The organism is Acidovorax sp. 106, from assembly GCF_003663825.1.
GTDB lineage: Bacteria > Pseudomonadota > Gammaproteobacteria > Burkholderiales > Burkholderiaceae_C > Acidovorax.
Genome location: NZ_RCCC01000001.1, coordinates 3,238,749 through 3,294,033, shown reverse-complemented (window position 1 = coordinate 3,294,033; position 55,285 = coordinate 3,238,749). Strand labels below are relative to the sequence as shown.

The 55,285-nt window shown below is 63.0% G+C and carries 56 protein-coding genes and 1 tRNA gene (2 of these 57 only partly in view); 19 read left to right on the top strand and 38 right to left on the bottom strand.

All coding sequences use genetic code 11. The features are described 5' to 3' along the window. Window positions 1-785, bottom strand: partial view of an alpha/beta hydrolase gene (locus C8C98_RS14710; protein WP_121454879.1) — the 5' portion only. The gene continues 97 nt to the left of window position 1, outside the view; the window shows 785 of its 882 coding nt (coding positions 1-785); its start codon is at window positions 783-785; the stop codon falls past the left edge of the window. Between the two features lie 94 nt (window positions 786-879). On the opposite strand from C8C98_RS14710, the gene C8C98_RS14705 reads away from it, so the two are divergent. From C8C98_RS14705 to C8C98_RS14695, 3 genes are all read left to right on the top strand, one after another. After that, the gene (locus C8C98_RS14705; RefSeq protein ID WP_121456284.1) at window positions 880-1,800 is read left to right on the top strand and encodes an NAD(P)-dependent oxidoreductase; all 921 of its coding nucleotides are present in this window, start codon (window positions 880-882) and stop codon (window positions 1,798-1,800) included. Window positions 1,801-1,880: 80 nt separating this feature from the next. Beyond that, window positions 1,881-1,956, top strand: a tRNA-Lys gene (locus C8C98_RS14700). Window positions 1,957-2,060: 104 nt separating this feature from the next. After that, a complete protein-coding gene (locus C8C98_RS14695; protein ID WP_121454878.1) occupies window positions 2,061-3,326 on the top strand; it encodes a multidrug effflux MFS transporter in 1,266 nt (421 codons plus the stop codon). Here C8C98_RS14695 and C8C98_RS14690 read toward each other — a convergent pair. From C8C98_RS14690 to orn, 3 genes are all read right to left on the bottom strand, one after another. After that, window positions 3,323-4,744: a sensor domain-containing diguanylate cyclase gene (locus C8C98_RS14690; RefSeq protein WP_121456283.1), complete on the bottom strand. Its 1,422-nt coding sequence runs from the start codon at window positions 4,742-4,744 to the stop codon at window positions 3,323-3,325. The two genes, C8C98_RS14695 and C8C98_RS14690, sit on opposite strands and share 4 nt — an antisense overlap. Before the next feature lie 203 nt (window positions 4,745-4,947). Continuing rightward, entirely contained in the window at window positions 4,948-6,801 is a 1,854-nt protein-coding gene (locus C8C98_RS14685) for a DEAD/DEAH box helicase (RefSeq protein WP_121454877.1), read from the bottom strand. Window positions 6,802-7,126: 325 nt separating this feature from the next. After that, entirely contained in the window at window positions 7,127-7,705 is a 579-nt protein-coding gene (gene orn / locus C8C98_RS14680) for an oligoribonuclease (protein ID WP_121456282.1), read from the bottom strand. Window positions 7,706-7,742: 37 nt separating this feature from the next. On the opposite strand from orn, the gene C8C98_RS14675 reads away from it, so the two are divergent. From C8C98_RS14675 to rsgA, 3 genes are read left to right on the top strand one after another with little or no spacing between them, the layout of a single operon-like run. Next, window positions 7,743-9,050, top strand: a complete 1,308-nt coding sequence (locus C8C98_RS14675; RefSeq protein WP_233574553.1) for a M48 family metallopeptidase — start codon at window positions 7,743-7,745, stop codon at window positions 9,048-9,050. Next, window positions 9,047-9,388 carry a 4a-hydroxytetrahydrobiopterin dehydratase gene (locus C8C98_RS14670; RefSeq protein WP_121454875.1) on the top strand — a complete coding sequence of 114 codons (342 nt, stop codon included), beginning with the start codon at window positions 9,047-9,049 and terminating at the stop codon, window positions 9,386-9,388. The genes C8C98_RS14675 and C8C98_RS14670 overlap by 4 nt, the downstream gene beginning before the upstream one ends. Before the next feature lie 18 nt (window positions 9,389-9,406). Then, window positions 9,407-10,354 carry a ribosome small subunit-dependent GTPase A gene (gene rsgA / locus C8C98_RS14665; RefSeq protein WP_099658467.1) on the top strand — a complete coding sequence of 316 codons (948 nt, stop codon included), beginning with the start codon at window positions 9,407-9,409 and terminating at the stop codon, window positions 10,352-10,354. Window positions 10,355-10,405: 51 nt separating this feature from the next. On the opposite strand, the gene C8C98_RS14660 is transcribed toward rsgA, so the two are convergent. The 6 genes from C8C98_RS14660 to rpsP form a co-directional block, all read right to left on the bottom strand. After that, window positions 10,406-11,395: a CobD/CbiB family protein gene (locus tag C8C98_RS14660; RefSeq protein ID WP_099658466.1), complete on the bottom strand. Its 990-nt coding sequence runs from the start codon at window positions 11,393-11,395 to the stop codon at window positions 10,406-10,408. A 43-nt stretch (window positions 11,396-11,438) separates the two neighbouring features. Next, window positions 11,439-12,155 carry a CoA pyrophosphatase gene (locus C8C98_RS14655; protein ID WP_233574552.1) on the bottom strand — a complete coding sequence of 239 codons (717 nt, stop codon included), beginning with the start codon at window positions 12,153-12,155 and terminating at the stop codon, window positions 11,439-11,441. A 175-nt stretch (window positions 12,156-12,330) separates the two neighbouring features. Then, entirely contained in the window at window positions 12,331-12,711 is a 381-nt protein-coding gene (gene rplS, locus C8C98_RS14650; RefSeq protein ID WP_099659077.1) for a 50S ribosomal protein L19, read from the bottom strand. 129 nt (window positions 12,712-12,840) lie between these two features. Continuing rightward, entirely contained in the window at window positions 12,841-13,599 is a 759-nt protein-coding gene (gene trmD / locus C8C98_RS14645) for a tRNA (guanosine(37)-N1)-methyltransferase TrmD (RefSeq protein ID WP_121454874.1), read from the bottom strand. 38 nt (window positions 13,600-13,637) lie between these two features. Continuing rightward, window positions 13,638-14,207, bottom strand: coding sequence for a ribosome maturation factor RimM (rimM, locus tag C8C98_RS14640; protein ID WP_121454873.1), 570 nt, complete (start codon window positions 14,205-14,207; stop codon window positions 13,638-13,640). A 73-nt stretch (window positions 14,208-14,280) separates the two neighbouring features. After that, the gene (gene rpsP / locus C8C98_RS14635) at window positions 14,281-14,532 is read right to left on the bottom strand and encodes a 30S ribosomal protein S16 (RefSeq protein WP_010463504.1); all 252 of its coding nucleotides are present in this window, start codon (window positions 14,530-14,532) and stop codon (window positions 14,281-14,283) included. 136 nt (window positions 14,533-14,668) lie between these two features. Here rpsP and C8C98_RS14630 point away from each other — a divergent pair, with 136 nt between their 5' ends. Together C8C98_RS14630 and C8C98_RS14625 are read left to right on the top strand one after the other, a co-directional pair. Then, entirely contained in the window at window positions 14,669-15,190 is a 522-nt protein-coding gene (locus C8C98_RS14630) for a GNAT family N-acetyltransferase (RefSeq protein WP_121454872.1), read from the top strand. Window positions 15,191-15,209: 19 nt separating this feature from the next. After that, complete coding sequence (locus C8C98_RS14625; protein ID WP_121454871.1) at window positions 15,210-15,656, top strand: TM2 domain-containing protein; 447 nt, start codon at window positions 15,210-15,212, stop codon at window positions 15,654-15,656. 116 nt (window positions 15,657-15,772) lie between these two features. Here C8C98_RS14625 and C8C98_RS14620 read toward each other — a convergent pair whose 3' ends face one another. The 11 genes from C8C98_RS14620 to C8C98_RS14570 form a co-directional block, all read right to left on the bottom strand. Then, window positions 15,773-16,783, bottom strand: coding sequence for an inorganic phosphate transporter (locus tag C8C98_RS14620; RefSeq protein ID WP_121454870.1), 1,011 nt, complete (start codon window positions 16,781-16,783; stop codon window positions 15,773-15,775). 18 nt (window positions 16,784-16,801) lie between these two features. After that, window positions 16,802-17,449, bottom strand: coding sequence for a DUF47 domain-containing protein (locus C8C98_RS14615; RefSeq protein WP_121454869.1), 648 nt, complete (start codon window positions 17,447-17,449; stop codon window positions 16,802-16,804). A 245-nt stretch (window positions 17,450-17,694) separates the two neighbouring features. Next, window positions 17,695-18,057, bottom strand: a complete 363-nt coding sequence (locus C8C98_RS14610) for a DMT family protein (RefSeq protein WP_121454868.1) — start codon at window positions 18,055-18,057, stop codon at window positions 17,695-17,697. Between the two features lie 225 nt (window positions 18,058-18,282). Then, window positions 18,283-19,011, bottom strand: a complete 729-nt coding sequence (locus C8C98_RS14605) for an ABC transporter ATP-binding protein (RefSeq protein WP_121454867.1) — start codon at window positions 19,009-19,011, stop codon at window positions 18,283-18,285. Window positions 19,012-19,013: 2 nt separating this feature from the next. Beyond that, a complete protein-coding gene (locus tag C8C98_RS14600) occupies window positions 19,014-19,796 on the bottom strand; it encodes an ABC transporter ATP-binding protein (protein WP_099658457.1) in 783 nt (260 codons plus the stop codon). Between the two features lie 22 nt (window positions 19,797-19,818). Next, window positions 19,819-20,895: an ABC transporter ATP-binding protein gene (locus C8C98_RS14595; protein WP_121456280.1), complete on the bottom strand. Its 1,077-nt coding sequence runs from the start codon at window positions 20,893-20,895 to the stop codon at window positions 19,819-19,821. A gap of 13 nt (window positions 20,896-20,908) precedes the next feature. Continuing rightward, window positions 20,909-21,838: a branched-chain amino acid ABC transporter permease gene (locus C8C98_RS14590; protein ID WP_121454866.1), complete on the bottom strand. Its 930-nt coding sequence runs from the start codon at window positions 21,836-21,838 to the stop codon at window positions 20,909-20,911. A 315-nt stretch (window positions 21,839-22,153) separates the two neighbouring features. Next, on the bottom strand, window positions 22,154-23,512 hold the full coding sequence (locus C8C98_RS14585; protein ID WP_121454865.1) for a replication-associated recombination protein A: 1,359 nt from the start codon (window positions 23,510-23,512) through the stop codon (window positions 22,154-22,156). A 168-nt stretch (window positions 23,513-23,680) separates the two neighbouring features. Next, entirely contained in the window at window positions 23,681-24,313 is a 633-nt protein-coding gene (gene lolA, locus C8C98_RS14580; RefSeq protein ID WP_099658453.1) for an outer membrane lipoprotein chaperone LolA, read from the bottom strand. 105 nt (window positions 24,314-24,418) lie between these two features. After that, window positions 24,419-26,755, bottom strand: a complete 2,337-nt coding sequence (locus C8C98_RS14575; RefSeq protein ID WP_121454864.1) for a DNA translocase FtsK — start codon at window positions 26,753-26,755, stop codon at window positions 24,419-24,421. 67 nt (window positions 26,756-26,822) lie between these two features. Then, window positions 26,823-27,500 (bottom strand): Crp/Fnr family transcriptional regulator, encoded by a 678-nt coding sequence (locus C8C98_RS14570; RefSeq protein WP_099740487.1) that lies wholly within the window; start codon window positions 27,498-27,500, stop codon window positions 26,823-26,825. A 269-nt stretch (window positions 27,501-27,769) separates the two neighbouring features. On the opposite strand from C8C98_RS14570, the gene trxB reads away from it, so the two are divergent. From trxB to rpmG, 3 genes are all read left to right on the top strand, one after another. Continuing rightward, window positions 27,770-28,723, top strand: a complete 954-nt coding sequence (trxB, locus tag C8C98_RS14565) for a thioredoxin-disulfide reductase (protein ID WP_099740486.1) — start codon at window positions 27,770-27,772, stop codon at window positions 28,721-28,723. 186 nt (window positions 28,724-28,909) lie between these two features. Further along, the gene (rpmB, locus tag C8C98_RS14560) at window positions 28,910-29,143 is read left to right on the top strand and encodes a 50S ribosomal protein L28 (RefSeq protein WP_005797187.1); all 234 of its coding nucleotides are present in this window, start codon (window positions 28,910-28,912) and stop codon (window positions 29,141-29,143) included. Window positions 29,144-29,154: 11 nt separating this feature from the next. Next, window positions 29,155-29,325 (top strand): 50S ribosomal protein L33, encoded by a 171-nt coding sequence (gene rpmG / locus C8C98_RS14555; RefSeq protein ID WP_008904999.1) that lies wholly within the window; start codon window positions 29,155-29,157, stop codon window positions 29,323-29,325. Between the two features lie 103 nt (window positions 29,326-29,428). Here rpmG and C8C98_RS14550 read toward each other — a convergent pair whose 3' ends face one another. Continuing rightward, window positions 29,429-30,967, bottom strand: a complete 1,539-nt coding sequence (locus tag C8C98_RS14550; RefSeq protein WP_121456279.1) for a PLP-dependent aminotransferase family protein — start codon at window positions 30,965-30,967, stop codon at window positions 29,429-29,431. A 401-nt stretch (window positions 30,968-31,368) separates the two neighbouring features. On the opposite strand from C8C98_RS14550, the gene C8C98_RS14545 reads away from it, so the two are divergent. Beyond that, a complete protein-coding gene (locus C8C98_RS14545) occupies window positions 31,369-31,779 on the top strand; it encodes a hypothetical protein (RefSeq protein WP_121454863.1) in 411 nt (136 codons plus the stop codon). On the opposite strand, the gene C8C98_RS14540 is transcribed toward C8C98_RS14545, so the two are convergent. The 3 genes from C8C98_RS14540 to C8C98_RS14530 all read right to left on the bottom strand — a co-directional run bounded on the left by C8C98_RS14540 (window position 31,753) and on the right by C8C98_RS14530 (window position 36,343). Next, a complete protein-coding gene (locus tag C8C98_RS14540; RefSeq protein WP_121454862.1) occupies window positions 31,753-32,967 on the bottom strand; it encodes a fatty acid desaturase in 1,215 nt (404 codons plus the stop codon). The two genes, C8C98_RS14545 and C8C98_RS14540, sit on opposite strands and share 27 nt — an antisense overlap. Before the next feature lie 152 nt (window positions 32,968-33,119). After that, on the bottom strand, window positions 33,120-34,394 hold the full coding sequence (locus C8C98_RS14535) for an RsmB/NOP family class I SAM-dependent RNA methyltransferase (protein ID WP_121454861.1): 1,275 nt from the start codon (window positions 34,392-34,394) through the stop codon (window positions 33,120-33,122). Window positions 34,395-34,486: 92 nt separating this feature from the next. Continuing rightward, the gene (locus C8C98_RS14530) at window positions 34,487-36,343 is read right to left on the bottom strand and encodes a M48 family metallopeptidase (protein WP_121454860.1); all 1,857 of its coding nucleotides are present in this window, start codon (window positions 36,341-36,343) and stop codon (window positions 34,487-34,489) included. 90 nt (window positions 36,344-36,433) lie between these two features. Between C8C98_RS14530 and C8C98_RS14525 the strand changes: the two genes are divergently transcribed. After that, a complete protein-coding gene (locus C8C98_RS14525) occupies window positions 36,434-36,697 on the top strand; it encodes a DUF1653 domain-containing protein (RefSeq protein ID WP_121454859.1) in 264 nt (87 codons plus the stop codon). Window positions 36,698-36,800: 103 nt separating this feature from the next. On the opposite strand, the gene C8C98_RS14520 is transcribed toward C8C98_RS14525, so the two are convergent. After that, a complete protein-coding gene (locus tag C8C98_RS14520) occupies window positions 36,801-38,027 on the bottom strand; it encodes an ATP-binding protein (protein ID WP_121454858.1) in 1,227 nt (408 codons plus the stop codon). Next, entirely contained in the window at window positions 38,015-38,743 is a 729-nt protein-coding gene (locus C8C98_RS14515; protein ID WP_121454857.1) for a response regulator, read from the bottom strand. Before C8C98_RS14515 ends, C8C98_RS14520 begins: the two co-directional genes overlap by 13 nt. Before the next feature lie 365 nt (window positions 38,744-39,108). Here C8C98_RS14515 and xopAW point away from each other — a divergent pair, with 365 nt between their 5' ends. After that, window positions 39,109-40,176, top strand: a complete 1,068-nt coding sequence (gene xopAW, locus C8C98_RS14510; protein WP_121454856.1) for a XopAW family type III secretion system calcium-binding effector — start codon at window positions 39,109-39,111, stop codon at window positions 40,174-40,176. A gap of 209 nt (window positions 40,177-40,385) precedes the next feature. On the opposite strand, the gene purN is transcribed toward xopAW, so the two are convergent. After that, window positions 40,386-40,976, bottom strand: coding sequence for a phosphoribosylglycinamide formyltransferase (gene purN / locus C8C98_RS14505; RefSeq protein WP_121454855.1), 591 nt, complete (start codon window positions 40,974-40,976; stop codon window positions 40,386-40,388). A gap of 21 nt (window positions 40,977-40,997) precedes the next feature. Here purN and C8C98_RS14500 point away from each other — a divergent pair, with 21 nt between their 5' ends. After that, window positions 40,998-41,705, top strand: a complete 708-nt coding sequence (locus C8C98_RS14500; RefSeq protein WP_121456278.1) for a YceH family protein — start codon at window positions 40,998-41,000, stop codon at window positions 41,703-41,705. A gap of 361 nt (window positions 41,706-42,066) precedes the next feature. Here C8C98_RS14500 and C8C98_RS14495 read toward each other — a convergent pair whose 3' ends face one another. Next, window positions 42,067-42,996: a LysR family transcriptional regulator gene (locus C8C98_RS14495; RefSeq protein WP_121454854.1), complete on the bottom strand. Its 930-nt coding sequence runs from the start codon at window positions 42,994-42,996 to the stop codon at window positions 42,067-42,069. 136 nt (window positions 42,997-43,132) lie between these two features. Here C8C98_RS14495 and C8C98_RS14490 point away from each other — a divergent pair, with 136 nt between their 5' ends. Further along, complete coding sequence (locus C8C98_RS14490; RefSeq protein WP_121454853.1) at window positions 43,133-44,125, top strand: 2Fe-2S iron-sulfur cluster-binding protein; 993 nt, start codon at window positions 43,133-43,135, stop codon at window positions 44,123-44,125. Between the two features lie 3 nt (window positions 44,126-44,128). Here C8C98_RS14490 and maiA read toward each other — a convergent pair whose 3' ends face one another. From maiA to C8C98_RS21910, 9 genes are all read right to left on the bottom strand, one after another. After that, window positions 44,129-44,767, bottom strand: coding sequence for a maleylacetoacetate isomerase (maiA, locus tag C8C98_RS14485; RefSeq protein WP_121454852.1), 639 nt, complete (start codon window positions 44,765-44,767; stop codon window positions 44,129-44,131). Window positions 44,768-44,769: 2 nt separating this feature from the next. Continuing rightward, window positions 44,770-45,792 carry a tripartite tricarboxylate transporter substrate binding protein gene (locus C8C98_RS14480; RefSeq protein ID WP_121454851.1) on the bottom strand — a complete coding sequence of 341 codons (1,023 nt, stop codon included), beginning with the start codon at window positions 45,790-45,792 and terminating at the stop codon, window positions 44,770-44,772. A 171-nt stretch (window positions 45,793-45,963) separates the two neighbouring features. Then, window positions 45,964-47,088, bottom strand: coding sequence for a cupin domain-containing protein (locus C8C98_RS14475; protein ID WP_121456277.1), 1,125 nt, complete (start codon window positions 47,086-47,088; stop codon window positions 45,964-45,966). 116 nt (window positions 47,089-47,204) lie between these two features. Next, complete coding sequence (locus C8C98_RS14470; RefSeq protein WP_121454850.1) at window positions 47,205-47,912, bottom strand: fumarylacetoacetate hydrolase family protein; 708 nt, start codon at window positions 47,910-47,912, stop codon at window positions 47,205-47,207. Between the two features lie 97 nt (window positions 47,913-48,009). After that, complete coding sequence (locus C8C98_RS14465; protein ID WP_121454849.1) at window positions 48,010-49,287, bottom strand: NAD(P)/FAD-dependent oxidoreductase; 1,278 nt, start codon at window positions 49,285-49,287, stop codon at window positions 48,010-48,012. A 195-nt stretch (window positions 49,288-49,482) separates the two neighbouring features. Beyond that, window positions 49,483-49,806, bottom strand: a complete 324-nt coding sequence (locus C8C98_RS14460) for a non-heme iron oxygenase ferredoxin subunit (protein WP_121454848.1) — start codon at window positions 49,804-49,806, stop codon at window positions 49,483-49,485. 9 nt (window positions 49,807-49,815) lie between these two features. Beyond that, window positions 49,816-50,289, bottom strand: a complete 474-nt coding sequence (locus C8C98_RS14455; protein ID WP_121454847.1) for an aromatic-ring-hydroxylating dioxygenase subunit beta — start codon at window positions 50,287-50,289, stop codon at window positions 49,816-49,818. A 2-nt stretch (window positions 50,290-50,291) separates the two neighbouring features. Then, window positions 50,292-51,611 (bottom strand): aromatic ring-hydroxylating dioxygenase subunit alpha, encoded by a 1,320-nt coding sequence (locus C8C98_RS14450; RefSeq protein ID WP_121454846.1) that lies wholly within the window; start codon window positions 51,609-51,611, stop codon window positions 50,292-50,294. Between the two features lie 117 nt (window positions 51,612-51,728). Continuing rightward, complete coding sequence (locus C8C98_RS21910) at window positions 51,729-51,926, bottom strand: hypothetical protein (RefSeq protein ID WP_199726600.1); 198 nt, start codon at window positions 51,924-51,926, stop codon at window positions 51,729-51,731. A 119-nt stretch (window positions 51,927-52,045) separates the two neighbouring features. Here C8C98_RS21910 and C8C98_RS14440 point away from each other — a divergent pair, with 119 nt between their 5' ends. From C8C98_RS14440 to C8C98_RS14430, 3 genes are all read left to right on the top strand, one after another. After that, the gene (locus C8C98_RS14440) at window positions 52,046-53,227 is read left to right on the top strand and encodes an acyl-CoA dehydrogenase family protein (protein WP_121454845.1); all 1,182 of its coding nucleotides are present in this window, start codon (window positions 52,046-52,048) and stop codon (window positions 53,225-53,227) included. A 24-nt stretch (window positions 53,228-53,251) separates the two neighbouring features. Continuing rightward, window positions 53,252-54,367 (top strand): acyl-CoA dehydrogenase family protein, encoded by a 1,116-nt coding sequence (locus tag C8C98_RS14435; protein WP_121454844.1) that lies wholly within the window; start codon window positions 53,252-53,254, stop codon window positions 54,365-54,367. Between the two features lie 114 nt (window positions 54,368-54,481). After that, on the top strand, window positions 54,482-55,285 hold the 5' portion of the coding sequence (locus tag C8C98_RS14430) for an alpha/beta fold hydrolase (protein ID WP_121456276.1). 576 nt of this gene lie beyond the right edge of the window; the window shows 804 of its 1,380 coding nt (coding positions 1-804); its start codon is at window positions 54,482-54,484; the stop codon falls past the right edge of the window.

Here is a 55,285-nt window from a genome sequence, read left to right as displayed (position 1 = left end):
TGGCAGCGCGGCACGATGTGCGTGCCCCAGGCCTCCTGAATCAAACGGGCTTGGCGGGCAAACTCTTCGCTCTCGTCACCGCCCGCCACGCTGTAAAGCAAGCCCTGCGCCGGGGCCTGCAAGCGCGCAGGGCTGGCCTGCAGCACCTGCTGCTCGGTCAAGTGCAGGGTTTGCTGCAAAAACGGGGTGTACATCACGGGCTCCAAATCGTGCACACCCGAGATGGAAAGCACCTTGCGCACCAGGCCATCTGGCAAGCCATTGCCAATGAGTGACCACACACTGGTGAGCAGCAAAGCGGCCAGTTGCCCACCCGCCGAGTGCCCTGCCACGGTGATCCGCTGCGGGTCGCCCCCATGCTGCGCAATGTTGCGCCACACCCAGGCCAAAGCGGCTTCCATCTGCCTGCCGATATGAGGGACGGTGACCGGAGACTCTGGGGTACCGGGGCACAGCGCGTAATTGACGACCACGACGCAGCAACCCTCTTGCGTAAAGGGGGGCGCGATGAAGGAATGGTCCGATTTATCCAGCGAGCGCCAGTAGCCGCCGTGGATAAACACCAGCACAGGCGCCCCCGCGGCGCCGGGGCGTACTGACGGAAAGACGTCCAGCGTCTCGCCAGCCTCTGCGCCAAAAGCCACGTCCAAAACACAGGGCACGTTGGCACGCACTTGCGCCGAATCCTGCGCCCAGCGCTGCAGGTAATCCATGTGGTCAGGCACCAAGGCGCGGTTGTTGTACATGCGCTCTAGCCAGGCGGGGTCATGCAACGGGAGGGACATAGCGTATGGCTCCTTCAAAACAGGCTCCATCATCTTGCCAATGCCCCAAAGCTGCAAGCTACGTGACAGGCTGAACGCACCAAAACGGAACATCATGCGTGCAGAGACAACTCCGCGCGAGATCACAACCATGACCCTTCCTTCGCTCCGCATCGCCGTTTTGGGCATTGGCAACATGGGTGACCCCATCGCCCGCCGCCTGCACCAGGCAGGACACCAGGTGCACGCCTGGAACCGCACCCGCGCGAAGGCAGAGCCGCTGGCAGCCCTGGGTATTGCGGTGCACACCACAGCGGCAGAGGCCGTGCAAGGCGCGGACATGGTAGTGAGCCTGCTGGAAAACGGCTCGGTGGTCGAGCAAGTGCTGTTTGAGCAGGGCACGGCGCAGGCCATGCGCCCTGGCGCGCTGTTGATCGACATGGCATCCATCCAGCCCCGCGAGGCCCGCGACCATGCCGCCCGGCTCGATGAAATGGGGCTGTCCCACCTGGACGCGCCAGTCTCTGGAGGCACCGTAGGTGCCGAAAACGGCACGCTGGCCATCATGGCAGGCGGGCGCCCCGAAGACTTTGCGCGCGCACAGCCTGTGTTTGCCGCGCTGGGCCGCGCAACCCATGTGGGCCCTCACGGCAGTGGGCAACTGGCCAAGCTGGCCAACCAGATGATTGTGGGCATCACCATTGGCGCCGTGGCCGAGGCCCTGCTGTTTGCCGCCAAAGGCGGCGCCGACATGGCCAAGGTGCGGGAAGCCATCCAAGGCGGCTTTGCCGACAGCCGCATCCTACAGTTGCATGGGCAGCGCATGGTCGAGCGCGACTTCGCCCCCAAAGGCCGCATGGCCGTGCAACTCAAGGACATGCGCAACGCGCTGGCCACAGCGCAAGAGATTGGGTTCGATGCTCCCGTCACCGCGTTGTTTGAAGCCCTCTACGCCGACGGCGTGGAGCACGGCCTGGGCGAACTGGACCACAGCGGACTGTTTGTAGAGCTGGCCAGCCGCAACGCGATGCAATAATTTTTGACCTGATTTGCAAAGTGCCTAAAAAGTAGTGCATAATACGAGTCTCTGCAGCGATGCAGACAAATAAAAAGTTTGGGTTCTTAGCTCAGTTGGTAGAGCAGCGGACTCTTAATCCGTAGGTCGAGTGTTCGAGTCACTCAGGACCCACCAAACAAAGCCGCAAGGCAAAAAAGCCGAAGCTACATCGTAGTTTCGGCTTTTTGCTTTTGCGCACGCAAAATCCCTTTCTGCGCCCTCCAACATCCACGCAGGCAATGAACCCACAAGCCGACACGCTCTGGACTGGCCCCAAATGGGCACTGGCCGTTCTCCTCGCCATCCTGGGCATGCTGGGACCCTTCTCCATTGACACCTACATTCCTGCATTTTCAGGCATTGCCACAGCGCTGGGGGCCACCCCCATCCAAATGCAGCAAACGCTGTCAGCCTACCTGTTCGGCTTCGCATTCATGAACCTGTTCCATGGCGCGCTGGCAGACAGCTTCGGACGCAGGCCGGTGGTGCTATGGGGCATTGCACTGTTCACTCTGGCGTCCGCCGGGTGCGCACTGTCGCAAAACATTGGACAGCTGGTTTTTTTCCGCGCAGTACAAGGACTGTCTACAGGGGCGGGCATCGTGGTATCTCGCGCCGTTATCCGCGACATGTTCCCACCCGCACAAGCCCAGCAGGTGATGAGCCAGGTCACCATCTACTTTGGGGTGGCCCCCGCCATCGCACCCATTGTGGGCGGCTGGCTGTTTGTGCACACGGGTTGGCAAAGCATTTTCTGGTTCCTAACCCTGGTGGGGGCTACCCTGTGGATCACCAACTTCAGGCTGCTGCCCGAAACGCTGGCCCACCAACACCGCCAGCCGTTCAATGTGCAACACCTGATGCGCGGGTATTGGGCATTGGGTGCCAGCCCCAAGTTTGTACTGCTGGCCTTTGCCAGCGGCATTCCGTTCAACGGCATGTTTTTGTACGTGCTCTCAGCCCCCGCTTTTTTGGGTGAGCACTTGCAACTCGCGCCCACGCAGTTTTTCTGGTTCTTTGTGCTGACCATCTCCGGCATCATGGGCGGCGCATGGCTCAGCGGACGACTGGCTGGGCGCATTGCCCCCAAGCGCCAGATCAGGCACGGGTTCGTCATCATGTTCAGCGTGGGCATCGTGAATGTTGCGCTGAATTTTCTGATCCCACCCCACCCCGCCTGGGCACTGCTTCCCATCGCCATTTTTGCCTTCGGCTGGGCCCTCATGGTGCCCGTGGTCACCCTGCTGGTGCTGGACCTAGTGCCCGAACGCAGAGGCATGGCGTCGTCATTGCAAGCCTTCGTCGGCTCCACCGCCAACGGAATTGTCGCGGGCGTGATTTCTCCGATGGTCATGCACTCCACGCAAGGCCTGGCCCTGGCATCCTTGTCGATGCTGGGCATCGGGCTCGTGGCTTGGATTTATTTGCACCACCGATGGCCTGAGATCGGAGCCCAAGCCAGCCATCCACCAACCCTCACACCAACCCCAGCAGAAAAGTCCTAGCGCCTGCGCTCTGCACCAATCTGCTGGTAGTAGCGCCTCTTTTCCTCGTACATGGCCTGGTCGGCCTTGTGTAAAGCTGCCTCAACCCCCTCCCCCGACTGACAACAGGCAATGCCTATGGCGAAGCCCAAAGGCTGGCCTGAGTAAAACTGGTTGTTCAGCTCAATCAACGACTGGATGCGCTCACGCACGACCTGGGCCGCGCGCTCGTCCAATCCCGGCAGCAATACCGCAAACTCATCTCCACCCACCCTGGCAGCACAGGCGGGAGCATCCACCGCCTTGGCCAGTACCTCGCCCGCACGGCGCAACATGGCATCGCCTGCGGCATGCCCCTGCTCATCGTTGATGGCCTTGAGACCATTCAAATCAATGGCGATCACTGAAAAAGGCCATGGCCCTTTGCGGGTCAGGCGGTTGAGCTCTTCCGCATAAAACGCACGGTTGCGCAGCTGGGTGAGGACATCGTGCTTGCCCAGATATTCCAAGTAGGCCTCTGCCTTCTTGCGCGCGGTAATGTCCACCAACGACAGCAACACCAGACTCCAATCATCCAGGTGGCTGCCCAGCACAGAGAACTGCATGTGGATGTGCACCGCATCCCCCGACAGGGAATAGTTGGTGACCTCGCGCTGCTGAACCGTCTTGCCATCCCACAGGTCATGCAACTGCTCCGCAAAGGACTCTTGCATCTCCCCCCGAAAAACACGGCCGATGTTGTTGAGCAAATGCTCTTTGGAGGTGGCACCAAACATCTGCAGCGTCTGCTGGTTCACATCGATCACGCGGATTTCTTGCATGCACCGCGAAACAAACTCCGGGTGCACCTTCAAGAAGGTTTTGAAATCGACAATACCCTGAGCACGCACCCCCTCCAGCAACAACTTGATGGCGCTGAAGTCCTCCACCCACAAAGAGACAGGCGAATACTCGAACAAATCCCGCGCGTACTGCTCGCTGCGCCGCAGGCGGGCAGCCCCCTGCACCTGCTGTGTGATGTCCTCCAGGGAGACCAAGACCCGCCCCCAATCCGCCTCGTGGCCCGGCAAGACACGGACGCTGATGCGGACATCAAGCCGCCGACCATCCAGGGCGTAATTCACAGTCTCATTGGTGAACTCCAGCCGCCCCTCCCACATCTGGACCATTTCGCGCACCATGGCGGCGTGCATATCATCCCTGAACACCTGGGCAAGCTGGCCCAGCAACTCCGACTGGCTGGCAGCCGAGAACAAGTCCAGCGTGCGCTGGTTCACACGCAGCACCTTGAGAGACGCACTGCACTGCGAGAGCAGCAACGGATCAGACTGCAAGTGGGCTTGCAAGTCCTCCACCCCCTCAACACGCCAGCGCTCAAACAGCGCCTTCAAGGCACTGTAATCCTCCAACCACAGCGAGACAGGCGCCAGATTGAACATGTGCTCGAAAGCAGCATCAGAAGAGTCGGTGGGCAACACAAGGATTCCTTTCTGCCCCCATTATGTGAGGGGCCACGCCCATCATGCAGGCACAGGCTGGTGCAGCTTGTGATTGCGGGGGCCATGAAAAAAAGGCCGCCTCTCTTGCGAGAGGCGGCCTTTGACCCAAAGCAACCCAGGACCAATGCCTGGGCTACAAAAAATCAACGCGCAGGGCGAGCAGGGCGCTTGCGTGCATCGTGGGGCGCAAACGGCTTGCCACCAGCAGGCTTGGCGAAAGCGGGCTTGCGTGGAGCGAAGTCCCCACGATCACCCCCACGGGGAGCGCCCATGTCGCCTCGGGGGGCAAAGCCACCACCACGCGGGGCATTGTCACCAAAGCCAGGCTTGCGGCCATAGCCCTCACCATCACGGCGCGGAGCGAAGCCACGGTCTTCGCGAGGGGCAAAACCATCGCCACCACGGGGCGCAGGAGCACCACGACCAGCAAAACCGCCACCAAAGCCGCCGCCGAAACCACCACGGTCGTTTCCACCACGATCATTGCCGCCGCGTGCTGGACCACCAAAACGGCGGTCACGGGACTGGTTATCGCGGCCTTCAAAACCGCCCGAACGGCCACGGCCACCGAAGTCGCCACGGGGTGCTTGAGGAGCGCGCTGAGCAGGCTCCAGACCAGGAATCACTTCCGACTTGAATTGCTGACGGCTGTAGCTCTCAATGTCGAAAATCTTGCGGCGGTCACGAAACTCAGCAAACGTGACAGCCAGACCATCACGCCCCGCACGGCCCGTACGGCCAATGCGGTGGGTGTAATCCTCAGCCTTCATGGGCAAGCCGAAATTGAACACGTGGGTGATGGTAGGCACATCAATACCACGCGCCGCCACATCGGTGGCCACCAGGATCTGCACTTGACCACTGCGCAGCGCCATCAGACGGCGGTTACGCAAGCCTTGGCTCAGGGCACCGTGCAGGGCCACGGCCGAGAAGCCGTCTTGCTGCAGGTCGTTGGCCAGGCCATCACATTCCACCTGGGTGCTCGCAAAAACAATGGCCTGATTGATCGATGTGTCGCGCAGCCAGTGATCCAGCAGCTTGCGCTTGTGCTGTGCGTTGTCAGCCCAGTACAGCATCTGCTTGATGTTGGTGTGCTTCTCTTGCGGCGAATCAATGGTCACCTTTTGCACCGACGAACCACCGTCGTGCATCACACGCATGGCCAGCTGCTGGATGCGCGGCGCGAAGGTGGCGCTGAACATCATGGTCTGCTTGCGCTGGGCCGTGAGCTGGTTCAACTCGGCCAGATCGTCCGAGAAGCCCAGGTCCAACATGCGGTCAGCCTCATCCACCACCAAAAACTGCACCTTGTCGAGCTTGATTTGCATCGAGCGCTGCAGGTCCAGCAGACGGCCAGGGGTGGCGACCACGAGGTCAGCGTTCTGCAGCTTGGCGATCTGCAACTGGTAGGGCATGCCGCCCACCACGTTGGCTACGCGCAGGCCACGGCAGTGCTTGACCAGGTCGATGGCGTCGTGTGCCACCTGCTGGGCCAGTTCACGCGTGGGGCACAGGATCAGGGCGCCAGGGGTGGCGGCCTTGAAATTGCGCGAGCTGGTGGGATCCTTGCGCTTGGCGCGCTTGGGAGCAGGCTCGCCGCGCTCAGCAGCTTCGGCCACGGCGCGCTCGAAAGCAGCACGTTCCTCGGCTTCTGCCGCTGCCTGCTGGTTGATCAGCGTGTGCAGCACAGGCAGCAGGAAAGCTGCGGTCTTGCCGCTACCGGTCTGGCTGGAGACCATCAGGTCAATGAACTTGGAAGCATCGCTGCCCATGGCCAGAGGGATGGCCTTGCGCTGCACGCTGGTGGGCTGGGTGTAGCCCAAGTCAGCCACGGCCTGCACAAGCTCAGGCGCCAGACCCAGTTCGACGAAGCCATTGGGCTCGGCAGTGACGGCATCCACAGGCGCATCGGCCACGGCAGTACCAGCCAAAATGTCAGCGGCAAAAGAAGATTCAGCAGGCGCGAATTCGCCCTGCACTTGCAAAGTGTCGGTCATATTTTTCTCACACGAAGCCAGCCGCTGGCAGGCGCCAGCGGTGGTTCCGTCAATGGTTAAAAAACATCAACCATCAAACGAAACCTGCCTTGGCTATACCCGAGGCGGGTGGGCAAAGATCGCAAAGCTCGCGTTGCAATTTGCAACGGGCTTGCAAGCCCAGTGTGTGAGGGGAGATGCACAATCTGCGTCAGAAAACTGCGCAGCCATCAATTATTGCATGGTTGCGGGTTTTCCCGCAATAGGGGAAAGGCAAATTACCTGCAATCACCCCAGGAGTCCATGCGAATCGCGAGGCATTGCCATTCATCCGACAGGCTTGCCATCACACCGAAAGCAAATGGGTACGGTAGTGGGCCAGCTCTTCGATCGATTCATGCACATCCGCCAGTGCCGTGTGCTTTTGCGCTTTCTTAAAGCTGCTGTAAGCCTCGGGCTTCCAGCGCTTGGCCAGTTCCTTGAGGGTGCTCACATCCACGTTGCGATAGTGAAAAAAGCGCTCCAGCTTGGGCATGTAGCGGACGAGGAAACGGCGGTCTTGCCCAATGCTGTTGCCACACATCGGGGCCACACCCTTGGGCACGTATTTGCTCAAGAACGCAAGAATTTCTTCCTCAGCCTGGGCCTCCGTCACCTGGGACGCCTTGACTTTGTCGGTCAGGCCACTGCGGCCATGCGTGCCACGGTTCCAGGCATCCATCTTGCCCAGTTGCTCATCAGACTGGTGGATCACAATCACCGGGCCTTCAATGCGCGGCTCCAAATTGGGGCCAGTGACCACCACGGCAATTTCCAGCAATCGGTCGTTTTCAGGGTCCAGGCCGGTCATCTCACAGTCCAGCCAGACCAGATTTTGGTCTGATTTGGAGAGCGCGGCGGGGATAGGGGTGTTAGCTTCTGACATGGGCCGCATTGTCGCCGATGGCCTAAACTCGCCGCACATGGCAGCCCTCGACACCCCCTCCCCCTCCCTGCTTCTGACCCTGCTATTTGCCCTGGCCGTCAGTGCGGGCATGCTCCTCAAGCTGTGGCTTGCATCCAGGCAAATCCGCCACGTGGCGCGACACCGCAGCGCCGTACCACAGGCCTTCGCCGCGCGCATTGGCCTGGCGGCCCACCAGAAAGCCGCTGATTACACGTTGTCAAAGACACGCCTGGAGTTGCTAGAGCTGGCCTTGGGCACGGCCGTGCTGTTGGGCTGGACCTTGCTGGGCGGACTGAGCCTGCTCAACCAAGCCCTGCTGCAGTGGCTGGGGAGCGGCATGTTGCAACAACTGGCGCTGCTGGCGGCCTTTGTGCTCATCAGCGGGCTGATCGATCTGCCGCTATCGCTGTACAAAACCTTCGTGCAAGAAAAGCGGTTTGGGTTCAACCATGTGACCGCCAAGCTTTGGCTGGTCGATCTGTGCAAATCCACACTACTGGGTGCTGCCATTGGACTGCCGATTGCCGCAGCTATTTTGTGGCTGATGGGCCAGGCAGGTGCCTACTGGTGGGCTTGGGCCTGGGGGGTGTGGATAGGTTTCAATCTGCTGCTCATGGTGATTTTTCCCACATTCATTGCACCGCTGTTCAACCAGTTCAAGCCCCTGGAAGACGACGCCCTGAAGCAGCGCGTATCTGAGCTGATGCGGCGCTGCGGCTTTGCAGCCAAGGGGCTTTTTGTCATGGATGGCAGCCGCCGCAGTGCCCACGCCAATGCGTACTTCACGGGCTTCGGCGCAGCCAAGCGGGTGGTGTTTTACGACACCCTGCTGCGACAGCTCACCCCCGGCGAAGTTGAGGCCGTACTCGCGCATGAGCTGGGCCACTTCAAGCACCGCCACATCGTGCAGCGCATCGTGAGCCTGTTCGCCTTCAGCCTGGTGGGCTTCGCCCTGCTGGGCTGGCTGTCCACCCAAGCCTGGTTCTACACCGGGCTGGGGGTGCTGCCGTCCATGGGGCTGCAGGCCGATGGCACAGCGGCGCCCAACGACGCGTTGGCGCTGCTGTTGTTCATGCTGGCAACACCGGTGTTCACCCAGTTCATCTCTCCCCTCTTTTCACAGCTCTCGCGCAAGCACGAGTTCCAGGCAGATGCCTATGCCGCATCGCAAACACAGGCGGCAGACCTGTCATCGGCGTTGCTCAAGCTGTATGAGGACAATGCGTCCACACTGACGCCCGACCCCATCTACGTGAAGTTCTACTACTCCCACCCACCCGCTTCCGAGCGGCTGGCCCGACTCCCTCTCACCACCACACCATGACCTCCATGCTGAAGAAAAAAGACTGGTCAACGCAGACCCGTCGGGCGCTGAAAGCTCCTGAAGTTGTAGCAAAACTGGCCCAACTCGAAGGCTGGAGCCTGAGTGGCGATGGCGCCGATGTGGCCATCGAAAAGACCTACCGCTTTGCCAACTATTACGAAACCATCGCGTTCGTGAACGCGGTCGCCTTTATCGCCAACGCGCAAGACCACCACCCCGACCTGTCGGTGCACTTCAACCGCTGCGTGGTGCGCCTCAACACCCATGATGTGCAGGGCATTTCGATCACCGATATCGAATGCGCAGCGCAGTTTGACGGCCTGCTGGTGCTGGCATGACCCGCACCGGCTTGAACCATGGCTGAGCGCAGCGCCCTGATGCAAGGCACCGTGGTGGCCAGCCATGGTCGCCACTGCGTGGTGGAAACGCCCGATGGCCAGCGCCGCATTTGCCACCCTCGGGGCAAGAAAAGCCAAGCGGTGGTGGGCGACCACGTGCTGTGGCAAGCCGCCCCAGCCGGGCAGGGAGACGAAGGGACCATCGAGAAAGTGCAGGAGCGGCGCAACCTGTTCTATCGCCAAGATGAGATCCGCACCAAGTCTTTCGCCGCCAACATCGATCAGGTGCTGATCCTGATCGCTGCAGAGCCCGTGTTTTCAGAAAGCCAGTTGGCCCGCGCACTGATCACCGCAGAAGCCACCCATATCACACCGCTGATTGCACTGAACAAAAGCGATCTGGTGGAGCCCTTTGCGCGCGCCTGGGCGCGGCTGCAACCCTATCGCCACATGGGTGCGGAGGGCAAACACTACGGGGTGCTCCCTCTGTCGCTGACGCAGTCCAGCGACGTGGATCGCAATGCCCTCATGGAACACCTTAAGGGCAAGACCACCTTGGTGCTCGGCCCCTCAGGCTCCGGCAAAAGCACCTTGATCAACCTGCTGGTGCCCGGCGCTACGGTGCTGACGGGCGAAATCTCCCAGGCGCTGAACTCTGGCAAGCACACCACCACCAGCACCCACTGGTACTGGGTGGATGCAGAGCGCACCACCGCCCTGATTGACTCACCAGGGTTTCAAGAGTTTGGGTTGCACCACATCGCACCCATGCAGCTCGCCAGTTGCATGCCCGATATTGCAGCCCATGCCACGGACTGCCGGTTCTACAACTGCACCCATTTGCACGAACCGGGCTGCGGTGTTTTGGATGCATTGAAAAAGCCGACCGAGCAAGGTGGAATCAGCGCAACACGCTACAAAATATATAGCGATTTATTTGCAGAACTGAGCCAGCCGCGGTACTAATGCCCAGAGCACAGCGCCCACCCCGGGCTGGGCAAGCGCTGGCAGCGACCTTCAGCCCAGCAGGCGGGCCAAAGTCAGCAGGGCCAGCAGCAGCATCCACACCACCACCGAGCGCCACACCAAGCCTACGACGCTGCGCAGGTGGCCCACCTCGGGCGCCACGCCCGGGGTGGAATCGCTGTCGCCCAGGTCGGCATCCATCTCCAATCCCTGCTGCGCAGCCATCGCATCCACGCGGGCCTTCAAAGCCTCACCGCCCAGGCGGACATTGATGGCCCCCGCCGTGGCAGCCAGCACCACCCCGTCGTTGTCGTTGGGGAAGCGCTGGGCATGGAAGCGCCAGCCCTCAATCGCCTCCTCAAAACTGCCGACCACCGCGAAGCTCAGCGCCGTCAGCCGCGATGGCAACCAGTCCATGGCCCACCAGGCTTTGGCCGAGGCCTGTTGCAGCGCCTCGCTGGCCGACTGGCCAGCCGCATGGTGGCGCGGGTGCCAGTACCGAGAGACAAACTCAGCCATGCGGTACAGCACCGCACCGGTAGGGCCGAGCCCCACAGCCGCCAGAATCGAGAACCAGGCCAGAACTCCGAACACGTGCCGGTGGGCCGCAATGACCGAATACTCGATCACATGGCGCACGATCTCGCTGCGCGGCAGCATGCCGACATCCACCTGCTGCCAATGCGCCAAACGCTCCCGGGCAGCGTCTTCCTGCCCTTCCTCCAAGGCATCACGAATGCCCGTGAAGTGGTGGCTGAACTGGCGAAACCCCAGCGTGATGTAGAGGACCGCCACGCTCCAGAGCACGGCGAAAGGCCAGCCCAGCCCCCACAGCAACGCCCAATGGATGGCCAGGGTAATCAGCGCCGGCAAAACCACGGCCAGGCTCCAGGCCACCCAGCCGTGGTGGGTCTTGCCCGCATCGAAATTGCGACTCACAGACAATGCCCACGCGCGCAGCCCGGCGTGGATGGGATTGCTTCTGGACAGGGGGCGTGCCTGCTCGATCAGCAGAGCGAACAGGATGGCAAAGAAACTCATGGGACCAATGATAACGGGCTGCCAGTCACGCCATCCGCCATGGTCAGGCACTCAAAAATCGGTACAGATTGCGCAGCATGCCCGCTGTCGCTCCCCAGATGAAGCGGTGCTGCCCCCCATCGTCATACGGCATGGAGAACCACTGCCGATGAATACCGCCAGCCTCAAAGACATGGTGGCGGTGGTGGGCCGGGTTCATCAAAAACGCCAAGGGCACCTCAAACACATCGGCCACTTCGTGGGGATTGGGCTGCAACTCAAAATCTGGCGCCACCAGCGCCACCACCGGCGAGATGATGAAAGAGGAGCCCGTGACGTAGGTGGGCAGTACGCCGAGCACTTCGGCATAGGCAGCGGCCAGCCCAACCTCCTCATGCGCCTCCCTCAGGGCCGCGTGAGAGGGGCTGGCGTCTTCAGGATCGGTCCGCCCGCCCGGAAATGCCACCTGCCCCGAATGCGTGGACAGGTGCGCTGTGCGCTCCGTCAGCAACACCATGGGCTGCTCACGCTGCACGATGCCCACCAACACAGCCGCCTGCGCTGGCGCGCGACTGGCATAGGGTTTCTCCAGCACCACTTCGGGCGCCCACACGGGCGGGTTTGCAAAGCGCTGGCGCAAGGCGGTTGCCGTCAACGCGGCCGCATTGACAGAGGGCAAATGGGCATCCACCTGGGTGACAGGCACTTTGCGCGGATCAAAGTCAGGGATCGCACTCAGCGCAACAGCAGCAGGGGGTTCAGAGCGGTGGGGTGTGTTCACAGCAAGCAAAAGCCAAGACAGAGAGAGCGCAGGAAAGCGGATGCGGCACAACCCCAGTCGGCGCGAAAAAATCCGGGGGCCGCACCGCCGCACCTTGATTCGGAGACAGAAATGAAAAAACCGCTACAGGCCAAGGCACTGTAGCGGTTTGCAGCATCCGAGAATGCCTGGCGCCTTATGCGGCGACAGCTGCAGCCTTGCGCGAAGGCAGCTTTTCCTTGATACGTGCCGACTTGCCGCTGCGGTCACGCAGGTAGTACAGCTTGGCACGGCGCACGTCACCACGGCGCTTGACTTCGATGCTGGCGATCAGCGGGCTGTAGGTTTGGAACGTACGTTCCACGCCTTCGCCGCTGGAGATCTTGCGCACGGTGAAGCCGCTGTTCAGGCCGCGATTGCGCTTGGCAATCACCACGCCTTCGTAAGCCTGCACACGCTTGCGGGTACCTTCCACCACATTCACGCTCACGATGACGGTGTCACCAGGGGCGAATTCGGGGATGGTCTTGTTCAAGCGGGCGATTTCTTCCGCTTCCAGGGTCTGGATCAGGTTCATGTTGATATCCAACGATCTTGTCCGCGCCAAAAATGGCTGCGTCGGGATTGACGTTCAGGGTTTTGCCAAGGTTTGCATCTTGCACAAAACGGCCGGCCAGAGGATCGAAAAGCCCCCCATTATAGCCAGTCAGCGCAATTTGGCCAATACCGCTTCGTCTGCAGGCTTGAGCGAGCCTGCGGCGCGCGCCGCGTCAATCAGGTCCGGGCGATGCTGGGCGGTGGTCAGCAGCCGCTGGTCACGGCGCCAGCGCTCGATCTGGACGTGGTGGCCTGACATCAAAGGCGCCGGAACCGCCCTGCCCGCCCATTCTTCGGGGCGGGTGTAGTGCGGACAATCCAGCAAGCCATCCAACGCAGGATTGAAGCTGTCGAGCTGGTGGCTGCCCTCGTCATTGAGCACACCAGGCTGCAGTCGGGTGACCGCATCCAGCAAGGCCAGGGCCGCAATCTCCCCCCCAGACAACACGAAATCGCCCAGGCTCAGCTGCACCCCCACATGGGCCTCGATGAAACGCTGGTCAATGCCCTCATAACGACCGCACAGCAAAACAGCCCCGGCGCTGGCAGACCAGCCCTCTACTTCGGCATGGTTGAGCCTGCGCCCAATGGGAGAAAACAGCACCAGGGGCACCTGGGCTTCTGGCGCCTCGTTGCGCTGCGCGCGAATGTCTGCCAGGCAGCGCTCCAAGGGTTCGGCCATCATCACCATGCCGGGGCCACCGCCAAAGGGGCGGTCGTCCACCCGGCGGTAATTGCCTTGCGCGTAGTCACGCGGGTTCCACAAGCGCACGTCCACTTGGCCAGTGCTGTAGGCACGGCGCGTCACGCCAGCCGCAAGGAAAGGCGCAAACAGCTCCGGGAACAGGGTGATGACATCAAAGCGCATGAAAGACCACCTCAGAGGGACAAGGCAAAGCGGTCGCTTCAGTAGTCCGGCTGCCAGTCCACGGTGATGCGCTTCTCGGGCAGCTCCACCTTGTCCACAAAGGCCGATACAAAGGGAATCATGCGCTCCTGCGCCTTGCCGTCTTGCTCATAAGCCAGCACCAGCAAGGTTTGCGGGCCTGTAGAGAGCAGCTCACGCACTTCACCCAGGGCAATGCCCTCGCGGTTGATGACCTGCAGGCCAATCAAGTCCACCCAGTAATACTCGTCACTGCCCGTAGACGGAAAACTGGAGCGCGGCACAAACACGCGCGCGCCGCGCAATGCCTCTGCGGCGTCACGGTCATCCACGCCTTCCGCCCAGGCCACCACGGTGTCGGAATGGTCCTTGGCTTGGCGGATCTTGAGCAGCAACGTGCCAGAGAAGGTTTTGGCTCCGCGCTCTGAGGGCTGCAGAAACCAGCGTTTGGCCGAAAACAGGGCCTCAGGGCTAGTGCTGTGGGGCAAAACTTTGAACCAGCCCTTGACCCCCCAGGCGTCGGCAATGCGCGCAACCTCGACGGCATCTTCGGGCAGATCAATCGGTTCGAGCGTGAGGGAGGTGGCCATGTTGGGATCAGACAAAAAGAAAAGGGCGGGATCCGCCGGGAAAACCCACGGAGCCCGCCCTTTTCAGGGGACTTTAAGCAGCCTTCTTGGCGGCTTGCTTGATCAGACGGTCCACGGTAGGCGAGGACTGGGCGCCCACGCTCTGCCAGTACGTCAGACGGTCTTGCACGATGCGCAGGCCTTCTTCGGTTTCCTTGGCTGTAGGGTTGTAGAAGCCAATGCGCTCGATGAAGCGACCATCGCGACGAACGCGCTTGTCAGCCACAACGATGTTGAAGAAAGGACGGCCCTTAGAGCCGCCGCGGGAGAGTCGAATGACGACCATGATTTATCCTTCGGGTGGTGAGCCAGCGTCAAAATGCGCAGGCCACGGAAATTTCGCAACGTTTGAGACACGCGACATGACCACCCGGCCAGCGACACGCTGCAAAGCCTGCAATTATATCCACAACCCTTTCCGTATGCCCACCATCCGCCCCAGCACTGACGCCGATATCGCCGCCATCACCGCCATTTACACCCACCACGTACTGCACGGGACAGGCACCTTCGAGATCGAGCCCCCCTCCGAATCCGACATGGCCACGCGCCGAGCCGATGTGCTGGCGCGCCAACTGCCCTGGATCGTTGCAGAAAAGAACGGTGAAATTCTGGGATTTGCCTACGCCAACTGGTTCAAGCCCCGCCCGGCGTACCGCTTTTCGGCCGAAGACTCGATTTACGTGGCCGAAGCCGCTCGCGGCATGGGCGTAGGCCGCAAATTGCTGGCAGAACTGGCCGTGCAGGCAGAGGCGGCCGGTGTGCGCAAGCTGCTGGCGGTGATTGGCGATTCGGCCAACGCGGGCTCCATCGGTGTGCACCGCTCGCTGGGCTTCACGGACGTGGGCATCATGCGATCGGTTGGCTGGAAGTTTGGCGCCTGGCGCGACATCGTGCTCATGGAAAAGGTGCTGGGCGCTGGCGACACGACTTCACCCGAATAAATTCTCCGCTGAGGCCCGCATGAAAAACAAAACCGTCGCCGCTTGGCTGGCCTTCCTGGGTGGGCCGCTGGGTCTGCACCGTTTTTACTTGCGCGGTCTGTCGGACACGCTGGGCTGGATGCTGCCCATCCCCACGGCGCTGGGACTGTACGGTATTCAGCGGGTGCAGCAGTTTGGCCAGGACGACCAGTACAGCTGGGTGCTGATCCCGCTGCTCGGGTTCACCATTGCGGGCTGCGCGCTGCAGGCCATTTGGTATGGATTGCAAACACCCGAGAAGTGGAACGCCCGCTACAACCCCATTGCCCCCGCAGAAGCCGCCCCCGGCCAAACCCGCTGGCTCACCATTGGCGCCATTGTGGTTTCGCTACTGATAGGCACCACGGTGCTGATGGCCAGTTTGGCATTCAGCTTCCAGCGCTACTTTGAATACCAGATCGAGGAAGCGCGAAAGATATCGCAGTAACCCCAACGGTGGCCCCAGACACTGGAGCCCCAAACAAAACGCCCTGTTCGGCCATCAACCAAACAGGGCGTTAGCGCTTTATCAGCAAGCGCAAGCAGCTCTTATTTTTATAGCAATCAGAACAGCTGCAAGCTGATCCAGTACGCAATCGCAGCGACGAACGCGCTGGCCGGAATCGTCAAAATCCAGGCCCAAATGATGTTGCCCGCCACGCCCCAGCGCACGGCGCTGGCACGCTGGGTGGAGCCCACGCCCACAATGGCGCCGGTGATGGTGTGTGTGGTGGACACAGGAATGCCCAACGTCGTCGCCAAAAACAGCGTCAAGGCACCGCCCGTTTCCGCACAGAACCCGCCCACCGGCTTGAGCTTGGTGATCTTCTGGCCCATGGTCTTGACGATGCGCCAGCCACCAAACATCGTGCCCAGACCAATGGCCAGATAGCAGCTGATGATGGTCCACAAAGGCGGCGAGGCATCAGAGGCCGCAGAGTAACCCGTCGCAATCAACAACAACCAAATGATGCCGATCGTCTTTTGCGCGTCGTTACCGCCATGCCCTAGGCTGTAGGCGCCAGCGGACACCAGTTGCAGGCGGCGGAACCACTTGTCCACCTTGCTTGGCCGGGTGCGCCGAAAGATCCAGGCAACGGCCACCATCATCAAAGAGCCCAACAAAAAGCCCAACAGCGGCGAAACAAAGATGAAGGCCACCGTCTTCAGAATGCCAGCAGAGACCAGTGCACCCGCGCCCGCCTTGGCAATCACCGCTCCCACGATACCGCCGATAAGGGCATGCGAGGAACTGCTGGGGATTCCGTAGTACCAGGTGATCACATTCCAGCTGATGGCACCCACCAGTGCGCCGAACACCACATGGGTGTCCACCACACCAGGCTGCACGATGCCCTTGCCCACCGTAGCCGCCACGCTCAGGTGAAAAATGAAGATCGCCACAAAATTGAAAAAAGCAGCAAACAACACCGCCTGGGCGGGCTTGAGAACACCGGTGGAAACCACCGTGGCAATCGAGTTGGCCGCGTCATGAAACCCGTTCATGAAATCGAACAGGAGCGCTAGCGCGACGAGCAGCATCACAACCCACAGGGCTGTTTGTACGGTTTCCATATCAGTCTGTCCTGCGGATCAGGAGTTTTCGAGGACGATGCCCTCGATGCAGTTGGCCACGTCCTCACACTTGTCGGTGATGGTTTCCAGCAGCTCGTAGATGGCCTTGAGCTTGATGACTTCACGCACATCGGGCTCCTCGCGGAACAGCTTGCTCATGGCGCTGCGCATCACGCGGTCGGCGTCCGATTCGAGCCGGTCGATCTCTTCGCAGGTCTTGAGAGCGGCCTCGGCCACAGCCGGGTCAGCAATCTTGTCGAGCAGCTTCACGGCATCGCGCAGGCGCTCACAGCACTTGAGGCTCAGGTCCGTGAGGCGGGTGATTTCTTCGGTCATGTGGCGCACGTCGTACAGCGCCATGGTTTCTGCGGAATCCTGAATCAAGTCCGCCACATCGTCCATCGTGTTGATGAGCGCATGGATCTGCTCACGGTCAATGGGCGTGATGAAGGTCTTATGGATGGCCTTGTTCACATCGTGCGTGACGCGGTCGGCCGCGCGCTCGGCGTTGTCCACATCCTGGTTGTATTTGTCCCGCAGGTGCGGGTCGTTGTAATTGGCCACCAGTTGCGAAAAGGCGCGAGCCGCTTCCACGATGCGATCCGCATGCTGGTTGAACATTTCAAAAAAATTGCCTTCGCGTGGCAACAGCTTGGCAAACAGCATGGAAGCTCCTGGTGGGAATTCAAAATCAAAGATACAAAAGAACGAACGTCACGGGGTACTGTGACGGTTTTGTGACGGGCGGATTTTAACCGTGCGTGCCTTCGCCCTGGCCTTGGCAACCACTCGCGTGCAGGCACAGCGGGGCCCAAACATGCCAGGCATCTGCGGCAAGACAAGTGCTAACACTCAACAGGCCGGCCTTTAAGCGACGTTAAGCGCCTTTGCGCGCCGTAGCAGCCTGTGGTTCAGGCACCGCGAAAGATGAAATACACCGCGCCCACCAGGCACAGGCCTGCCCACAGGTAGTCCAGCTTGAGGGGCTGATCGAGATAGAACACCGCAAACGGCACAAACACCGCCAAGGTGATGACCTCTTGCATGATCTTGAGCTGTCCCACATTGAACTGGGTGAAGCCAATGCGGTTGGCCGGCACCTGCAGCAGGTATTCAAACAGGGCGATACCCCAACTGACCAATGCCGCGATGTACCACGGGGACGTGGCCAGGTTCTTGAGGTGCCCGTACCAGGCAAAGGTCATGAAGACATTGCTGGCCAGCAGCAGCAAGACGGTCTGTAGCGAAATGGGCAAAGATTGCAGGGCAGTCATGGCGAAGGCGCACAGGCTAGCCCGGCGCAAAGGTGAATGCAGAGCCGTAAATTATGAACAAAATTCCACCCTTGCGCTTGACAGACAAGCGCAAGCAGCTATTAAAAATATAGCAAACCAGAACACAACCCCCAGGATGGAGCAGGCAACAAAAAAGGCACGGTGTTGCCACCGTGCCTTCCATCTGTCTCGGCCACCCCGCGCACAGCGCCAGGGGCCATGGCTTCACTCACCCAGGTAGGCTGCGCGCACCTTAGGGTCGTTCAGCAGTTCCTGGCCCGGGCCGGTCATGGTGATCAAGCCAGACTCCATCACGTAGCCACGGTCCGCAATGGCCAGCGCACGGCTGGCGTTCTGCTCCACCAGCACGATGGTCACGCCCAGGGCGTACACATCGCGCACCACTTCAAAGATCTTGTCCACCATGATGGGCGACAGGCCCATGGAGGGCTCGTCCAGCAGCAGCACCTTGGGCTGGCTCATCAGCGCACGGCCCATGGCCAGCATTTGCTGCTCGCCGCCCGACATGGTGCCGGCCAGCTGGTCCTTGCGCTCGCGCAGGCGCGGGAAGATGGTGAACATCTTCTCAATGTCGGCCAGGATGCCCGCTTTGTCGCGGCGGATGTAGGCACCCATTTGCAGGTTTTCGGTGATGGTCATGCGGGCGAACACGCCACGGCCTTCCGGCACCATCACCAGGCCCTTTTTCACCAGGTCCCACGCGCCCTTGCCCTTGATGCTTTCCCCCAGGTATTCAATGTCGCCATCGTTGATAGGCAAAGTGCCCGTAATGGCCTTCATGGTGGTGGTTTTGCCCGCGCCGTTGGAGCCGATCAACGACACCAGCTCACCTTCGCGCACTTCAAAGTCCACGCCCTTGACGGCCTGGATACCGCCGTAGGCCACTTTCAGGCCCTTGACCTGCAGCAGTACCTTGTTGGATTTTTCGGCCATTCTCAATGTCCTCCGGTGCCCAGATAGGCCTCAATCACTTTTTCGTTCTTCTGCACGGTGGCAGGCGTGCCTTCGGCGATCTGCTTGCCGTAGTCCAGCACCGTCACGCGGTCGCACAGGCCCATCACCAGCTTCACATCGTGCTCGATGAGCAAAATGGTACGGTTGTCCTTGCGGATCTGGTCGATCAGCTCGCGCAGTTGCACCTTCTCGGTGGCGTTCATGCCAGCGGCGGGTTCGTCCAGCGCGATCAACTGGGGGTCGGTCGCCAGGGCGCGGGCGATCTCCAGGCGGCGCTGGTCGCCGTAGCTCAAGGTACGGGCCTTGTAGTCGGCAAACTTGCCGATGCCCACATAGTCCAGCAGCTCTTGCGCGCGCTTGGCAATGGCGGCCTCTTCGTCCTTGAAGGCCTTGGTGCGCAGCACCGCGCCCAGCAGACCGGACTTGGTGCGGATGTGGCGGCCCACCATCACGTTCTCCAGCGCCGTCATTTCTGCAAACAAGCGGATGTTCTGGAACGTGCGGGCAATGCCCGCCTTGGCCACTTCATGCACCGCCGTGGGCTCATACGGCTTGCCTGCCAGCTCAAAGGTGCCGCTATCGGGCGTGTACAGACCGGTGATCACGTTGAAAAACGTGGTCTTGCCAGCGCCGTTGGGGCCGATCAGGCCATAGACCTGACCGCGTTCAATCGTGATGCCCACATCAGAGAGGGCTTGCAGGCCGCCGAAGCGCTTGGAAATGCCTGCAACCTTGAGCACCACATCGTTGGATTTTTCTGCCATGTTCTAACTTTCTGCGATGGGTTCAAGTCTTCTGGGTCAGGCTCTTGCCGTGCTCGGGCGCAGGCCACAAGCCACGGGGACGCAGCAGCATGATGACGATCATGGCCAGGGCAATCAGCAGCTGGCGCAGGATGGCCGAGTCCAGACGGCCGTCGGTCATGGCCTGCAGCGGGCCTGCCACATAGCGCAGCACTTCAGGCAATGCGGCCAGCAAGATGGCGCCCAGAATGACGCCAGGAATGTGGCCAATGCCGCCCAGCACCACCATGGCGATGATCATCACGGATTCCATCAGGCTGAACGACTCGGGCGAGACGAAGCCCTGGAAGGCACCGAACATGGCGCCCGACACGCCGCCAAACGAGGCGCCCATGCCAAAGGCCAGCAGCTTGAGGTTGCGGGTGTTGATGCCCATGGCCTTGGCAGCAATTTCGTCTTCGCGGATGGCCATCCAGGCGCGGCCCACGCGCGAGTCCTGCAAGCGGTAGCAAATCACCACGCTGATGACCACCAGGATCATGAACAGGTAGTAGTACAGCGTGACGGAGTTGATATCAAAGCCGAACAGCTCCAGGCGCTTGCCCAGGTCCAGGCCAAAGATCTTGACCGAGTCGATCTGGCCAATGCCCTTGGGGCCGTTGGTCAGGTTGACGGGGTGGTCCAGGTTGTTCAAGAAGATGCGGATGATTTCGCCAAAGCCCAGCGTCACGATGGCCAGGTAGTCACCCCGCAACTTGAGCGTAGGCGCACCCAGCAAAGCCCCAAACAGGGCCGCCAGCAAAGCCGCCAGCGGAATCACCAGCCACAGGGAGGTGTGCAAGCCGTTGGGGAACATCGCAGCAAAGGCCGCAAAGTTGTCTGCCAGGTGCGGCGAGGCCATCAGGCCAAACAGGTAGGCGCCCACGGCGTAAAACGCCACGTAGCCCAAGTCGAGCAGGCCTGCGTAGCCCACCACAATGTTCAGGCCCAGGGCCAGCATCACGTACAGCAAGGCCAGATCGGCGATACGCACCCAGGCGTTGCCAAAGAATTGCAGGATCAGCGGCAGGACGAGCAGCGCAATGCCGCCCAGGATCCAGTTGATTTTGGTGTTCTTCATGGTGTGAGGCTCCTCAGGCGCGATCCGCCACACGCTCACCCAGCAGGCCCGAGGGGCGCAGCGTCAGGATGATGATGAGCACAATGAACGCAAAGATGTCTGTGTAGTGGCTGCCCAGCACACCGCCCGTCAAGGTGCCGATGTAGCCCGAGCCGATGGCTTCGATCAAGCCCAGCAAAATGCCGCCCACCACCGCACCGGCCAAATTGCCGATACCGCCAAACACCGCAGCCGTGAAAGCCTTCAAACCAGGCAAAAAGCCCATGGTGTGCTGCGCGGTGCCGTAGTTGGAGGCATACATGATGCCGGCGATGGCCGCCAAGATGGCGCCAATGATGAAGGTGGCCGAAATCACCATGTCAGGCTTCACACCCATCAAAGAGGCCACGCGGGGGTTCTCCGCCGTGGCACGCATGGCGCGACCCAGGTTGGTGTGGTTGACCAGATAGACCAGCGAAGCCAGTGCCACGGCCGTCACGCCCAGAATCAGGATCTGCGTGGGGGTGATGAAAGCGCCGCCCACTTCGAAGGGGGTGCTGGACAGCAACGTGGGATAGGGCTTGTAGTTGGGCTTCCAGATGATCATTGCCAGCGTTTGCAGCAAGATGGACATCCCGATCGCCGTGATCAGCGGAGCCAGCCGGGGGCTGCTGCGCAGGGGTCGATAGGCCACTTTTTCAATGACGAAATTGAGGCTGGCGGCGACGATACAGGCGATCACCGTGGCCAAAAGCAAAACGAGCCACCCTGGCGCGCCGGGCATGGCCTCTTGCATCAGGCCGATACAGCTCCAACTGGTGAGTGCACCGATCATCAATACCTCGCCGTGGGCGAAATTGATCAGTTGAATAATGCCGTACACCATCGTGTAGCCCAAGGCTATCAAGGCGTACATGCTGCCCAATACCAGACCGTTGATGATCTGCTGCAGCAAAATGTCCATAAAAAAAGTCCTTCGTTTGTGACGTGCCCATCTTGCAGGCACCGAAATCGGTGCAGCCTTTTGGGCCCGACTGCCATCTAGCAAAAAACCCGCCAGAAATGCTGCTGCGCGGGTTTGTGGTCGGGATTGTAGCCAGTAGTCGATTCGCCCCCACGCCAGTATTGGCGGGGTTTTCCCGTGGATTTGCGCTCCATCAGGCGCAAACGCTATGCATAAGGAATTTTGATAGACCTACTGCAAATGATGTGCAAACTTATTACCACCCTCATGCAAGGTCGGCATAAAGAGGCAAATTGTTGACCCCGGTCGGGGTTTTCAGCCGTTTTCGGCATCGCCCGGCGCATCCGAAGTAGTAGCCGAAGCCGTCGCATTGCGCTCGCGCAAATCGCGCAGTTTTTGCGCAATCTTGATCTCCAGCCCCCGCTCCACGGGCTCATAAAAGCCGGGCTCGGGCATGTCGTCGGGCAAATACCGCTCGCCCGCAGCAAAGCCGTCCACCTCGTCATGGGCGTAGCGGTAGCCCTTGCCGTAGTCCAGCTGCTTCATCAGCTGCGTGGGCGCATTGCGCAAGTGCATGGGCACCGGCCGGGTGCCGTCCTGCTTCACCCAGGCTTTGGCGGCGTTGTAGGCCTTGTAGACCGCGTTGGACTTGGGGGCCACGGCCAGATAGACCACGCATTCGGCCAAGGCCAGTTCGCCCTCGGGCGAGCCCAGGCGCTCGTACACCTCGGCGGCATCCAGCGCCAGCCGCAGGGCACGCGGGTCAGCCAGACCGATGTCTTCACTGGCCATGCGCACCAGGCGGCGAGCCATGTAGCGCGGATCGGCACCGCCGTCGAGCATGCGCACCAGCCAGTACAGCGCCGCATCGGGGTCAGAGCCGCGCACCGATTTGTGCAGCGCGCTGATGGTGTCGTAGAACTGCTCGCCGCCCTTGTCGTAGCGGCGCATGCGCTCACCCAGCACCTTGAGCAGCCAGGCATCGGTGATCTCGGCCAGCTTCTCCTGCGTGGCCGCCATGGCCAGCGTCTCCAGCGTGTTGAGCAGCTTGCGGGCATCGCCATCGGCATAGGCCACCAGGCGGTCAATTGCTATGCTTTCCATAGCTGGTACCGCTTGATGGAATTGCGCCAGGGCCACAATTTGCTTCAAATCGTCAGCCGACAACGGCTGCAGCACATACACCGCCGCCCGCGACAGCAGCGCGGAGTTCACCTCGAACGAGGGGTTCTCGGTGGTCGCACCGATGAAGGTGAACAGGCCGCTTTCCACATGCGGCAAAAAGGCGTCCTGCTGGCTCTTGTTGAAGCGGTGCACCTCGTCCACAAACACCAGGGTGCGCTGCTGCATCAACCCGTCGCGCGCCGCCTGGGCACGCTCTACCGCCTCGCGAATGTCCTTCACCCCCCCCAACACCGCACTGATACTGATGAACTGCGCGTCGAACGCATCGGCCATCAGCCGGGCAATGGTGGTTTTGCCCACGCCCGGCGGGCCCCACAGAATGCAGCTGTGCGGGCGGCCCGACTCGAACGCCAGCCGCAGCGGCATGCCCGGCCCCAGCACATGCTGCTGGCCCACCACCTCGGCCAGGGTGCGCGGGCGCAAAATTTCGGCCAAAGGCTGGTGCAAGCCCAACGGGCTTGGGGTGGAGTCAGAGGGTTTTCGGCTCATGGGGTATAGCACCTAGGCACAAAGCAGGTCGGTCAGAAGGCCCCGCCACGGGCAAATGAAAACAAGGATAAAAATAGCCTGCAGCGCTTTACCAATGAGCGCTAGCAGCTATGCAAACCATAGCATCCCCTGCTGACCACAGTGGCTTGGTCCAGGTGCTGTGAGGGCTTATTGCTTGACCACATCCGCACCCGCAGGCGGCTTGAACTGAAAGGTGCCCGCAGGCAGTGCGGGGTTGACCTGCATGCCCTTGAACCGAATGGCCGAGCGCTGGCCAAAGCTGTCCACAATATCGAGCGCCGTCAGTTGCTCGCCCGCAAAGCCCACGCGCACGCTTTGCAGTTGCCCGTCCTTGGCCTTGGGGGTGGCCTGCACCCATTGCAAACCGTCCTGGTCGGGGGCTGATTCAAGCGTGAAATCGGCCCGCAGCGCCGACAAGTCTGCCGCCGAGGCAATCAGCGCGGCGGGTGTGGAGCCCAGAGCCTGCGCCTGCGAGCGCTGGGTAACCTGGTTCAGGTCCACATCCAGCAGCCACAGGGTTTGCCCATCGGCCACGATGGTTTGCTCAAACGGCTTTTGATAGACAAACTTAAAGCGCCCTGGGCGCTGAAACTCAAACGTGCCGCTGGAAGTTTTGCTGCGGGCGGCCTGCCCATCTTTGGGCGGCGCGGTGACCACCTGCGTGAAGTCCGCACGCCCGGTGTGCGTGCCCTTCATGAAGCCTTCCAGGCTTTTAAGCCCGTCAGCGCTTGCCAGACCAGCGCTGGCAGCTATCAAAATAGTAGTGACGATTTTTTTCAAAACGAATTCCTCAAATGCGACGGCGGCAGACACCTTAGGCCCCAAACCGGTTTACCCAAGTCAGCCAACACCGCAAAAAGGCCGCACAGCGGCCCGTGTAGATGTCTAAGACTCGCGCGCGGGCACCAGCACTTCGCGCTGGCCGCTGGTGGTCAGGCCACTGACCAGCCCAGCTTTCTCCATGTCTTCCAGCAAGCGCGCCGACCGGTTGTAGCCAATGCGCAGCTTGCGCTGGACGTAAGAGATGCTGGCCTTGCGGTCCTTGAGCACCACTTCCACGGCTTGGTCGTACATGGGGTCTTTTTCACCGCCTTCACCCCCGCCGTCTGCAGACAGATCGCCGTCACCTTCGACAGTTCCGCCCTCCAGCACACCTTCGATGTAGTCGGGCTCGCCCTGGGTCTTGAGGTAGCTGACCACGCGGTGCACCTCTTCATCGCTGACAAAAGCGCCATGCACCCGAATCGGCAGGCCCGTGCCGCTGGCCATGTAGAGCATGTCGCCCATGCCCAGCAGCGCCTCCGCACCCATCTGGTCCAAAATGGTGCGGCTGTCGATTTTGGAGCCCACCGAGAACGCGATGCGGGTCGGAATATTGGCCTTGATCAGGCCCGTGATCACATCCACGCTGGGGCGCTGGGTGGCCAAGATCAGGTGAATGCCCGCAGCCCGCGCCTTTTGTGCGAGGCGGGCAATCAACTCTTCGATCTTCTTGCCCACCACCATCATCAAATCGGCCAGCTCGTCGATGATGACCACGATGTGCGGCAGGCGCTGCAGCGGCTCGGGCTCTTCGGGCGTCAGGCTGAAGGGGTTGTAGATGAACTCCTCACGCGCCTTGGCTTCGTCGATCTTGGCGTTGTAGCCTGACAGGTTGCGCACGCCCAGCTTGCTCATGAGCTTGTAGCGGCGCTCCATCTCGGCCACGCACCAGTTCAGGCCGTGCGCGGCCTGTTTCATGTCCGTCACGACCGGCGCCAGCAGGTGCGGGATGCCTTCGTAGACGGACATTTCCAGCATCTTGGGGTCGATCATCAACAGGCGGACATCGCGTGCCTCGGCCTTGTAGAGCAGCGAAAGGATCATGGCGTTGATCCCCACCGATTTGCCCGAGCCCGTGGTACCGGCCACCAGCACGTGGGGCATCTTGGCTAGGTCGGCCACCACCGGGTTGCCCACAATGTCCTTGCCCAGGCCCATGGTGAGCATGCTCTTGGCCTCGTGGTAAATCTGCGAGCCCAAAATCTCGGACAGACGGATGGACTGGCGCTTGGCGTTGGGCAGCTCAAGCGCCATGAAGTTCTTGCCCGGGATGGTCTCCACCACGCGGATCGACACCAAACTGAGCGAGCGCGCCAAGTCCTTAGCCAGGCCCACGATCTGCGAGCCCTTCACGCCCGTGGCGGGCTCGATCTCGTAGCGGGTGATCACTGGGCCGGGCATGGCGGCCACCACGCGCACTTCCACGCCAAAGTCCTTGAGCTTTTTCTCGATGAGGCGGCTGGTCATCTCCAGCGTCTCGGGCGCCACGGTTTCCTGGCGTTGCAGTGGGCCATCGAGCAGGTCCACCAGCGGCAGCTTGCTGTCGGGCATCTCGGTGAACAGGGGCTTTTGCCGCTCTTTGACGACGCGTGCGCTCTGCGGGGCATCCACCAGCACAGGCTCAATGATCTGCACAGGCTCGGGGTGGTGCTCCTCGCTCTCGGTGCGCTCTTCACGCACCACCACGGCACGCTCACGGGCGGCCTTGCGGCCCACGGCCACGTCCTTGGCCACTTCGCGGCTGGCCAGGCTCGACTGCACCAGCGCGTCCATGCGCGCACCCAGCCACTCGGCCACATGCCCCCAGGAGAACCGGAACACCATGGAAGCCCCCAGCACCAGCAGCACGATGCAAGCCAGCCCAGAGCCCATGAAACCCAGCCACTTCATGCCCCCAAGCCCCACGGTGTAGCCCAGCACACCGCCCCCATGCCCACCGGGCAGGTAGGGCTCAAACCGGTACAGGCGCGACCACTCCAAGGCCGCACTGGCACTGACGAGCAGCACCAACCCTACCCAGAACACCGCGCGGCGCACGGCTGGCGAAGGCGAGCCCTCGGGCATTTCGCCCCCCCGCATCCAGCGGGCGAGTGATGAAAACCAGGCACAAACGGCCGCCGCCACGCACCACCACACCGAAAAGCCAAACGCGAAGTAGCTGCCATCGGCAAGCCACGCCCCCAGGCGCCCCGCCCAGTTGGACACCATGCGCGAAGCCCCCACGCCCGAGGAGGACCAGGAGGGGTCTTGTGCGGAGTAACTGACCAGCGCCAGCAACCAGAAAATCAGGGCCAGCAGGCCCACCAGCAAACTGACCTCATGACCGAACCGGGCGGCGCCCGTTCGGGGGGGCGACTTGGCCGCTGCAGAGGCATTCAGGGTATTGAGGGAATAAGTCATAAACGTGCCGGGCAAGCTTACCCCATGGGCAGCGGGGGTCGAGACCCGCACCAGCGGGCCCAGCCCCTTAACTCAGGGCGTTGAGACGCTCCTTGAGCAAGGTCGACCCGTTGGGTTGGGTCTGGATGAAGGCGCGCTCTTCCAGGTCCTTCATCACGCGGCTCACCATCTCGCGCGAAGCCCCCACCATCTTGGCCAAATCCTGGCGGGAAATCTTCTCGCGGATCACCCACTGCCCCTGCGCATCCTCCACCGCAAAATCCAGCAGCGCATGGGCCACGCGGCCATACACATCCAGTAACGCCAGTGACTCAATTTTTCGATCGGCATGGCGCAAACGCTTGACCAGACCGCGCATCACGACCAAAGACATGGACGCGTTCTCTGACAGGCAGCGGGCAAAGTCTGCGCGACCCAGCAGCAGCACGTCGGTTTGTACCTCGGCGCGCACCGTGGCCGAGTGGGGTTCGTTGTCAATGATGCTCATCTCGCCGATGTAGTCCCCCGGGCCCAGCGTGGCCAGAATCACCTCGCGACCCCGGCTGTCTGCCGACACCACGCGCGCGCGCCCTGTGAGCAAGATGGACAGGGCATTGGACTTTTGTCCCTGCTCCACCAGCACCTCGCCCCGCTTGAATCGGCGCTTGGTCACAGCCCCGCTAATGACCTCGGCCTGGGCCACCGTCAACAGCGAAAACAAAGGCACCCGGCGCAGCAGGTCCAGATTGGACAACATCGTCGACATGGAAAGACTTCTCCTCAACAAAGGACGCGGCTCCACTGGCGCCGCAACAGGTCATGGCTTGCGCAACACGCGGCCCAGGCCCACAGGCACAGCAGGGGGCTACCGCCGGATTTGCGTAAGTTCTACAGGTTTTTGATGGGTTCTTACAATCGCCTTGATTGAAAACGGACTGCCCTTGAAAGCCTCCGCCCAGCGGATACTTGGCGGCCCTCCCCCATTCTCCAACAGCGCCACTCTACCGGTCGGCGCGCAAAACACAGGCTTGTACCATGTCCACCACCCAACACGCGAAAGTTCTGATCCTTGGCTCTGGCCCTGCAGGCTACACCGCTGCCGTCTATGCGGCACGTGCCAACCTGAACCCCGTGCTCATCACCGGCATGGCCCAAGGCGGGCAGCTGATGACGACCACCGAAGTGGACAACTGGCCCGCCGATGTGCACGGCGTGCAAGGCCCCGACCTGATGCAGCGTTTTCTGGAGCACGCTGAGCGCTTCAAGACCCAGATCATTTTCGACCACATCAACAAGGTCGACTTCAGCAAGCGCCCCTTCACACTGACAGGCGACAGCGGCACCTACACCTGTGACGCGCTGATCCTGGCCACGGGTGCATCGGCCAAGTACCTGGGCCTGCCGTCTGAAGAAGCCTTCATGGGCCGGGGCGTCTCGGGCTGCGCCACCTGCGACGGCTTCTTCTACCGCGAGCAAGACGTTTGCGTGGTGGGCGGCGGCAACACGGCCGTGGAAGAGGCGCTGTACCTGTCGAACATCGCCCGCAAGGTCACCCTGGTGCACCGCCGCGACAAATTCAAGGCCGAGCCCATCCTGGTGGACAAGCTCAATGAGAAAGTGGCGGCAGGCAAGATCGAGCTGAAGGTGTTCCACACCTTGGACGAAGTGCTGGGTGACAACACCGGCGTGACTGGCATCCGCATCAAGAGCACGCAAGACGGCAGCACCCAGGACATCGAACTCAAGGGCTGCTTCATCGCCATTGGCCATGCCCCCAACACCGAAATCTTCCAGGGCCAGCTGGAGATGGACAACGGCTACATCGTCACGCAAGGCGGCCTCAAGGGCTTTGCCACGCAAACCAGCGTGCCCGGCGTGTTTGCCGCAGGCGACGTGCAAGACCACGTGTATCGCCAGGCCATCACCAGCGCTGGCACGGGCTGCATGGCCGCACTGGACGCGCAGCGCTTCCTGGAACAAGAGGCTTGATCAAAAAGAAGGCTGCAGGCTATAATCTGCGGCTTTGCTGAATCCTGCCCGCCAAACCTGGTGGATCTTCAGATTCTGCAATCGGGTTACCGCCACCCTTTCTGGCGAGGTGAGGCCGCTAGCGAGCCCCGTGCACTGTGCCGGGGCGCCCGTAAATGGCCGTTAATAAGTTATCGGAGTGTCCTCATGGCACGCGTCTGCGACGTAACGGGCAAGAAGCCCATGGTCGGGAACAACGTTTCCCACGCCAACAACAAAACCAAGCGCCGGTTCCTGCCGAACCTGCAATACCGCCGTTTCTGGGTTGAGAGCGAAAACCGCTGGGTTCGCCTGCGCGTTTCGAGCGCTGCCCTGCGTTTGATCGACAAGAACGGTATCGACTCGGTGCTCGCAGACCTGCGTGCACGTGGTCAGGCTTAAGGAGAAGCACCATGGCAAGCAAAGGCGGACGCGACAAGATCAAGCTGGAATCCACTGCGGGTACTGGCCACTTCTACACCACGACCAAGAACAAGAAGACCATGCCCGAGAAAATGCTGATCATGAAATTTGATCCAAAAGCTCGCAAGCATGTGGAATACAAGGAAATGAAGCTGAAGTAATTCAGCGGCATTTCGCCAAATTCCCCAAAACCGCCCAACAGCAATGTTCGGCGGTTTTTTTGCGTCTATGGCCTAGGCCGAGCCCCCCCCACCAGCCCATACCTCAGACAGCTTCAGGCAGCCCGGGGTACAGCAAGCGCGACAGGCACGTCACACCCCTGCCCTGCCCCAGTTGCTGCGCCATCAGCTCACCCAGAGTGCGGTAGCCCTCTTCCACCTGTGGCGTGAAGGGCATGCCGCAGCTCAACCGCAAAAAATGCTCATACCGCCCGGTATTGGAGAACATGGGCCCCGGCGCAATGCGGATGCCGCACTGCAGAGCCTGGTCGTACAGGCGCGTGGACGAAATGCCGACGGGCAGCTCCAGCCACAGGCTGAGCCCGCCCGGCGGCAAACTCAGCCGCGTTCCCTGCGGAAAATAGCGCGCCACGGCCCGTGCGGACTGCTCACGCTGCAAACGCAGCTGTGCACGCAGGCGACGCAAATGGCGCTCATAACCGGGCGAATTCACGCTGCGCGCCGCCAGCAGTTGCGACCAAGTCTGCATGTTGCGCGTGCTGGCAAACTTGAGCATCTGTACCCGGGCCTGCCACCGACCCGCACTCATCCAGCCCTGGCGCAGCCCGGGGGCAAAGCTCTTGCTGAGCGACGCGCAGTAAATCACCTGGCCCGCATCCCCAGGCCGGTCCCACGCCTTGACGGGACGCAGTGGGTGCGAGGTTTCAACAAACTCCCGGTAGATGTCGTCCTCCACCAACGCCAGCCCATACTCCACGCACAGCGCCACCAGGCGCTGTTTGTGGGCATCGGGCATCACGCTGCCTTGCGGCATTTGCAGGTGCGGCACCACCACCACCCCCTTGAGGCGCGGCTCGTTGCGCGCGGCCAGCTCCAGCGCCTCCAGCGACATGCCGGTGTGCGGGCTGCTGGGAATCTCCAGCGCCCGCAGCCCGCGCACCTCAATGGCCTGCAAGATGCCAAAGAAGGTGGGCGACTCAACAGCGATCACATCGCCCGGCTCAGCCACGGCATCCAAAGCCAGGTTCACCCCCTCTGAATTGCCCAGGGTGGCACTGATGTCACTGGGCGCCAAACTCAGCCCAAACCCCAGGGCGTGGCGGGCCATGGCCTGCTGAAACTCTGGGTGGGTGGTGGGCGCCGAGGGGCCATAAACCAGGATGTCGGGCTGCTCGCGCAGCAGGCTGTGCGCCAGCCGGTTCAGCGCCGTGGCATCAAACAAACTCGGGGCCGGCATGGCGCTGCCCAGGTCCAGTGGCAGCGGGCCCGCCAGCCGGGCTTTTTCCAAAAACAGGGAGATGCGCTCATTGATGCCCGCAAACACGCGGGGGTCGCTGGGCAACGGCTCGCACACCTCAGGCTCACGCGCACGGGGCAGGCTGGCGCTGCCCGGCGCACGCACAAAGTAGCCCACGCGCTCGCGCGCCTCGACACAGCCCTGGGCCTCCAGGTGGCGCAGCCCCTGCAGCGCTGTGGTCAAGCTGACCTGGTGGCGCTGACACAGCTCACGCACCGAGGGCATGCGCATGCCCGGCTGCAAGCTGCCAGAGGCGATCGCCTGCTCGTACAAGGCCGCCAACTGGCGGTAACGCGGGGTATCTGAGCGGTTTTCGGAGCGGGTCATGGCGAGCGTGAGAGCCGGTTCAAAGGGAAAGAACTGAACGGGTCCGCCCATCATGCCCACAAGCCAGAAGGCACAACAGATACAGAACCACAGCAACAGCACCATAACAGCGCCTTGCTTATCGCAACTGTTCTGCTCCAAGAGCACCAGCTGTGTGCCTGCCCAAACAGCCCCTGTTTTCTTAAGCTAGGGATCCTCTGCACGAATCAAGCTGACCAAGTGTGCGCTGCAGATCGGGATGGGCTGCAAGGCGCAAAACGCAGCAATAGCCATCGCTATTGCGAGTATTTGTAACGCCGCAGACCGCCCGATTCCGCAGATGCACACGGCGCGGTGATTCGTGCAGAGGGCCCCTAGAGGCCTTTGAACAGGTTCTTAACCCTGCAAACGACGGAGCCCCCATGCAGTCACCCCAAAGCCCCACCGCTTTCAGCGCACCGCCGCCCTCTTACACCCTGCCCCTGGGCGCTGGGCAACACCGGCTGACTTGCCTGCCACCCGGGGCCACACTGCAGGTGCTGCAGGGATCGGTAGACGTTGCCACGGGGCCCCTGGTATACGGCCAGGTGCTGTCCACCAGGCGGCAGGCTTTGCATGCGGGCGACATGCTGCAGCCTGACGGGCAAGAGACGGCCACCTGGGTACACCTGCGCAACGTGGGTACCGCCCCAGCGCGGGTGCTGTGCACAGAGCCAGCCAAAGGCCCCAGCGCAGCTGCGTGGCTGCGGCAAATCTGGTGGAACATTCAACGCTGGGGCAATGCGCTGCCCCGGCGCACCGCTGCCTCAAGCCTGGGCAGAACGCAGGCGTAGCGAAAAATCGCGCAATGTGGCGATGCCACTTTCTTCGGCCCGGCGGCACCAGGCCTGCAAATCGGCCGTGAGCTGCTCGCGTGACTGGGTGGTGTTAAGCCACAGCTGGCGCAGCTCCTCCCGCATGGTGACCATCTTGTCGAGCGCCGGGTAGGCTGCGCGCACCTGGGCCAGCTGCGGCAAGGCCAGAGCAGGTACCTTCTCGGCATCACGGTGCAGCCAGCGCTTGGCGGCCTTGAGCACCGACACATCCCCACGGCGCGCCTTGAGCCCGGCCATTTCTTCCTTGCAGGCCTGGCGCACGCCACGCGCATAGCCGGCCATCACTTCGTAGCGGTTGGCAATCAAGGCTTCCAGCGTCTTCTCATCGGCCACGGGTTTGATGGCGCCCAGCTGCAGCTTGGGTGGCACCTTCTTCACGGTGGCCCAACCCACCTTTTGCATGAGGCTGATGTACAGCCAGCCAATATCGAACTCGAACGGCTTGACCGAGAACTTGGCCGCCGTGGGGTAGGTGTGGTGGTTGTTGTGCAGCTCTTCCCCGCCAATCAGGATGCCCCAGGGCGAGAGGTTGGTGCTGGCGTCTTGCGCCTCAAAGTTGCGGTAGCCCCAGAAGTGCCCCACACCATTGACGACACCTGCCGCCCAGAACGGAATCCAGACCATCTGCACCGCCCACACCGCAGCACCTGCGGCGCCGAACAAGGCCAGGTTCAGAATCAGCATGAGGCCCACGCCCTGCCAGCCAAAGCGGCTGTACACGTTGCGCTCCACCCAGTCGTTGGGTGTGCCGTGGCCAAACTTCTGCAGGGTCTCGGGGTTATTGGCCTCAGCACGGTACAGCTCGGCACCGCGCCACATCACGGTGTCCAGCCCCCGCGTCTGCGGGCTGTGCGGGTCGTCCGGCGTTTCGCACTTGGCGTGGTGCTTGCGGTGGATGGCTACCCATTCCTTGGTCTGCATGCCCGTGCCCACCCACAGCCAGAAGCGGAAAAAGTGCGAGGGGATGGCATGCAGATCCAGCGCCCGATGGGCCTGTGCACGGTGCAAGAAGATGGTCACCGCCGCAATCGTGATGTGGGTGGTGAGCAAGGTGTAGAGCACGATTTGCCACCAGGCCAAGTCCCACAGGCCGTGGCCCAGCCAGTCGATGGCGGCGTTCAGTACAGCCCAGTCGGGTAACAACATATCTTTTCCAGCCTTTTCACACGCAGACACGGCTCCGCCGACAGGCGAAGGACCGATTTCATTTTAGAACCGCGTTACTTTTTGTGGTTCAGGGTTCACCACAGGTTGACGCCCGGGCCGCGCAAAGCGGGCAGCCCGAGGTGGCGCCAAGCTCAGTCTTTGCGCGTCCACACGGCGGCAAAGAACCCGTCGGTCTGGTGGCGGTGGGGCCACAGGCGCAGATAGGCGCTGCCCGTTTCGCCACCGCTGCACAGGCTGGCGGCCTGCGCCACCTTGAGCTGGGCCAGGGTTTCACCCGCATCCAGCGGGATGAAATCGGGGTGCGCCGCGCTGAAGGCCTCGGCAATGGCTTCGTTCTCTTGCGGCAGGATGCTACAGGTGGCGTACACCAAGCGGCCACCGGGCTTGAGCAGGCCGGCGGCGCTGTCCAGGATGGCGGTTTGCTTCGCCACCAACTCTTGCACGGCCTTGGCAGACTGGCGCCACTTGAGGTCAGGGTTACGGCGCAAGGTGCCCAGGCCCGAGCAGGGGGCATCCACCAGCACCCGGTCGATCTTGCCGGCCAGGCGCTTCACACGCTCATCACGCTCGTGCGCGATGGCTGCGGGGTGAACATTGGACAGGCCACTGCGGGCCATGCGGGGCTTGAGGGCATCAAGCCGGTGGGCCGACACATCAAACGCGTACAACCGGCCCGTGCTGCGCATGGTGGCGCCAATCGCCAGGGTCTTGCCACCGGCACCGGCGCAGAAGTCCACCACCATCTCGCCACGCTTGGCGTCCAGCAGCAGCGCCAGCAGCTGCGAGCCTTCGTCCTGCACCTCGATGGCACCCCGGGTGAAGGCGTCCAGCTTGGTCAGCGCGGGCTTGCCCTCGATGCGCAGGCCCCAGGGGGAATAAGGCGTCGCTACAGATTTAATAGCTGCCTGCGCAAGCTCCTTCTGCACGTCAGCCCGTTTTTCTTTCAAAACGTTGACGCGCAAGTCCAGCGGCGCGTTCTGGGCCATGCTTTCGGCCAGGGGCCAGAAGTCGTTGCCCAGCTGGTCCTTGAGGGGCTGCACCAGCCACTCGGGCAGGTTGTGGCGGTGGCGCTCCATCAGGTCGTCAGGGCTGACGGTGTCGCACTGCTCCAGCCAGTTCTTTTCCTGATCGGTGAGCGCGCTTTTCAGAAAATCGCGCGGACCGTGAAAGCCCAGGATGGCCAGCCGGCGCTCTTTGGAGCCCGAGCCCGAGGGAGCCAAGTGGTCGAACAAGAGCTTTTTGCGCAGCACGTTATAAACCGTTTCGGCCAGCGTGGCGCGCTCGCGCGGGCCCAGGCCGCGGTTGTCGCGAAAGTAGCGGGACACCACGGCGTCAGCCGGGTGTTCAAAAGTGAGGGTGAGCCGAACCAATTCGGCACAGGCGTCGAGAAGGACTTTGGGATGCATCCCCCGATTGTCCCACTATGGGCGTGGCTTCCCCCGGGCTATACCCTCTGTGGGCTGGCTGCACCGCGCCGCATAGCCCGCCAAACAGGCCCTCAGCGCGAAAACACCGGGTCAAACGCCGAGCGCTTGATCTCCTTGAGCGTGGGTGATTCACCCGCCCACAGCACCAGCAGGGGGCCGGGCAGGCTCAGGGTGCGCTCCAGCCAGCGGCACAGGTCGTAGCGGTCTTCGTCGTCCATGCCGGGCAGCTCCACAAACAGCAGATAGGCCCGGCGCTGTGGGTGCTCGCGCAGGTTCTTGCGCACCAGCCAGGCGCAGGCCACGGGCGCGCAGCGGGCCAGTTCGGCCTGGAATTCGCCCAGCTCGAACTCGCTCAGATCGTTGCGGGCAATGTGGCTGAAGTACGAGGCGTTGCTCAACTCCTCCCAGGCACGTTCTTCAGACTCCTGGGCACGCTCCAGTCGCTTGCGCCACTGCTTGAAGGCGGCGGCGTCATGGTCGTAGCCGATGCGGGGGGTTTCCAGCTCGGCCAGCGCCGTGCGGGCAGCCCACCAGCGGTCGTTGCTGCCCGCATCCCACAGGCGGTGCAGGCAGGCCAGCTTGGCCGCGCGGTCGCCATCGGGCAGGCACTGGGCCAGGCCACGCAGGGCGCCGGGGTGCTCGGCGCTGCGCTCCAGTGCCAGTTCGTACAGGGGACGCACTTCGGCGCGAGGGTCCAGGTGCTTGCGCAGGCGGGCCAGCTCCACCAAATCGGCGGCGCTGGCCTGGGCCATGCCGGCCTGCAAAGCCTCGGCCCTGGCGCGCACGCGCTGCAGCCAGGCGTGGTGCTGCTTCCAGTCCGACGCGTTGGCGGCGCACCATTGTTTGTCGAAGTGGGCGATCCAGCGCTTGGCTTCGTCCTTGCCCAGCAGGGCCAGGGCGCTGCCGCGCGACCAGTCGGGCAAGGTGCCCGCCACGTCCAGGGCCTCCAGTCGGTCGCGCAAGCCTGGGTGGGTGTCGTCCAGATTGCTGATGCGCTTGAGCGCCTGGCGCAGCGCATCGTTGGCGAAGGCCGCCTCGGGCGCGTCGGCCATCAGGCGGCGCAGCCCACGGAAAGGTCCCACGGGCAGCGGGTTGGCTGCAGCGGTACACCAGTGGTCGCGCCAAAACTCGGTCTGCAGCCAATGGCCCCGGATTTCCACCTCAATCAGCGCAGCCGCCATGGTCTCGCGGCCCGACAGGCGCCCGGCCACGTTGTCGGCTTCGTATTCATCCTGGCGCGCCAGGGCAAAGGTTTTGGCGGCAAAGCGCGGAAAGTACCAGCGCAAGAAGGCCTGTGTGGCCGCTCCGGCCAGACCCTCGTCGTCGCCCAGGCTTTTGTTGAGCTGCATCCATGACCAGCGGGTGCGGTAAATCCAGGCACCAAACTGGCCGTGGTCGCCACGCAGGTGGCCATATTCGTGGCCCAGCACTGCCAAGAAGCGGGTGCGGTCCAGCGCCATCAGCAGGGGCAACCCGATGACCAGGTAGTTGACCCCACCGCCAAACAGGCCGTAACGCGGTATCTGCTGGATGCTGGCGTTGAAGTCGTCGCTCAGCAGCACATGGTGGATGGGTGGGCCTTTGATCTTGCGGCGGATGCGCTCCAGCGCATCGAACAGCTCCGGAGCATCGGTGGCGGTGATTTCTTCACCCTCAGGCGGGGTGATGCGCAGCCACAGCGCACGCAGGCTGAACCACAACAGACTGCCCGCCGCCAGCAGCATCAACAACAGCCCCAGGCGAAAGCGTCCAAACAACAGTTGCTGCACTGCCCAGGCCACCAGGCCCAGGGCCAGGACAAAGCAGCCCAGCACCCAAGCGTAGCCCAAGGCGGCAAAAGCGGCTACGCTGCGCCGGTAAGCGCCGCTGTTTTCAGCACTGTCTTGCTCGCTGGTGCGCACCAAGTGCACAAAGTCTGCCCATTCCACAGGTCAACCCCTCCCATTTTGTTTTTTTGGACGTACCGCGCGGGGCGGCTATGACAGCCCCGCCACCCGGTACAGCCCGCCATAGTAACCATGAACGAAAAACTCCCTGCACTCACCCCTACGCCCGTCGGCCTGTACCGCCACTACAAAGGCCTGATGTACGAAGTGGTGGGCACCGCCCGCCACAGCGAGACGCTGGAGCCCATGACGGTGTACCGCGCGCTGTATGGCGAGCACGGGCTGTGGGTGCGCCCGGCCGCCATGTTTGCCGAGCAGGTAGAGATCGACGGGGTGCTGCGCCAGCGGTTTGAGAAATGCCAAGACCCGGCCAAGGGCAAAGAGGCTGCGGACTAGATTGCTATCAAATAGATAGCTGCTAGCGCTTATCCAATAAGCGCTAGCAGCTATTTTTACTTCAAACCACGCCAAAACACAGGCGACCAGCGCTGCCCCTGCCCTACCCGCCTGGGCCCGCACCGGGTGAACGCGGCAGCAGCACCTCGGCCAGCAAGCCGCCTGCTGGCGCGTTGCTCAGGCGCAGCAGACCGCCGTGGCGGCGTGCAATGTCTTGCGCAATGGTGAGCCCCAGCCCCACGCCGCCGCTGTCGCGATTGCGCGAGGCCTCGACCCGGTAAAACGGGGCCATCACGCGGGCCAATTCGGCCTCGGGCAGGCCGGGGCCATGGTCGCGCACGGTGATGCGCAGGTGCTCTGGTCCGTCGTGCAGCGCCAACTCGGCCGCGCCGCCGTAGCGCACGGCATTGCCCACCAGGTTGTCCAGACACCGGCGCAGCGCACCGGCCTGCACGGGCAAAGGGGCTGTATGGCCCTGCACGGTCACGTCGTGGCCCATGTCCTGGTGGTCGTCGGCCAGGCTGTGCACCAGCGCCCCCACATCCACCAGCGCCAACGGCTCAGCATGGGCCACACCGCGCAGGTAATCGAGCGTGGCGGTGATCATGGCGTCCATCTCGGCAATATCGCGGCCAAAGCGCTGCTGGTCTTGCGGGTCTGCCAGACTTTCGGCGCGCAGGCGCAGGCGGGTGAGCGGCGTGCGCAGGTCGTGCGATACAGCGGCTACAAAGCCGTCGCGGTCAGCCAATTGCTGGCGCAAGCGCTCTTGCATCTGGTTGAAGACGCGGCTGGCGTCGCGGCACTCGGTGGGCCCGTCTTCGGGCAGTGGGGGGCGGTCCAGGTTGCGCCCCAGCTCTTGCGCGGCGCTGGCCAGGCGGTGGATGGGCTGGGCCAGCCAGCGGGCGGCCCACCAGGCTGCAGCGATCAGCACGGCCAGGCGCACACAAATATCCAGCAGCAAGCCCAATTGCAGCGACAAGGGTGCATCAAGCACTTGCCGCAAACTGGGCGGGCCGGGGCGCGGGCCTGGCCCGCCACGGCCGCTCTGCTCTGCAGCTGGGGGCATTTGCGCGGCGGGTGAAGGCACCGCCCCTGGCGCTACCGGGGCACTGCGGTCGGCCCAGGCACGCGGTGGCCCCTCGCTTCCTGGCCCGCCCTGGTGCGGCGGCGCGGGCCGCAGTTCCCACATCAAAGACAGCGCCAGCACATGGCTGGCCAGCACGGCCACGATGAGCAGCACCGCCAGGCGTCCAAACAGCGTGGAGGGCAGCAACCACACCACCGCAGAGCGCGCCCATGCGCGGCCACCGGGCAGCGTCAGCGCAGCCATCCCACCTGCCCTTGCAGGGTGTGCACATGAAAGAGGTAGCCCGCGCCCCGCACGGTGCGGATCATGGAGGGCGAGCGCGGGTCGTCCGCCAGCTTGGTGCGCAGGCGCGAGACCAGCAGATCGATGCTGCGCTCGAACGCATCCATGGCACGGCCCCGGGCCTGCTCCATGAGCTGGTCGCGGCTGAAGATACGCCGTGGCATGCGCAAGAAGGTACACAGCAGGCGGAATTCGGCATTGGACAGCGGCACTACCACGCCCTGCGGCGAGCGCAGGTGGCGCTCCACGCAGTGCAGCTCCCAGCCGTCAAAGCGCACCACTTCGTCGGGCCCTTGGCTGGCCGGCTGCCCCTCGTGGGCCAGGCGGCGCATCACAGTCTGGATGCGGGCCACCAGCTCGCGCGGCTCAAAGGGTTTGGCCATGTAGTCGTCAGCCCCCATCTCCAGGCCCAGCACGCGGTCGTAGGGGTCTGCCCGGGCAGTGAGCATGATGATGGGCACACGAGAGCGCTGGCGCAGCTCGCGCGCCAGGGTGATGCCGTCGGTGCCGGGCAGCATCACGTCCAGCACGACCAGGTCAACTGAGTGGGCGGCCAGTTGCGTCCGCATGGCCGCTGCATCGCCCGCCGCCAGCGTGGTGTAGCCAAAGCGGGCCAGGTATTCGGTCAACAGGGTGGTGATCTCGACATCGTCGTCCACCACCAAAATGGTTTGCATGGGCAGGGGCAGGGCTAAAAGACCCACCAAGTTTAGGCAGCCCCCAGCCACGGGCTTGCGCAGAACTGGCGGGGTTTTACCCCCCAATTCAGCGCATGAAACCGCGCTTTGTATCGGCCTTGGTACAAACCGGACAAACGCCATTGACACGCCCCACCAACAATGGATTCAGGCTGTATCGGCCTGCCAGCGCCCTCCCCGGCCACCGCAGGCTCTGCAGCCCCGAGGACCTTCTGCTTTGCCCCACGGGGTGTTGGCTGATGGCCCAAAAGGCAACGATGAAACCATCCCCGCGCGTGTTGGCCACAACACACGCCAAAGACGAGTTCAGCGTTGCCCACACCCTTGGAACGAAAGGAACGACGATGACGACCATCAGTAGCGTCAGCAGTGCCTGGTCCAGTGCCAGTGTCCAGCGGGCCAGCCGCCCTGGGCCCTCGCCGGAGCGGCTGCTGTCAAAAATAGATGCCGACGGTAGCGGCGGCGTGGACAGCACCGAGCTGCAAGGCTTGCTGGACAAGGTGGCCAAGAAAACCGGCACCTCCAGCACGTCGAGCGACTCCAGTGCCGCAGACCTGCTCACCCAGTACGATGCCAACGGCGACGGCAACCTCAATGCCGACGAGCTGGGCAAGACGATGGAAAGCGTCATGCCCGCCAGGTCCACCATGGACTTTGCCCAGTCGCGCAACAGCACCGACAGCACCGACAGCACTGACAGTGCATCGGCAGCCACCGGCGAAGCGGGCGACGACCTGTTTGGCAAGGTGGACAGCGATGGCGATGGCTCCGTGAGCAAGACCGAGCTGCAGGCGTTGCTGGAAGCCATGTCGGGCGGCACCGCCAGCCAGACAGGCGTGAGCAGCGACGATGCCTTTGCCGCACTGGACTCGGACAGCGACGGCAGCCTGACGCAGGCCGAGTTCGAAGCGGGACGACCTTCGGGTGACGGCGCACAGGCCGCTGGCATGCCCCCTGGAGGCGCGGGCGGCGCAGGCGGCCCACGCGGTGCCGGTGGCCCTGGTGGGCCAGGCGGCGCCGGGGGCACCAGCGAAGCCACCACCTACGACCCACTGGACACCAACGAAGACGGAGAGGTCTCACTCACCGAACGCTTGGCAGGGGCCACATCAACGACCGAGCAAGATGCCGTCACGGCTCTGTTCAGCGCGATGGACACCGACGGCGACAAGACCATCAGCGCGAGCGAATCCAAGACGTTCGTAGACCAGTTGACCAGCCAGTTCGCATCGGCCACCCCCGCCAGCAGCGGCCTTACCCGCAGCAGCGACACAGCATCGTCGGCCAACAAGGACAGCAGCCAGCGTGGTGACCTGACCAGGCTGGCCGATCTGGCCCGCCGCCGCTACGAACAGGCCGCCAATGACTTTGGCAGTCGCAACAGCACTGAGGCGTTGAGCGCCGTCGCATAAGGCGGTAGCAAACAACTCCCGTCAAAGTTGAAGCCACCACCGCCCCACAGCCCGGATGCAGAGGCGGTGCGGGCGGCAAACCCTGGTTCTGGCCGTGCGGTGCGAGTGCCGCCCGTCAGTTGACGAGCCGCGCGCGTCGGAGCCTTCCTATCAAAACAGCCTCTAGCGCCCTACCCCAAAGCGCAAGCAGCTATTATTTCAATAGCAAATCAAGCCACAGGCAGCTTCTGCACCAGTGCCCGCACGGCACGGGGGTAGATCACATGCTCCTGCGTCAGCACCCGGGCCGCCAGCGTCTCGGCAGTGTCGCCCGGCAGCACCGGCACCACGGCCTGGTCCAGGATGGGGCCCACGTCCAGCTCGGCCGTCACCTGGTGCACCGTCACCCCGGCAAACTTGCAGCCCGCATCGATGGCACGCTGGTGGGTGTGCAGCCCCGTGAAGGCGGGCAACAGCGAGGGGTGGATATTGACCAAGCGCCCCGCGTAGTGCGCCACAAAGCCGGGCGTCAAAATCCGCATAAAGCCCGCCAGCACCACCAGCGCGGGCTGGTGCGCGTCGATCACGGCAGCCAGCTCTGCATCAAACGCCTCGCGGCTGGCAAAGGCCTTGTGGTCCAGCACGGCGGTGGCAATGCCGTGTTCGCGGGCAAACCCCAAACCCTGGGCGTCGGCCTTGTTGCTCACCACGGCTGCCACGCACGCGCCATGGCGCTGTGCCCACTGTTCTTGTTGTGCGGTTTTAACGATGGCCGCCATGTTGGAGCCACCGCCAGAGATCAAAATCACAATGTTCTTCATTTGCCGCTGATTATCCCTGCCATGCACACACCCACGGCCTACAGCCCCACCACCCGCCCCCTCACCCCCAACGAGGCCCGCGTGCTCGCCACACTGATGGAGAAGGCCCGCACGGTGCCCGACAGCTACCCCATGTCGCTCAACGGCCTGGTCACCGGCTGCAACCAAAAGTCCAGCCGCGACCCGGTGATGCAGCTCACCGACGCCGATGCACAAGAGGCGCTGGACGCCCTCAAACTGCTCACGCTGGTGTTTGAGACCAGCGGCAACCGCACCACACGCTGGGAACACAACTTTCAGCGCGGTGTGGGCGTGCCCGACCAGTCGACTGCGTTGCTGGGCCTGCTGATGCTGCGCGGCCCCCAGACGGCGGGCGAGCTGCGCATCAACGCCGAGCGCTGGCACCGGTTTGCCGATATCTCCTCGGTGGAAGCGTTTTTGGACGAATTGCAAAACCGCAGCGAAGAAAAAGGCGGCCCGCTGGTCGTGCTGCTGCCCCGCGCCCCTGGCGCTCGCGAGCCCCGCTGGGCCCATCTGCTGTGCGGGCCGGTGGACACCAGCCAGCAGGCCTACAGCGGCCACCCCATGCCCCCGTTGGACACTCCTGCCCCCGCCCTGCAAGCCCGCGTGCAAGCACTAGAGGCCGAGGTGGCCAGCCTGCAAGCCACGGTGCGTCGGCTGTGCGACGAGCTGGGCATGCGTGATTTGGAAGACAACCAATCCATTTGAAGTGGCGGATCAACCGCACTGGACGATGCACTTCCAACACCGTCCAGAACGCAAAAAACGATCGCCCCCCCATGGCCCTGCTCATAGCCGAGCAGCACCCACGTTGGCTGCGGCCACCAGCCATTGGCAGCAAGGTGTCTGTGCGTTCGATGAAACAGTGACGCCACGAGCATTCCGCATGTTTATCTCACTTACAGCGATCTGATCGTCCGAGATACATCCAGGCACGACCGAGCCAGCAGCAGACCAGGGCACTGGATGGGACGCTCCAGCGATTTAGGGCAAACAGAGCGACTGTTCCCGGTTGCAGCGGGGCGATGCCGCCGGAATTTTTCACCGCTGCGGGTGCCCAGTGAGTTCATCAAGGAACGTCATCGTTTGCAGGGCGGTCGCCGCCAAACAATTCGAACACCAAGCCGCGCAGCCACTGGTTCACAGGCTCGCGATGCACCTTGGCATGCCAGAACACACTGATGGGCGCCTCAGGCAGCTTTACCGGATGCGTGCGCGACACCAGACCAAAGGGCTCGACCAGTTTCTGTGCAAGGCGTTCGGGCACGGTGGCCACAAGTTCCGTGCCTTGCAGGATATGGCCCACGCTCACGAAGTGCGGCACGCTCAGCCGCACCATGCGATCGATGCCCGACTTCTGTATCAGTTCGTCGACGGTGCCGTGCCCCGTGCCTGCAGACACGATCACCAGATGCTCTGCCGCCTTGTAGTCCGCGAGCAGCAGCTTTGGCCTGTCCAGCGCGTGCCCCTTGCGAAAGAGGCACACGTACCGCTGGCGGAACAAACGTCTTTGAAAAAAGCCCGCTTTGAGCTGTGGCAGCAGGCCGATGGCCAGGTCCACCTTGCCAGCCTCCATGTCTTCGCGCAGATTGGTGGCACTGTTGCGCACCGTGTTCAACGTGACACCGGGTGCCTCCCGGCCCAGGCGCTCCAGCAGGGCGGGCAAAAAAACAATCTCGCCGATGTCCGTCATGCCCATGGTGATGGTGCGCTTGAGCGTGGCGGGCGTGAACTGCTTGCGCTGGTTCAGCCCGCTGTGGATCATGCCCAGCGCGTAGCCCACGGGCTCGGCAAGCTGCTCGGCAAAGGGCGTGGGCACCATGCCGCCGGAGGTGCGCAGGAACAATTCGTCGTCAAAGATGCGGCGCAGCTTGGCCAGCGCATTGCTGACAGCCGGCTGTGTGATCCCCAGGTTGTCGGCCACCTTGGACACACGCCGCTCGACCATGAGTTGCTGAAACAGCACCAGCAGGTTCAGGTCGATATCCGATAGCTCCATCGCCGCTCCATCAAATCAGGTGATATGAAGTGTGGATGGTATTGCAGGCGGTGATTCGTCGGCACAATCGTAGACACAATCGCTCGCTTGACTTGTCCGCATGACTTGTCGTGCATGACCTCAAAGGCAGCCTTCCATGGACATCCTTGTTCAACCGCTTAACCGCGTGATCCGCACCAAGCCCGGCGTCAATCTGCTCGACGCTTTGCGCGCAGCGCAGATTCCGATGTCCTACTCCTGCCTGTCCGGCCGCTGTGGCATCTGCCGGTGCAGAGTGCTCCATGGCGAAGTGCTTGACGGTGGGCGCGAGCAGCAACGCCCGCTGGACGGCATGGACGGCGCCGTTCTGGCTTGCCAGACCTATGTGACCGAGCCTTGCACGATCGAAGTACCCGCCCCCGAAGAGGCGGTAGTACACCGGGCGCGCTCGGCCAAGGCCACGGTGGTAGCCATCGAGCCGCTGGCCGCAGATATCCGGCGCCTGCTGATCAAGGTAGCCAAGCCCATTGCGTTCTCGCCGGGCCAGTACATGCAAATTGCGTTCACGCCAACGCATGTGCGCCCCTATTCCATGGCGAACCTGCCGGGAGAAGACCTGCTCGAATTCCACATCCAGCTGATGCCCCGGGGCCGGGTCAGCAGCTACATTGCAGAGCAACTGAAGGTGGGGGACAAGGTCAAGGTCAAGGTCAGCGGGCCCCTGGGCGCCGCCTATCTGCGCCAGCAACACACGGGGCCGATGCTGTGCGTGGCGGGGGGCACAGGGCTGGCATCGGTGCTCTCGGTGGTGCGCGGCGCGGTGGCCGCTGGCATGCGCAACCCCATCCATCTGTACTTTGGCCTGCGCTCACCCCGCGAGCTGTATGGCCTGGCGTGGCTGGACGAGCTGCGCAGCCTGCACCCGGCGCTCAAGGTGCATGTGGTGGTGGCCTCGGGCGCAGACCCTGCCACCCAGCGGCGCGGCCTGGTGACCCAAGCCATCGAACAGGACCACGCCAGCCTGCGTGGCTGGCATGCCTACCTGTGCGGATCACCACCGATGGTGGAGACAACAACCCTGCTGGCGCTGGGCAAGGGCATGGAGACTTCCCACATCCATGCCGAAGCCTTTTACATGCAGGGTGACTGAGGTTCAGCTGGCGTCGGGCTGCGCACCCGGCGCCGCTTTGCGAAACGCGTCCAACTGCCCACAGGCCGCGTCCACGGCTTGTATCCGCGGCCAACGCGCCAGATCGACCTTGAATCGGCGCGCGCTCTCGACCTGCGGGACCAGGTAGACGTCGGCCAGCGTGGGCTGATTGCCAAAGCAGAAATCACCGCGCTGCGGGTTACGCGCCAGCAGTGATTCGATCGCGTCAAAGCCCGCCGCAATCCAGGTACCGCACCAGTCATTCACGGCTGTCTCGTCGGCACCAAAGCGGTGGCGCAGGGCCTCCAGAATGCGGCGGTTGTTGATCGGGTGAATGTCGCAGCCCACGATGGCTGCGAGGGCGCGCACCTGCGCGCGATCGGCCATGTCGGTGGGCAGCAGCGGCGGATGCGGATAGCGCTCTTCGAGCCACTCGATGATCGCTGGCGACTGGATCATCCGGTGCGAGTCAGCCTCTAGGACTGGTACGAACTGCTGCGGGTTGACTGCCTTGAACGCGGGGGCCAGATGCTCCTCGCGCCGCAAGTCGACCGCCACCTGCTCATAGGCAAGCCCCTTCAGATTCAGCGCAATGCGCAGACGGTGGGAGGTTCCGCTTCGAAAAAAGGAATAGAGCTTCATGGTCAATCCAGGGCAATCTTTGCGCGCTTGACGACTTCACCGAACGTGCGCGAATCGCGTTCGATGGCTTTAGTGAGTTCGGCTGGCGGGCCGATGTACGGCTCAAAGCCGAAGGTCGCCAGGCGCTCCTTGACCTCCGCGGTGGCCAGCACCTTGCCTACGTCGGCATTGATCTTCTCGATGGCCGCCTTGGGCGTGCCAGCGGGCGCGAACAAGCCCACCCAGGTTTTCACTTCAAACCCCGTCGGGCCGCCCGCTTCTCCCATGGTCGGGATGTCGGTAAAGCCCGCCAGACGCTGGGGGGCGGCAAGGGCCAGAAACTTCACTTTCTTGGCCTGGTACATCGGCCCAGCCGTCGCTGCTGTGCCAAACGCCCACTTGATGTCACCCATGGCGACAGAGGTGTAGACGCTACCCATGTCCTTGTACGGAACATGCATCATCTTCGTGCCGGTCGCTGCTTCGAGCATGGCCGCGCCCACATGGGCCACGCTGCCGATGCCCCAGGAGCCGTAAGTGATGTCGCCCGGCGCAGCCTTGGCCGCCTTGATCAGGTCACCCACATCCTTCCACGGAGAATTGGCGGCCACCACCACAAAAAAGTTCGTGAAATACACCGGCGCCACGGGTTCAAAATCTTTGGCCGGGTCGTAGGGCAGCTGCTTGAACACATGGGGCTGTAAGGCCATGTGCGTGTTGTCCACCTGCAGCAGGGTGTAGCCGTCTGGCGCTGCGCGCTTGGCGTCGCCGATAGCGATGAATCCGTTGGCACCCGGCTTGTTGTCGATGACGAGTTGCTGTCCCCAATTGCGCGACAACCGCTCGCTGAGGATGCGCATCACCGCATCAGGGCCACTGCCGGGCGAATACGGCGCGACGGAGCGGATGGGCTTGGCGGGGAAGGTCTGCGCCACGGCGTTGGGCAAGCCCACGGCGGTCGATAGAACCAAGAGGGCCAGGGCCCAAAGCGCTTTACCACTGCGGAACGTTGGGGTACGTAGGGCGTTGTGTCGGGTGTTGAACATCACGTTGTCTCTCTTTGAAGTTATGGAAGTGGGCGAAATGGGCGTTTGAACTAAAAACACCCGTTCGGGCTGAGCTTGTCGAAGCCCCCGCGTGGCGCTTTGACAAGCCCAGCGTGAACGGCAGAGGTTGAACAGCCTTGAACGGTGGAAGGTCCGCGCAAGGAACCGTGCTCAACCTGCGACCTGCGCACGGTGGCTGTGCAGCGCCTCAAAAATCGGCGCATCACTGAAGCGAAACAGATCCAGCGCGCCAGCGGCAGATGCCTGGGCCGAGAACGGCTGCCACGAAGGCACCACAAACAAGTCGCCTCGCGCAACGGGCCAGGTGCGCTCGCCCACCGTGACGGTGCCGCCGCCATCGAACACCTGGAACACCGACGAACCCACCTCGCGGTGCACCCGTGTCGCGCCGCCCGAGCGCACGCGGTGCATTTCGGTCCGCATGGTGGGCAGCACGTCGGCGCCAGTGGTGGGGTTGGTAAAGCGCACCGCTGCATGCCCAGGGCTCAGCGTGCCCGCCTGGCCTTCGTCCTCCAACGCGAACTGGTCGGCCAAGGCACGGTCGGTGTCCACCCAGCGGTAAGCCAACAGGGGCGTGGCGGACTGCGCCTGCGCCATCGATACCGGGCGCAGGCCGGGATGGCCCCACAGCCTTTCGGAGTACGAGCGCTCGGCGGCGGTGCGCTCGGCGGGCGGGAGCTTCTCGCGTCCCACTTCAAAAAACTGGCTCTCGGTGTAGTACGAGAACGGAATGTCCAGGCCGTCGATCCAGGCCATGGGCTCGGTGGCTGCGTTGTGGTGGGCATGCCAGTTCCAGCCCGCCTGCGGCAGAAAGTCGCCCCGCGACATGCGCACGGCATCGCCATTGACCACGGTCCAGACGCCCTCGCCTTCCACCACAAAGCGAAACGCGTGCTGCGTGTGCCGGTGCTCAGGGGCGTCTTCGCCGGGCATGAGGTACTGGATGGCGGCCCACAGCGTGGGCGTGGCAAAGGGACGCCCACCTAGCGCAGGGTTGGCCAGCGCAATCGCACGGCGCTCCCCGCCACGGCCCACGGGCACGATGGCGCCCGCCTGTGCGGCCAGGGCCTTCAAGCGGTCCCAGCGCCACAAGTGCGGCACGGCCTTGGATTGGGGGTGCCGGGGCATCAGGTCGCCGATCTGCGTCCAGAGCGGTACCAGCAGCTCTTGCTCGAAGCCTCGGTAGAGCGCTTCCAGCTCGGGGGTCGGGTCGGGTTGGCCTTTGCCCGCAACGGCATGCAGCCGCACAGGTGAAGGCGTCAGGTCGGTGGTCATGGTGGGTTTGTCTCCTTGGTGGACCAATCCAGCTTCTTTGAGCTTGAAATATCCGTTCAGGCTCAGCGTGAACGGTTGCTGTGATTTCGTGCAGGCTCCACGGCCTTGTGCCCGTGCTACTCCGCCGGGCCGACGTTGAGCGAGATGCTGCCTACGCCCTCAATATGGCCTTCAACGTGGTCGCCCGCCAGCACAGGGCCTACGCCCTCGGGCGTGCCGGTAAAGATCAGGTCACCCGGCTGCAGGTGGTAGAACTTGGACAGGTCGGCAATCAGCTCGGGGATGTTCCAGATCAGCTTGGACAGGTCGGACTTCTGGCGCACGGTGCCGTTGACCGACAGCTCCAGGTTGCCCTGGCCCAGCACCACCTCGGGCAGGGGCACGATCTCTGACACCACGGAGGACTGCTCCACATCCTTGCCCAGGTCCCACGGGCGGCCCTTGTCGCGCGCCACCAGCTGCAGGTCGCGGCGCGTCATGTCCAGGCCGCAGGCATAGCCGTAGATGAGGCGGTGCGCATCGGCCTCGCTCACGCGAAAACCCGAACCGCCGATGGCCAGCACCAGCTCCATTTCGTGGTGGTAGTTGTGGGTGCCAGGTGGGTAGGCCACGGTCGCGCCAGACTCCACCAGCGTGGACGGTGCCTTGGTGAAGTAGAACGGCACTTCCACCGCCTTGTCCACCGGGCGCCCCATCTCGACCGCATGCGCGTGGTAGTTGCGGCCCACAAAGAACAGCCGGTGGATGGGCAGGCGCTCGCTGCGGCCCCGCACAGGCAGTGAATAGACGGGCGGTGGTGTCCAGAGGTAGGTGGTGGTCGTCATCGCAGTTTCTTTCTTCAAGGGAGGTGTTAGCAGGGACAAGCGTTGGCTGTGGCCACCGATGGCGCCGGAGCGCCAACCGTGCACCGCCAGCGCTGGATCAAAGTTTGGACATGGGTGTGGCCGGGTCGGCAAGCCGCTCTGTATCGACCGGCTTGCGCTGCTCGATCAAGCGGCGGGCAAACCGCAATACACGCGCCGCGTTGGGGCCGATGGCTGCTTGCACCACATCGCCCGCCAGGTAGAACAGCACAAAGCTGCCGCTGGCCGCATCGCCGCGCTGCACCACGCGGTGCGCAGGCGTGGGCATGCCGTAGATCTGCAGGTTCATGCCGTACTGGTCGGACCAGAACCACGGCAGCGGCTGGTAGTCCACGGCCTGGCCCAGGGCGGAGCGCGCAGCGGCCATGCCCTGCTCCTGCGCGTTCTGCCAGGACTCCAACCGCAGGCTCCGGCCCGCCCACGGGTTGGGTGCTACGGCCACATCGCCTGCGGCCAGGATGTCGGGGTCAGACGTGCGGCACTGGGCATCTACCCGCACGCCGCCATCGCAGGCCAGGCCCGCCTCGCGCGCCAGCTCGTCGTTGGGCACCAGGCCAATGCCCAGCACGATGGTGTCGCACGCCAACACACTGCCATCGGCCAGCAGGACCTCCGAACGGCCGTCTTCAGCACGGGCAAAGCCCCGCACGCCAGTGCCCAGCAGCACGCGCGTGCCCTGCGCACTGTGCAAGGCCAGCAGATAGTCGGAAATTTCGGCGGGCACGGTGCGTTCGCACAGGCGGCTCTGGGTCTCGACCACCACCACGTCGGCGCCCTGCTGGCGCGCCGTGGCCGCCACTTCCAGGCCAATCCAGCCGCCGCCCACCACCACCACGCTGCGGCCGGGGGCCAAGGTGGGCGCCAGCGCCTGCGCGTCTTCAATGGTGCGCAGCGTGTGCAGCTGCACCCGGTCGGCACCCGGCGCATCCAGTTGGCGCGCACGCCCTCCCGTGCACAGGATGAGCTTGTCGTAGGGCTGCGCTGTGCCATCCGACAGCAGCACCTGCCGGGCGGTGCGGTCGATGCGTTGCACCTGCGTGCCCGGCCGCCATTCCACGCCCAGGGCACTGAAGGCATCGGGCTTCATGAGCCAGGTCGTCGCGGGCAAGGCCGCGCCCGACAGCACGGCCTTGGACAGCGGTGGGCGTTCGTGTGGCGGGTGCATCTCTTCACCGACCAGCACCAGGCGGCCCGTGAACCCTTCGCTGCGCAGCGTCTGCGCCGCCCAGCCGCCGGCCTGGCCCGCGCCAATGATCACGATGGTGTGGATCGGACGGGTGCCTGCACTGCCATCTGGCAATGCAGCAGCTCCGACCGCAGGTCGCTCATCGAGCATGGGGTACTCCTTTTTTCTTGGGGGAAGCGGGGCTCAGAGGCTGAGAGCTTTTTAGCCGAGCCCGAAAGGCGCGCGAAAACGCCTCGGATCTAGGCGCAAAGCACAGCCATAGCTCGGGCTATGGCGAGCATTGGCAACGACGAGCCGGGGGGCTTTGGCGTGCAAGGCGGGCATGGATAAAAGACTCTCAGCCTCTCAGTCGAAGGCCAGCCAGACGCGGCCGCCCTCGATCTTCACGGGGTAGCTGCGCAGCGGCTCGGTGACGGGCGCGCAGGTGGGTTTGCCGTTGCGCACGTCAAACTTACCCTGGTGCAGCGGGCATTCAATCTCGTGGCCTTCCAGAAAACCATCGCACAACCGTGCATGGCCGTGGGTGCACATGTTGTCGGTGGCGAAGACCTCGCCTCCCACGCCATACAGCGCAATGTCGCGCCCCGCGATAGCCAGGCCCATCACGTCATCCTGCGGCACATCGTCCTGCGCGGCCGCGTCAATCCAGTTCGTTGTCATCGTCGTCATGGCGGCTCCTCAGATGGGGTAGATCAGCGAGTTGGGGATCATCTCGCTGTCGTAGACGACCAGGCGCGACGCGAACTTCAGGCCCTCCGGCGTAGGCACCACCTCATCGATCGTGCGCCCCACGTTGAACACCGTCGATTCCTTCGACAGGCGCGTACGCAGCACCGCATAGTTGGCTTCGCAGTGGATGCGGCCATCCGCATCGACCTTGTGCACCAGCGGCGCACCCACCACATGGCGCTGATAGTAGGGGTCGTGGAACAGCGTCTCGCGGATGCCGTAGACGCGGTCTTTGAGCATGCCCTTGCTGTCGAAGGCCAGCGTGGCCAGCGGAAACCCGCGCTCGTGGTTCTCGCGCGGCTGCAGCTTGTACACGCAGTCTTCGATGAAAAACTCCGGCCAGGCTTCCCAATCTGCGGCGTCGAGAGCGCGGGCATAGCGCGCGTAAAGCTGCGTCAGTTCGTAGTAGGTCTGGAACTCCATGATCACGCCTCCATCACCTTGCGCCAGTATTCGTACATGCCCCGGATCAGCGTCTCAGTCACCATGTGGTCTGTGTCGCCCACCTCACGCCCCCCCAGCTCGGCCAGCGTGCGGTGCGCGGGCTTGGTCTCAAAGCCTTCTTGCGACCACTCGATCACCTCGCCATCGTCGGCCGACACAAAGCCCGCCGGGCCGAACAGATTGGCCTGGCGCAGACGGCGCTGCGTCATTGCTTCGCTGTCGTCTTCAAAGCCGAAGTGCGTCCACACAAAATCAAAAGCCCCCTTGCCATCGGGCTGGATGTGGCGCGTGGACACGCTGTTGACCTGCTGCTGAAAGATGACGCTGGGGAACACGGTCATCATCACCGCCGTAGGGACCGATGCCACCGCATTCGGCGCCGTTGCGCCCTCACCGCTGGCTGCGGGGGCCGGGCCCGCCCACCAGTCCTCCTGCGCAATGTCAAGAAAGCGCGGGTCGTTCAACTCCATGCCCGCCTTGAAGCTTGACACCTGCGTCACATCGGCCGCCTTGCCCGCCGCCCCACGGGTCGAGACCATGGCCGCGTGGCGGTGCTGTGCGTCCATCAGCAGCTGCGACTTGTTGTCGGCACGCCAGAGCCCAAAGGTAACGAACCACGTGTGCAGCAGACCGGGGTGGTAAGGGTCCTTGATGTTCTCCTGCATCAGCTTCCAGTTGCCCGGAATGCGCTGGCGGTTGTACCCCAGGATCTTGAGCTTGCGGCCATTGAACAGCCGGTCAAAGTAGCCCAAGATCGTAGGGCCCAGAAAATCCTCCAGCGGCTCCACGCTGTGGTCGAACGATGCAAACACCACGCCACCACGGGTAGCCACCTTGAGCTTGGTCAGCCCATGCTCGGCAGGGTTGAAGTCCGCAGGCATACCGCCATTGACCTTGCCATCCTGCTTCACACCACGCCGAAACGGCACACCCTGCAAGTCACCCGACAGGGTGTAGTTCCATTGGTGGTACGGGCAAGTCAGGCTCTCGCGGTTGCCATGCCGCTCGCGGCAAAACGCCATGCCGCGATGCGCGCAGACGTTTTCGACAACGTGAATCGAAGCATCCTTTTCACGCACCAGCAGGACGGAGCGTTCTCCGATGGCCGTGCGTTTGAAATCGCCTGCGTTGGGAATCTCGGCTTCCAAGCCGACGTAACACCAGTGACCGTTGTAAAACAGCCGATCTAACTCCTTGCGGTACAGCGCCTCGTCGGTGTAGGCCTGGAAAGGGATGCGACTGGTACCGCCCGTTTCCCAGCGAATCTGCTGCGGAAAAACGGTGACGGGGCATTCATGCATGGGGGTCTCCTTTTATTGTGAGGTCGATGGCTGCCGATGCGAATGCACCAAGCGCCTGGGAACAGATCATTCTCTCCACAGCAATATCAGTCAATGGAACACCAGTGATGTTTCACATCATTCATTTGAATAAAGCTTAGGAACCGGTTTTAGGCCCCTGAGGTGCCAAGTGTCGATTGAAGGGATGGGGGCTAGCTTGCCAACAGTCCAATGGAGGCCAACAACTGATCGCTGGCGCGGCACCAGCACCAGCACCAGCACCAGCACCAGCACCAGCACCAGCACCAGCACCAGCACCAGCACCAGCACCAGCATGCATGGTCATGCTTGGCTGAGGCGACACTCAGCAGTCACCTGGTCCCTCATGTCGCCACCCGGACAGCAAAAAAACGAACGCCCATGCTAAAAACAAAACTTCTCAGGAGACAAGCCGCATGGATCTCGCATTCACCCCCGAAGAACAGGCCTTTCGCGAAGAAGTTCGCGCATGGGTTCACGCCAACCTGCCCCAGGACATCTCGCACAAAGTGCACAACGCCCTGCGCCTGACCCGTGCAGACATGCAGGGCTGGGCCAAGATTTTGGGCAAAAAGGGGTGGCTCGGTTTTGGCTGGCCCCAAGAGTTTGGTGGCCCCGGCTGGACGGCCATACAAAAGCACCTGTTCGAAGAAGAATGCGCGCTGGCCGGTGCGCCCCGCATCATCCCCTTCGGCCCGGTGATGGTGGCCCCTGTGATCATGGCGTTTGGCAATGCCGAGCAGCAAAAGCGCTTTCTGCCCGGCATTGCCAGCGGCGAAGTGTGGTGGAGCCAGGGCTACAGCGAACCGGGCTCAGGCTCGGACCTGGCCAGCGTCAAGACCCGCGCTGAGCGCGTGGGCGACAAGTACATCGTCAACGGCCAAAAGACCTGGACCACCCTGGGCCAGCATGGCGACTGGATGTTCAACCTGGTGCGCACCAGCACCGAGGGCAAGCCCCAGACCGGCATCTCTTTCCTGCTGCTGGACATGAAGTCCAAGGGCGTCACGGTGCGCCCCATCAAGCTGCTGGACGGCGAGTGCGAAGTGAACGAAGTGTTCTTCGACAACGTCGAAGTGCCCGCCGAAAACCTGATCGGCGAGGAAAACAAGGGCTGGACCTACGCCAAGCACCTGCTGTCCCACGAGCGCACCAACATCGCCGACGTGAACCGCAGCAAGCGCGAACTGGAGCGTTTGAAGCGCATTGCCAAGGCCGAAGGCATGTGGGAAGACCAGCGCTTTCGTGACCAGATCGCTCTGCTTGAAGTGGACGTCGTGGCCCTCGAAATGCTGGTGCTGCGCGTGCTGTCGGCCGAAAAGTCGGGCAAGAACTCCCTGGACATCGCCGGCCTTTTGAAGATCCGCGGCAGCGAGATCCAGCAGCGCTACGCCGAGCTGATGATGCTGGCCGCCGGCCCGTTCAGCCTGCCCTTCATCGAAGAGGCCATGGAAGCTGGCTGGCAAGGCAACTTCCCTGGCGGCGTCACCGCCAATGCGCCCCTGGCGTCCACCTACTTCAACCTGCGTAAGACCACCATCTACGGTGGTTCGAACGAGGTCCAACGCAACATCGTGGCTCAGACCGTCCTCGGCTGAACCCAAGTTCCAGGAGACAAGAACATGGATTTCGATTTTTCTGACGACCAGGAACAACTGCGCGACGCCGTGCGCAAGTGGGTGGACAAGGGCTACACCTTCGAGCGCCGCCGCGCTGCCGTGGCTGCCGGCGGCTTTGACCGCGCCGCCTGGGGCGAACTGGCCGAGCTGGGCCTGACCGCGCTGACCGTGCCCGAGGCCCATGACGGCCTGGGCCAGGGCGCCATCGACGCCATGGTGGTGGCCGAGGAACTGGGCCGTGGCATGGTGCTGGAGCCCATCGCGCAGGCCTTCATAGCCAGCAGCGTGCTGTCGCAATACGGCGCTGCCGACGTGCAGGCTGCCTGGCTGCCCCGCGTCGCCAGCGGCGAAGCCCTGGTGGTGCTGGCCTACCAAGAGCGCAAGGCGCGCTACCGCCTGGACGTTTGCGAAGCCAAAGCGGCCCCTGCACAAGCTGGATACGCGCTAACAGCTATCAAAAGCATAGTGACTGCTGGCGACCAGGCCGACGCCTTCATCGTGCCGGCGCAGCTAGACGGCAAGATCGCCCTCTTCCTAGTGGAGCGCTCGGCCGCTGGCGTGACCACGCGCGGCTACGTCACGCAGGACGGCAGCCGCGCCGCCGAATTGCAGCTGACCAACGCGCCCGCCACGCTCATCACCACCGACGGCCTGGCCGCACTGGAATTGGCCGTGGACACGGGCATCGCCGCTACCTGCGCCGAGGCCGTGGGGGTGATGGACAAGACGGTGTCGCTCACCGTCGAGTACATGAACCAGCGCAAGCAGTTCGGCGTTTTCATCGCCAGCTTCCAGGCGCTGCGCCACCGCGTGGCCGACATGAAGATGCAGCTGGAGTTGGCCCGCTCGATGAGCTACTACGCCAGCCTCAAGCTCGGCGCCCCCGCAGCCGAACGCCGCGCCGCCATGGCCCGCGCCAAGGTGCAACTCGGCCAGTCGATGCGCTTCGTGGGCCAGCAGTCGGTGCAGCTACACGGCGGCATCGGCGTGACGGACGAGTACATCGGCAGCCACTATTTCAAGAAACTCACGCAGCTGGAGATGACCTTTGGCGACACGTTGCACCACCTGGGTGAGGTGTCGGCCCGCATGCAGGAAACGGCCGGAGTTTTCGCCTGAGCGATCCGCGTTCGGTGCGGAGCGGTACGCCACCGAATTGCGTTTCGTCGCACTCCTGTCATATGTCGCGTGCACCCTCCGGCCTTTGCCTTTTCGCCCCCTATGGAGCATTCCATGCATTCTTCCCTGTTGCCGCGGCGTTCATTCCTGTTAGCCGCCGCTGCCGCGTCCCTTGTTCTGGCTGGTTGTGGTTCCAGCTCACCCGACCATCCTCCCATCGTCTTCGTACACGGCAACGGCGATACGGCGGCACTGTGGCAGACCACGGCGTGGCGCTTCGAGTCCAACGGCTGGCCACGCGACCGGCTCTACGCCATCGACGTACCGTATCCGCTGGCCCGCGACGATGACACCGTGGCGCAACCCGGCCGCACCTCTGCAGCCGAGCACATGGCCTTCCTGAAGGCCGAAGTGGACAAGGTGCTGCGCGCCACGGGCGCCAGCCAGGTCGTGCTGCTGGCGAACTCACGTGGCGGCTACGCCGTGCGCAACTACATCCAGAACGGCGGGGGCGACCGCACTGTGAGCCACGCCGTCCTGGGCGGCACGCCCAACCATGGCGTGTGGGCAATTCCGGGCTTTCGCGAAGGCAGCGAGTTTTCGGGCACGGGGCCGTTCCTCACCCGACTGAATGCGCCCAAGAACGCTGCGGGTGACGAAGTGACCGGCCCGGTGCGCTGGATGACGGTCCGCTCGGACAGCAACGACAAGTTCGCCCAACCGGACGGTGTGTGGATCGGCCAGCCGGGTACCCCCACCAACGTGACCGCTGCCGGACCCGAACTCAAAGGAGCACAGAACGTGGTGTTCCCGCGCATCGATCACCGCGAGACCTCGTTCTCTGCCGTAGCCTTCGATGCCACCTACAGGTTCATCACCGGAGAGGCGCCCATCCGTACGGACATCGCCGCCGAAAGT

Bases quoted from the DNA above. Each gene is read 5' to 3' on its own strand.
- rimM (WP_121454873.1), bottom strand. From the start codon at position 14,207: ATGGCCACCTCCCTCACGCTCGAACCGATTGATCTGCCCGAAGATGCC.
- C8C98_RS14615 (WP_121454869.1), bottom strand. From the start codon at position 17,449: ATGCTGTTTGCCAAGCTGTTGCCACGCGAAGGCAATTTTTTTGAAATG.
- C8C98_RS14610 (WP_121454868.1), bottom strand. From the start codon at position 18,057: ATGACTGCCCTGCAATCTTTGCCCATTTCGCTACAGACCGTCTTGCTG.
- C8C98_RS14435 (WP_121454844.1), top strand. From the start codon at position 53,252: ATGGATTTCGATTTTTCTGACGACCAGGAACAACTGCGCGACGCCGTG.
- orn (WP_121456282.1), bottom strand. From the start codon at position 7,705: ATGTCAGAAGCTAACACCCCTATCCCCGCCGCGCTCTCCAAATCAGAC.
- C8C98_RS14535 (WP_121454861.1), bottom strand. From the start codon at position 34,394: ATGCATCCCAAAGTCCTTCTCGACGCCTGTGCCGAATTGGTTCGGCTC.
- rpmG (WP_008904999.1), top strand. From the start codon at position 29,155: ATGGCAAGCAAAGGCGGACGCGACAAGATCAAGCTGGAATCCACTGCG.
- trxB (WP_099740486.1), top strand. From the start codon at position 27,770: ATGTCCACCACCCAACACGCGAAAGTTCTGATCCTTGGCTCTGGCCCT.
- rsgA (WP_099658467.1), top strand. From the start codon at position 9,407: ATGGCTGAGCGCAGCGCCCTGATGCAAGGCACCGTGGTGGCCAGCCAT.
- purN (WP_121454855.1), bottom strand. From the start codon at position 40,976: ATGAAGAACATTGTGATTTTGATCTCTGGCGGTGGCTCCAACATGGCG.
- C8C98_RS14495 (WP_121454854.1), bottom strand. From the start codon at position 42,996: ATGGAGCTATCGGATATCGACCTGAACCTGCTGGTGCTGTTTCAGCAA.
- C8C98_RS14670 (WP_121454875.1), top strand. From the start codon at position 9,047: ATGACCTCCATGCTGAAGAAAAAAGACTGGTCAACGCAGACCCGTCGG.
- C8C98_RS14590 (WP_121454866.1), bottom strand. From the start codon at position 21,838: ATGGACATTTTGCTGCAGCAGATCATCAACGGTCTGGTATTGGGCAGC.
- rplS (WP_099659077.1), bottom strand. From the start codon at position 12,711: ATGAACCTGATCCAGACCCTGGAAGCGGAAGAAATCGCCCGCTTGAAC.
- C8C98_RS14470 (WP_121454850.1), bottom strand. From the start codon at position 47,912: ATGACGACCACCACCTACCTCTGGACACCACCGCCCGTCTATTCACTG.
- C8C98_RS21910 (WP_199726600.1), bottom strand. From the start codon at position 51,926: ATGCTGGTGCTGGTGCTGGTGCTGGTGCTGGTGCTGGTGCTGGTGCTG.
- C8C98_RS14450 (WP_121454846.1), bottom strand. From the start codon at position 51,611: ATGCATGAATGCCCCGTCACCGTTTTTCCGCAGCAGATTCGCTGGGAA.
- C8C98_RS14490 (WP_121454853.1), top strand. From the start codon at position 43,133: ATGGACATCCTTGTTCAACCGCTTAACCGCGTGATCCGCACCAAGCCC.
- C8C98_RS14675 (WP_233574553.1), top strand. From the start codon at position 7,743: ATGGCAGCCCTCGACACCCCCTCCCCCTCCCTGCTTCTGACCCTGCTA.
- C8C98_RS14515 (WP_121454857.1), bottom strand. From the start codon at position 38,743: ATGCAAACCATTTTGGTGGTGGACGACGATGTCGAGATCACCACCCTG.
- C8C98_RS14605 (WP_121454867.1), bottom strand. From the start codon at position 19,011: ATGGCCGAAAAATCCAACAAGGTACTGCTGCAGGTCAAGGGCCTGAAA.
- C8C98_RS14630 (WP_121454872.1), top strand. From the start codon at position 14,669: ATGCCCACCATCCGCCCCAGCACTGACGCCGATATCGCCGCCATCACC.
- C8C98_RS14570 (WP_099740487.1), bottom strand. From the start codon at position 27,500: ATGTCGACGATGTTGTCCAATCTGGACCTGCTGCGCCGGGTGCCTTTG.
- maiA (WP_121454852.1), bottom strand. From the start codon at position 44,767: ATGAAGCTCTATTCCTTTTTTCGAAGCGGAACCTCCCACCGTCTGCGC.
- C8C98_RS14585 (WP_121454865.1), bottom strand. From the start codon at position 23,512: ATGAGCCGAAAACCCTCTGACTCCACCCCAAGCCCGTTGGGCTTGCAC.
- C8C98_RS14600 (WP_099658457.1), bottom strand. From the start codon at position 19,796: ATGGCAGAAAAATCCAACGATGTGGTGCTCAAGGTTGCAGGCATTTCC.
- C8C98_RS14685 (WP_121454877.1), bottom strand. From the start codon at position 6,801: ATGACCGACACTTTGCAAGTGCAGGGCGAATTCGCGCCTGCTGAATCT.
- rpsP (WP_010463504.1), bottom strand. From the start codon at position 14,532: ATGGTCGTCATTCGACTCTCCCGCGGCGGCTCTAAGGGCCGTCCTTTC.
- C8C98_RS14695 (WP_121454878.1), top strand. From the start codon at position 2,061: ATGAACCCACAAGCCGACACGCTCTGGACTGGCCCCAAATGGGCACTG.
- trmD (WP_121454874.1), bottom strand. From the start codon at position 13,599: ATGCGCTTTGATGTCATCACCCTGTTCCCGGAGCTGTTTGCGCCTTTC.
- rpmB (WP_005797187.1), top strand. From the start codon at position 28,910: ATGGCACGCGTCTGCGACGTAACGGGCAAGAAGCCCATGGTCGGGAAC.
- C8C98_RS14595 (WP_121456280.1), bottom strand. From the start codon at position 20,895: ATGAAGAACACCAAAATCAACTGGATCCTGGGCGGCATTGCGCTGCTC.
- C8C98_RS14620 (WP_121454870.1), bottom strand. From the start codon at position 16,783: ATGGAAACCGTACAAACAGCCCTGTGGGTTGTGATGCTGCTCGTCGCG.
- C8C98_RS14455 (WP_121454847.1), bottom strand. From the start codon at position 50,289: ATGGAGTTCCAGACCTACTACGAACTGACGCAGCTTTACGCGCGCTAT.
- C8C98_RS14625 (WP_121454871.1), top strand. From the start codon at position 15,210: ATGAAAAACAAAACCGTCGCCGCTTGGCTGGCCTTCCTGGGTGGGCCG.
- C8C98_RS14550 (WP_121456279.1), bottom strand. From the start codon at position 30,967: ATGACCCGCTCCGAAAACCGCTCAGATACCCCGCGTTACCGCCAGTTG.
- C8C98_RS14525 (WP_121454859.1), top strand. From the start codon at position 36,434: ATGAACGAAAAACTCCCTGCACTCACCCCTACGCCCGTCGGCCTGTAC.
- C8C98_RS14475 (WP_121456277.1), bottom strand. From the start codon at position 47,088: ATGACCACCGACCTGACGCCTTCACCTGTGCGGCTGCATGCCGTTGCG.
- C8C98_RS14520 (WP_121454858.1), bottom strand. From the start codon at position 38,027: ATGGCTGCGCTGACGCTGCCCGGTGGCCGCGCATGGGCGCGCTCTGCG.
- C8C98_RS14705 (WP_121456284.1), top strand. From the start codon at position 880: ATGCGTGCAGAGACAACTCCGCGCGAGATCACAACCATGACCCTTCCT.
- C8C98_RS14575 (WP_121454864.1), bottom strand. From the start codon at position 26,755: ATGACTTATTCCCTCAATACCCTGAATGCCTCTGCAGCGGCCAAGTCG.
- C8C98_RS14480 (WP_121454851.1), bottom strand. From the start codon at position 45,792: ATGTTCAACACCCGACACAACGCCCTACGTACCCCAACGTTCCGCAGT.
- C8C98_RS14660 (WP_099658466.1), bottom strand. From the start codon at position 11,395: ATGAGTTTCTTTGCCATCCTGTTCGCTCTGCTGATCGAGCAGGCACGC.
- xopAW (WP_121454856.1), top strand. From the start codon at position 39,109: ATGACGACCATCAGTAGCGTCAGCAGTGCCTGGTCCAGTGCCAGTGTC.
- C8C98_RS14460 (WP_121454848.1), bottom strand. From the start codon at position 49,806: ATGACGACGATGACAACGAACTGGATTGACGCGGCCGCGCAGGACGAT.
- C8C98_RS14545 (WP_121454863.1), top strand. From the start codon at position 31,369: ATGCAGTCACCCCAAAGCCCCACCGCTTTCAGCGCACCGCCGCCCTCT.
- C8C98_RS14465 (WP_121454849.1), bottom strand. From the start codon at position 49,287: ATGCTCGATGAGCGACCTGCGGTCGGAGCTGCTGCATTGCCAGATGGC.
- C8C98_RS14440 (WP_121454845.1), top strand. From the start codon at position 52,046: ATGGATCTCGCATTCACCCCCGAAGAACAGGCCTTTCGCGAAGAAGTT.
- C8C98_RS14540 (WP_121454862.1), bottom strand. From the start codon at position 32,967: ATGTTGTTACCCGACTGGGCTGTACTGAACGCCGCCATCGACTGGCTG.
- C8C98_RS14690 (WP_121456283.1), bottom strand. From the start codon at position 4,744: ATGTTCAATCTGGCGCCTGTCTCGCTGTGGTTGGAGGATTACAGTGCC.
- C8C98_RS14500 (WP_121456278.1), top strand. From the start codon at position 40,998: ATGCACACACCCACGGCCTACAGCCCCACCACCCGCCCCCTCACCCCC.